Here is a 56,175-nt window from a genome sequence, read left to right as displayed (position 1 = left end):
GGCGGCGCGCCTGCTGCCGTCTGGGGAGATGACCGACGCCGAGGACCTCGAACTGCTCGAGGCGCGCGATCTGCTCTTCGCGCGCTTGCTGCAATATCGCGCGTTCAAACAGGTGGCCGAGCTGTTCGGCGAACTGGAGGCCGTTGCGCTGCGACGATACCCGCGCGCGGTCGGCCTGGAGGACTGCTTCGCCGACCTGCTGCCCGAGGTTACGCTGGGAGTAGACGCTCACGAATTGGCCGCGATCGCCGCGGCCGCCTTCCGGCCGCGCCCGGTGCCGAGGGTCGGGCTCGACCACCTGCACGCGCACAGCATCTCGGTTGCCGAGCAGGCCGCGCTCGTGCTCGAACGGTTGAAACTGGCAGGCAAGGGTGGCTGGACCACCTTCAGCCAACTGGTCGACGACTGCGCAGAGCCGATCGAGATCGTCGCCCGCTTCCTGGCCCTGCTCGAGCTCTACCGCGGCAAAACGATCGAGTTCGACCAGCCCGACCCGCTCGGCCAACTGTCGGTCAGCTGGATCGGCGACGACGTCCCGGACGCCGAGCAGGACCTTACTATCGAGGAGGACTACGGGTGAACGACTCCGTGGACGCCGAGGTCGCGGACACCACGAACCTCGAAGCCGACGCGACCGAAACCGTCCGCGAGAACACCGACGCGGTCGGCCACTCAGCCGCCCCGGCACCCGCGAGCGTCGCCTCGAGTGATGCCGCAGCACCGAAGAAGGAGTCCGTCGCTGATGGCACGACTTCAGTGGCAGACGATGCGACTTGGGTTGCCGAGGCCAAGACCTCCGCGACCCGCGCTGCTGACACCGCGACCTCGGCCGCTGACGACGTGATATCGGCGGCTGATGGTGCGACTTCGGCGGTCGGCGACACCACTCCGGCCGCTGATAACGCGACTTCAGCTGGTGACATCCCGGCTCCGGCGGCCGACGAAGCGACCCCGGCTGTCGGCACCCCGACTCCGGCGGCCGACGACGCGAACCCCGCTGCCTACGACGCGACACCAGTCGCAAAAGACACGGTCGCCAAAGACACAGTGGCGGAGTTCACCCCCGAGCATCTCGAGGACGCCGAATTCCGGTCGGCGTTGGAGGCGATGTTGCTTGTTGTCGATGCTCCGGCCCCGGTAGAGCAGCTGGCGGCGGCCTTGGACGACACCACCGAGCGGGTGGACGAGGTGTTGCGTGCGATGCGTGCGGAACTGTCCGCGCGGGGCAGTGGGATCGATCTGCGTTTCGTCGGGGACGGCTGGCGCTTCTATACTCGCAGCGAGTACGCGCCATATGTTGAAAGGGTGCTGCTCGATGGCGCCCGCACCAAACTGACGCGGGCGGCGTTGGAAACTCTGGCGGTGGTGGCATACCGTCAGCCGGTGACTCGGACCAGGGTCAGTGCGGTGCGCGGCGTGAACGTCGATGGGGTGATGCGCACGCTGCTGGCCAGGGGCCTGCTTGCCGAGGCAGGCGTCGACCCGGAAACCAACGGGACGATGTATTGCACGACCGAGCTGTTCCTGGAACGGATCGGACTCGCGTCGCTGACCGATTTGCCGCCGCTGGCGCCCCTGCTCCCGGGCGTCGACCTGATCGATGAGATCAACGAGAGCTTGGATACGGACCCCCGTTACACCAGGCTGAAAAAACCCGCCGAGGCCGACTTGGACCTTGGCAGCGAGGATTGACAGGACAAAATGAATACTTCCGCTCGCCGAGATGGCACACCGGATCGCAGGAAACGCAATGACGAGCAGCAGCGGCCCGTAAGAGGCGCAGGCGCTGCTCGAAGGGGGACCGACCGCGGCGAAGGCGGCTACCGCGGCGCGGCGCCGTCGAGCTCCTCCCGTGGAAACGCCCAGGGCGGCAACGCATATCGCGGCGACTCCGGGCAGGGCGGCGGCTATCGCGACCGCTCCGATGGCGGCAACACCTCCCGCGGCCGTAACGACCGCGGCTCCGCACCAGGCTCCTACCGCGACCGTTCCGAGGGCGGCAGCACGTATCGCGGCCGTAGCGAGGGCGCCTCGCAGGGCGGCTACCGCGGCACGCGAGATGGCAACGCGCAGGGCGGCTATCGCGGCAACTCCGCGCAGGGCGGCGGTTCTTACCGTGACCGTTCCGAGGGTGGCAGCGGATACCGGGGCCGTTCCGAGGGCGGCTCTTCGCAGGGCGGCAACGCGTATCGCGGCCGTTCCGAGGGCGCGCAGGGCGGCGGTTATCGCGGCACCCGCAATGACAACGCCCAAGGCAGCAGCTCCTATCGCGGCACCCGTGACGGCAACGCCCAAGGCAGCTCCTATCGCGGTGCGCAGGGCGGCAACACCTCTCGCGACCGCAGCGAGGCGGGCTCCGGTGGCAACGCCTACCGTGGCCGCACCGACAGCGGCTCCGCGCAGGGCGGCAACGCCTACCGCGACCGCAGCGAGGCGGGCTCCGGCGGCAACGCCTACCGCGGCCGCTTCGACGGCAACTCGGGCCAGAACGGCAACGCCCAGACCGGCAACTCCTACCGTGGTGCCGCACAAGGCTCCACCGGACACGGCACCGGCGCCTTCCCGCAGCGCGGTGCCACCCAGTCCGCACCGACCGGCAAGAAGAAGAACCCCAAGCCGCAGAAGCAGACCCAGTCCGCACCCCTGCTCAACAACGCCAAGCCCGCCAAGCGCCAGCACGTCGAACCGGTCGCCGCAGAGGGCCACGCCAAAATGCCGTGGGGCGAAGGCGAACGCTTGCAGAAGGTCCTCGCCAAGGCGGGGGTGGCCTCGCGCCGCGCCGCCGAGGAGATGATCGCCCAGGGTCGCGTCGAGGTCGACGGTGCCATCGTGGTCGAACAGGGCCTGCGCATCGACCCTGAAGTCGCCGTGGTCCGGGTCGACGGCACCCGGGTGATGGTGCGTTCCGAGCTGGTGCACATCGTGCTGAACAAGCCGAAGGGCTGGCAGTCCACCATGTCCGACGATCTTGGCCGCCCCTGCGTCGGTGACATCGTCGCCGAGCGCATCGCGGCCGGCCAGCGGTTGTTCCACGTCGGCCGCCTCGACGCCGACACCGAGGGTCTGCTGCTGCTCACCAACGACGGCGACCTCGCGCACCGGCTGATGCACCCGTCCTACGAGGTCTCCAAGACCTACCTGGCGACGGTGAACGGCGAGGTGCACAAGGGGATCGGCAAGAAGCTCAAGGACGGCATCGAGCTCGAGGACGGCCCGGCCAAGGTCGACAGCTTCCAGGTGCTCGAAATCAACGAGGGACGTTCCCTCGTGAAATTGGTATTGCACGAAGGGCGCAAGCACATCGTGCGCAGGCTGCTCGACGCGGTCGGCCATCCGGTGAGCCGGCTGGTGCGCACCAATATCGGTCCGGTCGCGCTCGGCGACCAACGGCCCGGCACGCTGCGTGTGCTCGGTCGCGGTGAAATCGGCAAACTCTACGAGGCGGTGTCGTTGTGATGGGTGTGGAGATTCCGGTCGAGGCGCCCCGGCAGATGTCGGGGACCAGTCCGCTCGTCGTCGCGATGGACGGCCCGTCCGGCACCGGCAAGTCCAGCGTTTCGCGCCGCCTCGCCACCCGGCTCGGCGCCCGCTACCTGGACACCGGCGCGATGTACCGGGTCGCGACGCTGCGCGTGCTGCGGGCAGGCGTCGAGCTCACCGACGCCGCCGCCATCGGTGCGGCCGTCAAGGAGCTGCCGCTGTCCATCGGTACCGATCCGAGTCGTGAGGTGATCCAGCTCGACGGTGAGGATGTGTCGTCGGAGATCCGCGGCGACGCGGTCACCAAGGCGGTCTCCGCGGTTTCGGCGGTGTCCGAGGTCCGTGATCTGCTCGTCGCGCTGCAACGCGAAATCGCCACGGCCGCACAGCGAATCGTGGTCGAGGGCCGTGACATCGGCACCGTGGTGCTGACCGACGCGGACGCCAAGATCTATCTGACCGCCTCGGCCGAGGCCCGCGCCCACCGGCGCAACCAGCAGAACATCGCCGAAGGCCGCGGCGACGACTTCGAGGCCGTGCTCGCCGATGTGCAGCGGCGCGACAATCTCGATTCCACCCGCAAGGTGTCCCCACTGCGTCCGGCCGACGACGCCGTGCTGGTCGACACCAGCGACCTGAACATGGATGAGGTCATCGACGAGCTGTATCGCGTTGTCGCGCAGCAGATTTCGGCGACCAGGACGGGAGGTCCGCAGTGACTGAAGACGTAATGGCCGGCGACGGCATCTGGAGTGACGAAACCGACTGGGAGCTCACCGATCTCGATGGCGAGTTCGCGGGCGAAGAAGTTCTGGCGATGCCGACGGTGGCCGTTGTCGGCCGCCCGAATGTCGGCAAGTCGACCCTGGTGAACCGCATCATCGGCCGCCGCGAGGCCGTCGTCGAGGACATCCCCGGCGTCACCCGTGACCGAATCTCCTACGAGGCCAACTGGTCCGGGCGCCGCTTCCTGGTGCAGGACACCGGCGGCTGGGAGCCCGACGCCAAGGGCCTGCAGCAGTCGGTGGCCCGCCAGGCCGAGGTGGCCATGCAGACCGCCGACGCGATCCTGCTCGTGGTCGACGCGGTGGTCGGCGCCACCGCCACCGACGAGGCCGCGGTGAAGAAGCTGCGCCGCTCCGAGATTCCGGTCATCCTGGTCGCCAACAAGGTCGACGATCAGAAGGTCGAATCCGAGGCCGCCGCACTGTGGTCGCTGGGTCTCGGTGAGCCGAGGATGGTCAGCGCCGCGCACGGTCGTGGCACCGGCGATCTGCTCGATGACGTGCTCGCCGTGCTGCCGGAAACCCCGCGCGAGGGCACCGGCGGCGCCGGTCCGCGTCGCGTCGCACTGGTCGGCAAGCCCAATGTCGGCAAGTCCAGCCTGTTGAACAAGCTGGCCGACGACGAGCGCTCGGTCGTGCACGATGTCGCGGGCACCACCGTCGACCCGGTCGACTCGCTGGTCGACCTCGGCGGCAAGATCTGGAAGTTCGTGGACACCGCGGGCCTGCGTCGCAAGGTTTCGCACGCCAACGGCACCGAGTTCTACGCCTCGCTGCGCACCAAGGCGGCTCTTGATGCCTCCGAGGTCGCGATTATGCTGGTCGACGCCTCCGAGCCGATCACCGAACAGGACCTGCGGGTGATCAGCATGGTCGCCGACTCCGGTCGCGCGCTCGTGCTCGCCTTCAACAAGTGGGACCTGGTCGACGAGGACCGCCGCCTGCAACTCGACCGCGAGGTCGACCGCGACCTGGTCCGCGTCCCGTGGGCACAGCGGGTCAATATCTCCGCGCACACCGGCCGCGCGGTGCAGAAGCTGGTGCCCGCCATGGAAACCGCGCTCGAGTCGTGGGACAAGCGCATCTCCACCGGCCGCCTGAACACCTGGCTCAAGGAAGTCGTCGCGGCCACCCCACCCCCGATGCGCGGCGGCCGCCTGCCCCGCATCCTGTTCGCCACCCAGGCATCGACCCGCCCGCCGACGTTCGTCCTGTTCACCACCGGCTTCCTCGAGGCAGGCTACCGCCGCTTCCTGGAACGCCGCCTGCGCGAAGAGTTCAACTTCGACGGCTCCCCGGTCCGCATCTCGGTCCGCGTCCGCGAAAAGCGCGAACGCACCTCCAAGAAGCGCTGACAATTTCCTAGTTGAAAGAGCCCCGAGCCGCCCGCGCCTCGGGGCTCGTTCATATCAAGGGAATTCACTGCGGCGCGCTCGGACGCGGACGGTGGCGGAATACTGCGAGTGCGCCTGCCTTCTCGGCCCTACCCGGGTGCGACTCCCGAGAAAAGGTACGGGTTTGGTGTGAGATGTGTGACGCGCTGACCGTGCCGACGCGCGAGGGGTGGGCGTGGGCTGGCATTATCCGTTCATGGTCATTCCCAGCGTGCTGCCGGAACGTCCGACCGCCGGAACCCCGTTCGAAACGGGGTGGCCGGTTCGTCTCGCCGATACCGATGGCGATCAACGCCTTCGACTCGATGCTATTGCCCGGTATCTGCAGGACATCGGGTTCGAGCATCTCGATGCCGTCGAGGACGGTGACACTCATCGTGGCTGGGTGGTGCGCCGGACGGTGATGGATGTGCTGAAGCCGATCCAGTTCGGCGAGCGGGTCATCCTGCGCCGCTGGTGCTCGGGCCTGTCCACCCGCTGGTGCAACATGCGGGTGCAGATCACCGGGAGCAGCGGCGGTCTGGTGGAGACCGAGGCCTTCCTGATTCATTTCGGTACCGAATCCGGCGTGCCCGCTCGGATGAGCGACCGCTTCATGGAGCCGATGCTGGCCAGCACCACCGAACACCGGCTGCGCTGGAAGGCCGCTCTCACCGACCCGGCGCCGATCGAGGCGCCGGACGTACAGCGGCGTCCGTTCCCGCTGCGCATCACCGATATCGACATGCTGGATCACGTCAACAACGCGGTCTACCTCAGCGGCGTCGAGGAAGTCCTGGCCGATCACGACGACCTGAAGTCGGGCCCGCATCGCGCGATCATCGAATACGTGAAGCCGCTGAAGTCCGGCGATCACGTCGACCTGGCCGCCCAGCGCGCAGGTTCGGCCCTCGACATCTGGTTCACCGTCGCCGGGGAAACGCACGCGGTCACCCGAGTCCTGCCCATCTGAATCGGTCACCGGATGTGTACGGCCAAAATGGCGATATCGTCGGGGCGCCATGCGGGGCGAAAGTGCGCAGGATGGTGTCGATCAGCTGCTCGGGCGCGTCGACACCGGGTGTCGGCGGCGAGGTCGGCGAGGGAGTTGATGGCGGCATCGAAGTCGGTGCCGGTGTGTTCGATGAGTCCGTCGGTATAGAGCAGCACGGTGGAGCCGGGCGCGAGCAAGCGGCGCCGGTCGGTGCGCGCGGCAGCGAACAGTTCGGGATAGCCCAATAGGTGGTCGTGCTCGGTCGCGATGGTGATGCCGCGATCCGGTTCCAGCACAATCGGCGGCGGATGCCCGGCGTTGGACCAGGTCATCGCCCACCGGCCGGTGCCGTCGTCGACGGGACTCAGGTAGGCCAGCACGGTCGTGCCGGTGGTGTGCTCGATCAGGTGTGCCGCCGCGCCATCCAGCGCGGTCAGCGCGTCGGCGGGGCTGTGTCCAGGAGGCTTGCCGCAGCATCGCCCGGAGTTGACCCATAATGGTCGCGGCGTGGATGTCGTGCCGACGACGTCACCGACCAGGATCGCGGTGGTGGCCGCGGCGCCGGTGCTCGACGGCAGGGTGAATACGTCGTACCAGTCACCGCCGACTTGTTCGGCTTCCTCGGCAGGCAGGTAGCGGGCGCCGAGTCGCAGGCCGGGGATCGCGGGCAGGTCGGTCAGCATGGCCTGCTGTAGCTGATGGACCACACCGATCCGGCTGCGCAGGAAGCGAATTCGGTGCAACGCGGTGGCGACAAAGCTGGCCATGGTGACGATGGTGGCCTGTTCGGTGATGTCAACCTGGTGCGGCTGGTCCCACGCGAATTCGAGCACGCCCGCGACGCCGTCGATATCCAGGATGGGGGCCGCGGTGACCGCGAGCAGTCCGGCGTCGAGATAATCGCGTGCGGCGGATGGGGCCAACGTGCCGCCGCGTAGATCGTCGTGGCTGATCAATCGGGCTTCCCGCACGACCTGCGCGGTCAGCAGTGGGCCGCCGGTGTCGAATTGGCCCCATTGCCCAGCGGGAACCGGTGCGGCGTCGATATCCGGCGGGGTCGGATCGAATTGATCTTCAGCGGTACTGCGCGGATCCTGCTCGTTGGTGATGATCAGTTGGACCCGGGAGGGTTTGAGGTCGCCGGCCACCAACTCGGCGATCCGGTCGCGCAACTCGACGACAGAGTCGAGATCGCTGAAAGACTGTGCGGCGGTGAGCATCAGCTGCGATCGGTGCAGCGCGGAACCCAACAAGCCTTGCAATGTATCGGTGCGCTGCCGTTCGAGGGCGGTCTCGTGTCCGGCGAGGCGCAGGCTCAGCTCGGTCGAGCATCGTTCGGCCAGCCACGACAGTTCGTCGAGTTCCTCGGTCCGCCAATCACGCGGTGTGTGACCGATGGCGCACAACGCGCCGAGCACATGTCCGGCCGAGTCGGTCAACGGCATACCGGCGTAGGCCACTACACCCAGGTCGGTGACGGCGGGGCTCTCGGCGAATCGAGGGTCGTCGCGCGCGTCACTGACCACCAGCGGGGCGGCGGTAGCGACCACGACTGGGCAGAAAGAATGGCTGAGTGGGGCGCTCCGCTGGTCAGACCAGGGTTGCGGCAATCCCGCCTGCCCGGGGAAACTTTGCTGCCGCGCTCCGACCAGGGCGACCAATCCGACCGGCACCGCGAACCGGAGACAGAGTAGTCCAGCCAGCCACTCCCGCGGCCGAGCGGTTTCGTCTCTCGCTGAGAATTCGGCTGTCTGCCCGTTTACCCATAGAGTGACGACTCGACGACGTTGACCACGGTCTTCGGCGCGGCAGTCAGGCTGCCGGGATCCAGTCACCTCCCGGAGGCGCGATGATCAGCGTCGAGTCGGTCCTCATAGCCCGCAATTCCGCGCTCTGCTACTGCCGGATAGCCCTAACCCGCCAACTCCGCGACCGTGGCACGAGCTCCCTTGGCGTACAACGAATCCAACGCCGCGACATAGGCGCTCACGAACCGTGGCTCGTCGATCAGATCGCCGAAAACCGAACGCTCACTGAGGAATGCGGTGCGATCGTCCCGCTGCCTGCGGGCCAGCGGGACCAGCCGTTCGCGCAGCCGATCCACGATGTCGATCGGCTCACCCTGTTCGTCGATGCCTTCCGCGTACCGCGCCCAGCTGGCGACAATCGCGGCCGCGCAGGCGATCTCGCCGTCCTCGGCCAGCCGCTGCCGAATCACCGGCAGCACCCATTTGGGAATCCGATCGGAGGATTCCGCGCACAGCCGCGCCACCGTGTCGCCGATCGCCGGATTGCAGAACCGCTCGATGAGCGTGTGCTTGTATTGCCCGAGATCGACCCCGGGCACCGGCCGCAATGTCGGTGTCGCCTCGATGTCCATGTACCGCAGCAGAAACCGGCGGAACGCCGGATCCTGCGCCGCGTCGTGCACCTGCCGATAGCCGCTGAGATACCCGAAGTAGGCGAGCGCCTGATGGCTGGCGTTGAGCAGCCGCAACTTCATCAGCTCATAGGGCGCGACGTCCTCGACCAGCTGGACGCCGACCGCGCCGTAATCCGGTCGCCCGAGGGTGAACGAATCCTCCAGCACCCACTGCGCGAACGGCTCCGTCACCACCGGCCACCGGTCCGTCACCCCGTACCGCCGCTCGACCTGGGCCGTCGCCTCGGGCGGTGTCACCGGCGTGATCCGGTCCACCATCGAATTCGGGAACCGAACCTCCCGCGCAACCCAGTCGCCGAGCTCGGGGTCGCAAAGCCCCGCGAACGCGCTGAACGTCGCCCGCGCGACATGCCCGTTGCCCTCGATGTTGTCGCACGACATCACCGTGAACGGCGCGACACCGCGCGCCCTTCGCCGCGCCAGCCCCTCGGTGATCAGCCCGAAGATGGTGCTCGGCACCGCATTCGGGGCGAGGTCGGCCCGGATCTCCGGATCGTCGGTGTCGAACGCGCCGGTATTCGCGGAGAAATGGTAACCGCCCTCGGTGACGGTGAGCGAGACGATGCGGGTGGCCGGATCGGCGAGTTTCGCCAGTACCGCCTCGGGATCGTCCGGCGCGTAAAGGTATTCGACGATCGAGCCGATCACGCGGGTGTTCCAGCTGCCGTCCGGTGCCAGCACCGACAGCGTGTACAGCCCGTCCTGCGCGGCGAGCACGTCACGCATCCGGCGGTCGGCGGGCAGCACGCCCACCCCGCAGATCCCCCACTCGCGCGCGCCGCCGCCATCGAGCAGCCGGTCGATATACATCGCCTGATGTGCGCGATGGAATCCGCCGACACCGAAATGCACTATGCCGGTGGTGATTCCAGTCCGGTCATAGGTCGGTATCGCGATGCCGGAGTCGAGGTCCCGCAGCGTCGCGGAACGCAACGGCACGCTGGTGTCCCAAGTCATAGTCACCCCGCCAGTGTTGTGTACGTCACACGTCGGATGGTACCTTCTGTGAGCAGTAGTTCACACGCTGAGCATATGCTCAGGCTCATTGAGGAGGCCGTGTGGCCACCGTCCCTTCCCGCCCGGGCACGCCCGACGACGTCCGGCTCGCATTGCGAGCCGCGCAGCTGTATCACCTCGAGGGCGCCACGCAGGCCGAAATCGCCGCCAAGCTCGGTGTTTCGCGACCGACGGCGGGCAGGCTCATCGCCAGGGCACGCGCGCAGGGCTTGGTCCGCATCGAGATCAGCGTCCCCGACGAACTGCGCGACTCGGTGCACACCGACATCGAGAGCGACCTCGAGCGCGCGTTCGGACTCACCGAGGCCGTCGTGCTCCGCGACGTCCCCGACGGTTCCCCCTCCGGCCTGCTGCCGCTGGCCCGCGCCGCGGTCAGCGTGCTGGCCCGTCGATTACAACCGCAGGCGACGCTCGGATTCACCTGGGGCCCAGAGACAATCGCCGTGGCCCGCGAACTGCGCACGAAGTCCGCCCGCTGCGCCACCGTTGTTCAGCTCGACGGGTCGATGACCTCGGTCGACTACCAAACCGGCGTCGACTACACCCTCGGCCGCTGCGCCACCGTGCTGCAGGCCACCCCGGTCCGGCTGAACGCCCCGCTCTACGCCGACGCCGCGACAGTGACCGCGCTGGAACAGGATTCGCTGCTCGGCCACCCCCTGGCGCTCGGCCGCAACGCCGACGTGATGATGTTCGGCGTCGGCACCGTGTCCACCGCGACCACCCTGTTCGAGGGCAGCTACCTCGACACCGCCATCCTCGACGAGCTGCGCGGGCTCGGCGCGGTCGGCGAGATCGGCGGCCGGTTCTTCCGGGCCGACGGCCGCGACGTCGCGGGATCGCTTGCCGCCCGCACGGTTTCGGTCACCCTCGATGCCGTGCGCGGGTGTGCGTCGTCGCTGCTGATCGCCGGGGGTCAGGTCAAACACGAGGCCACCCTCGGCGTACTGCGCGGCGGGCTGGCCAAGATCCTCGTCACCGACATCGAATGCGCGCGGTGGCTGCTGGAACAGAAGGAGGGCATGGCCGATGTCAAGGCATAGACCGATCAGCAGACGCACACTGGCACTGGCCATTTCGGTGCTGCTCGGTACGGCAGGCTGCGCTGGCGCCGGATCGTTCACCGCAGGCGGCGGCGATACCGTCACCATCGCCATGGTGTCGAACTCGCAGATGCAGGACGCGATCGCACTGTCCGGCGAGTTCGAGCGCGAAAACCCCGGCACCAAGCTGAAATTCGTGTCGCTGTCGGAGAACGAGGCGCGTGCCAAGATCACCGCCTCGGTCGCCACCCACGGCGGCGAGTTCGACGTCGTGATGATCAGCAACTACGAGACCCCGCAGTGGGCCGCCAACGGCTGGCTGACCGACCTGTCGACCCACGCTCGCAACACCCCCGGCTACGACGAGCAGGACTTCATTCCGTCGCTGCGGAAGTCGTTGTCGTATCAGGGCGACATGTACTCGGTGCCCTTCTATGGCGAGTCGTCGTTCCTGATGTACCGCAAGGACCTGCTCGACCAGGCCGGGATCACCATGCCCGTCGAACCGACCTGGGACCAGGTCGCCGACGCCGCGGCGAAACTCGACGACCCCGGCCACGGCCGCTCCGGCATCTGCCTGCGCGGCAAGCCCGGCTGGGGCGAGACGCTCGCCCCGCTCAACACCGTGATCAACACCTTCGGCGGCCGCTGGTTCGACGAGAACTGGCACGCCGAGCTGAACAGCCCCGAAGTCGTTCGCGCGGTGCAGTTCTACATCGACCTGGTGCGCAAGCACGGCGAGCCCGGCGCGGCGACCAGCGGCTTCGGTGAATGCGCCACTCAACTCTCGCAAGGCAATACCGCGATGTGGTACGACGCCACCTCGGCCGTCGGCGTGCTGGAAGATCCCGCGTCCAGCAAGGTGGTCGGCAAGATCGGCTACGCGCTCGCCCCGATCCAGCACAAGCCCAACTCCGGCTGGCTCTACACCTGGTCTCTCGGCATCCCGAAGACGAGCGAAAAGCCGGATGCAGCCTGGAAATTCGTCTCCTGGATGACCAGCAAGCCCTACATCAAGATGGTCGGCGAGAAGCTCGGCTGGTCGCACGTCCCACCGGGCAGCCGCCTGTCGACCTACCAGATTCCGGAGTACAAGGAAGCGTCGAAGGCGTACGGGCCGCTCACCCTGTCGGCGATGGCGGGCGTCGATCCGGAACACCCGGGCGTGCAACCGGTTCCGTACACCGGCATCCAATTCCTCACCATTCCGGAATTCCAGGACCTCGGCACCCGGGTGAGCCAGCAGATCAGCGCCGCGGTCGCCGGCCGGATCAGCGTCCGCGACGCCCTCGACCAAGCTCAGCAGTACGCCGAGGTGGTCGGCCGGTCGTATCGAGAGAGCCAGTAACCATGTCCGAAACCACCACCGCCCCAGCGGCTCCCAGCGCAGCACCGGCCGCCTCGCCGCCCCCGCTCGTCTCGCGGCGCGACCGAATCTCCCGCGCCGAAGGCTGGCGTCGCCGCGGCCCGCTGCTGCCCGCGCTGATCTTCATGCTCGTCGTCACCCAGGTGCCGTTCGTCTTCACGCTGTACTACTCGACTCAGTCGTGGAACCTGGTGCGCCCCGGCTCGCGGCATTTCAACGGCTTGCAGAACTACGCGGATGTGTTCCGGGACAGCCAGTTCCGTGAGGTCGCGGTCAACACCGTGATCATGATCGTCGGCACCGTCCTCATCTCGGTGATCCTCGGCCTGCTGTTCGCGCTCCTGCTGGACCGGGCGTTCTTCGGCCGCGGCGTGGTGCGCACCCTGCTGATCACTCCGTTCCTGGTGACTCCCGTTGCGGCCGCGCTCATTTGGAAGACCACCATGCTCGACCCGGTCTTCGGCCTGATCAATTTCGTGCTGAAGCCCTTCGGCGTCGGCCAGGTCGACTGGGTGAGTAAATATCCGCTGCCCGCCGTGATGGCCGACCTGGTGTGGCAGTGGACCCCGTTCATGATGCTGCTCATCCTGGCCGGGCTGCAGTCCATGCCCCGCGACATCGTCGAGGCCGCCCGGGTCGACGGCGCGAATTCCTTCGCCGTCTTCCGCGAGCTCACGCTGCCGCACCTGCGCCGGTTCATCGAACTCGGCGCGGTGCTCGGCGCCATCTACCTGGTCAACACCTTCGACGCGGTCTACATGATGACCTCGGGCGGGCCCGGCATCGCCAGCTCGAACCTGCCGTTCTACATCTATCAGCGCGCGTTCCTCGGCTTCGACATCGGCCAGGCGGCCGCGATGGGTGTGGTCACCGTCATCGCCACCACCGTGGTCGCCACCTTGGCGTTGCGGCTGCTGTTCAAGTCCTTCACCGGAAAAGAGGAAGCGGCATGACTACCCATGCCCTCGACGAAAAACCCGCCGTCAAGGCGCGCAAGCGCCGCAGTATGGCCGGGATGTGCTGGAGCGCGCTGGCCTGGGCGGTCGGCATCGGCTTCTTCTTCCCGGTGCTGTGGATGGTGCTGACCGCCTTCAAGCAGGAGGGCGACGCCTACACCGATCCGCCGAAACTGTTCTTCACCCCGACCCTCGACCAGTTCTCGGCGGTGCTGGACAGCGGCATCGGCACCACGCTGCTGAACTCCACCTTCGCCACCGCGATGTCGACCATCCTGGTGCTCGTCCTCGGCTTGCCCGCCGCGTTCGCGCTGTCGCTGCGGCCGGTGCGCCGAACCCAGGACGCGCTGTTCTTCTTCATCGGCACCAAAATGCTGCCGGTGGTCGCGGCGATCGTGCCGCTGTACGTGATCGTCGGCGACATCGGCCTGCTCGACAACATCTGGGCGCTGGTCATCCTCTACACCTCGATGAACCTGCCGATCGCGGTCTGGATGATGCGCTCGTTCTTCCTCGAGGTGCCGAGCGAGCTGCTCGAGGCCGCGAGCATGGACGGCGCGAGCACCTGGACCGGCGTGCGCGAGGTGATCCTGCCGTTGGTCTCGCCCGGTATCGCCGCGACCGCGCTGATCTGCATCATCTTCTCCTGGAACGAATTCTTCTTCGCGGTGAACCTGACCGCCGTTCAGGCACAGACGATTCCGGTGTTCCTGGTCGGCTTCATCACGGGGGAGGGCCTGTACTGGGCCCGGCTCTCCGCCGCGGCGGTGCTCACCGCGCTGCCCGTTGTCCTGGCCGGTTGGATCGCGCAGAACAAGCTGGTGCGCGGTCTCTCGTTCGGCGCCATCAAGTAAGGAAAACCCATGGCCACCATTCGTTACGAGTCGGCTTCCTGCGTCTATCCCGGCGCCGACACGCTCGCGGTCGATGCGCTCGACCTGGATATCGCCGACGGCGAATTCATCGTCCTGGTCGGTCCTTCCGGCTCGGGCAAGTCCACCGCCCTGCGCATGCTCGCCGGCCTGGAAGAGATCGATGCCGGGTCGATCCGCATCGACGGCACCGACATGGTCGGTGTCCCGTCCAAGGATCGCGACATCGCGATGGTCTTCCAGAACTATGCGCTCTATCCGAACAAGACCGTCGGGGAGAACATGGGTTTCGCGCTCAAGATGCTCAAAGTGCCGGTGGACGAACGCAAACGCCGGGTCGCCGAGGCCGCCGCACTGCTCGGCCTCACCCCGTACCTGGACCGTAAACCGGCGAAACTGTCCGGCGGCCAACGTCAACGGGTCGCGATGGGCCGCGCGATCGTGCGTGAGCCGCGGGTGTTCTGCATGGACGAGCCGCTGAGCAACCTCGACGCCAAGCTGCGCGTGCAGACGCGCACCCAGATCGCCGCCCTGCAGCGACGTCTCGGCACCACCACCGTCTACGTCACGCACGACCAGGTCGAGGCGATGACCATGGGTGACCGGGTCGCGGTGTTGCGCGACGGCAGGTTGCAGCAGTTCAGCACCCCCGCCGAGCTGTACGACCGGCCGGCCACCGCGTTCGTGGCGGGTTTCATCGGCTCGCCGTCGATGAACCTGTGCACCGTCCCGCTGGTCTCCGGCGGCGTCGAGATCGCGGGCAGCGCGGTGGAATTGCCGCGCGAACGGATGACTCGGCTTGCCGCGGCGAACTTGGCCACCGTCACCGTCGGCATCCGCCCCGAACAGCTCGAACTGCGCAGGGACGGAACCGGTTTCGCCGTCACGGTCGAACTCGTCGAGGAACTGGGCAGCGAATCCTACGTCTACGCCCGCCCTTCCGCGACGGTCACCGGCCTCGACGGCGAATCGTTCATGTTCGTGTCCCGCTCGGCGAGCAGATCTCCGGCGAAGCTGGCCGAATCCGTCAGCCTGACGGTGACCGACGCCGCCGCGGTGCACCTGTTCCATCCGGTGACCGGCGAACGGATCGCCGACTAGCCGTAACACCGGTGCGCGAGATCTGAAGGTGCTCTAACGAGAACAATGCGTTATCACTTCGTGTGCGGACAAATGCACGGTCGGCTACTAACGTTCCCTAGCGGAGCGGTCGCACCCCGCCGCTGCATGGACTATCCGCACCGGAGGCTTGCGTGACCGTCGACTCCCCAGCGATCGGTAAAACCGCCCTGTACAACGTTCGCGTCTTCAATGGCCACGGCCTGACCGAACCGACCACAGTGGTGATCGACGGGGCGGTGATCGGCACCGACACCGACGGCGCCGACAGCGTCGACGGTCATGGCGCGATCCTGCTGCCCGGCCTCATCGACGCACACGTGCACCTGGCCGGGATGGAATCGCTCGACCAGCTCGCCGCGCACGGCGTGACCACGGCACTGGACATGACCACCTTCCCGCCCGAAAAGCTCGCGGCCCTGCGGAACCAGCCGGGTACCACCGACATTCGCAGCGCGGGCACGCCGATCATCGGCGCGGACGGTGCGCACGCCCGCATTCCCGGCCTGGCCGAGCACGCGGTCATCCACGGCCCCGAGCAGGCCGAGGCGATGATCGCCGAGCGCGCCGCGGCCGGGTCGGACTACATCAAGCTCGTGCTGGAAGCGCCGGGGCAGGGCGGCCCCGACGAGGCGTCCGCCAAAGCTGTTGTCGCGGCGGCGCATGCCAAGAACCTTCGGGTCATCGCGCACGCGGCATCGCTCGGCGCCTACACCCTCGCGCTGGACGCGGGGGCCGACATCATCACCCACGTTCCGTCGGACGGTCAGCTACCGGCGCAGGACGTGCACCGGATGGCGGAGGAACGCCGGGTTGCCGCACCCACCCTCGTCATGATGCAGGGCATCGCAACGGCTTTGGGCCGTCTCGGTTTCGCCGACAGCCTCGCCAGCGTCGCGACGCTGTACGCCGCCGGCGTACCCATCCTCGCGGGCAGCGACGCCAACACCGAGCAGGGCGTGCCATATCAGCCGCCGCACGGCGACTCGTTGCACCGCGAACTGGAACTGCTCGTCACCGCGGGCCTGACGCCGGTGGCGGCCCTCAATGCCGCGACCGTGTTGCCCGCGCAGTACTTCGGCCTGGCCGACCGCGGCGCCATCGCCCCCGGCCTGCGCGCGGACCTCGTCCTCATCGACGGCGACCCGCTGGCCGACATCCACGCCACGCGCGCCATCTCCCGCGTCTGGTGCGGCGGCATTTCATACGCCTGACCGGCGAGCCGTCGGGGCGTCACCCCACTGCCTTGGCGACGTCCTGACGGCTCCCCACCTCCTACAGCGATATGACCCCTTGTGACTTGAGCAACCTGGTCAGATTCGCACTCACCAGGCCCGCCGCCCGCAGCACCGCCTCGGCGACCGCGGGCAGCCGGTTCAGCTCGGTAACGGTGCCCGCCAGCGCGGCCACCACCTCACCCGCCGGCCCGCGCACCGGCGCCGCGACACAGGCCAGCCCGAAACGGCTCATGTCGGTGTCGTAGGCCAGTCCGCGCCCCCGCGTCAGCGTGATCTGCCTGCTCCACTCGCGGGGCGAGAACCCCTCGGGCGGTGCGTGATTCGGACGTCCGATGGCCAGCGCCTGCTCCGCGGCGGTGCCCGAGGGCAGCAGCACCCCCGCCCGGAGCGGGAAGACCTCGTCGATCTCGCGCCCGATGCCACCGATCAGCATGGTGTGCCCCCGATCGGTCACCGAGAGGCTGAAGCCACCCCGATCCGTCGCCGCCGTCAGCTGCCCGAGCGGCCGGGCCGAGGCGGCCCGCAGCAACCGCGCGGGCTGCCAGGTCTGCCCGAGCCGGAACACCCGGGGTCCGATCTGATACCGCCCGCCGCGGCGTTGTACCGCTCCTTCCACCACCAGTTGATTGAGCAGCCGATAGGCCGTGGCCTTCGGTAATCCCGCTGTCGACGCGAGCTGGGTCAAGCCGAGCTCGTCTCCGTGCGCGAGGGCCTCCAACAGGGCAAATGCCCCCTCGAGCACGCCGCGGCCCCCCGTGGCCGCCTTTTCCATCGTCGTTTCGTTCACTCTCTGTCCTCCCGTGCAGATACTGCGACGAACCGAGCACGTGGTCCTTATCGTCCACGGTCCAGCAAATGGAACGCCCGGTTCGCTCATCAGACCGACAACTTCCGCGGGCGGCCGACCAGCTACAGCATTGGTCCGTCGCGCCGAACGGGCGCCGGGCGGTTCTTCTACAGGGAAGAGTCTCCGGTCCTGGCCCTTCACCCACGTTTCATCGACGTCTCACCGCGTCGGGCCGGTGAAATCGACGGCGCGGCAACCGCTCGGGGGAAGTTTCGCCGCAGCCGAAATCGAGGGAGATCACCATGGTCGACAGTCTTTTCGCGGACGTGTCATATTTTCAATCGCCGGTGGACGATTCCTATCCGCACGGCATTCTGAGCTTCCGCTCCAACGACGGCACGTTCCGTGATTCGAACTTCGCGACGAACTATGAATGGGCTTGCCGAGCAGTCGATTCCGGCCGCCTGGCATGTTTCATCGTCTATTTCTACTGGCGACCGAACTGGCTCGAGACCGTCGAGACCCACCGCGAGATGGTAGCCGAGGTGGGCGGTCCGCACCCGCGGATGATCACGATGATCGACGTCGAATCGGGCGGCAATCCCGGCGGCGATCAGTCCGCGGGCATCAACGCCGCGTACTGGAATCTGGCCGACTGGCTCGGCGACCGGCGGCGGGTTATCGGCTACGCCAACCGGAGCGATTTCGACGGCATGTGGTCCGATCGCCCCGACGGGTTGCGCATGGTCGGCGCCGGTTACGGCCGCAACCCGAACCTGCCGGGCCAGCTCGCCCACCAATACACCGACGGCCAGGGTTTCGGCGGCGGCTTGCCCGAGGGTTGCCCGCCCTTCGGTGACTGCGACATGAATGCCGCCTACGACACCTCGCCCCAGGATTTCGCCGCGGCCTGCGGCGTCGGAATAGAGGAGGAATTCATGTCCGCATTGAATGAGCTCGAGCAGCGCGAGCTGCTCGACAAGACCCGGGCGATCTGGGTCCAGCTGCTCGGCCCCGAAGGGTCCGGTTGGCCCCAGCTCGGCAAGAACGAGAAGGGCCAGAACCGCACGCCCGTCGACGCACTCGCGGCCGTCGAGGACGCGCTTGACAGCCCGCGAAAGTAGCCGTCGAGGTCGTCAAGCCTGGTGCGGCAGGATGGCAAGCACGAGGGCCAGCCCGGCGACGATGCTGACGCAGGCGGCGACGGTCGCGACGACGGATTCGGTCATGGCCGCCACTCCGATGGTCAATGCCAGACAGGTGGCGATGGCCAGCACCGCGGTCCCCGGTTCGGCACCGGCGATTCTGGTCGGTCGATGATTGATCACTGTCCTACCTCTGTTCGAACCGGGCGGTGTGCGGCCGTACTCGCGGCCGCACACCGCACGCGCGGGCTACTTGCCCAGCGCGTTCTTCGCCTTGTCCACCGCGTCGCCGATGGCGTCCTTGACGTTGTCCACCGCGCCCTTGACCGCGGATTCGACCTGATCGGCCTTGCCTTCGGCGCGCAGGTCGTCGTCGCCGGTCGCGTTGCCCGCGGCTTCCTTGGCCTTGCCGCCGAACTCGTCGACCTTGTTGCCGATCTTGTCGCTCAGAGACATCGAAACCTCCGCTGTGTCACGGCACATCCGGGTTGGATGCACACGTCGTACTGACACGGCCGTCGCACAAAAGCGCACGCAGCAACCAATGAGACAACGATCACGTCATACTGGCCGTGACGGTTTCCAATCCCCGGTGTCTGCCTGATGAGCGGTGGAGGAGGTGCTGTGACCACGACAGAAACGGTTGCCGAGACCGCGCCCGATGATGCGACCCTGGTGAGCAGGGCGCGCGACGGCGATATGCGGGCCTATGAGCAGCTAGTACTGCGCTATCAGGATCGAATGTTTCGTCTCGCGGTCAAGATGCTCGCCGACCGCGCCGACGCCGAAGATGTCGTCCAGGAGGTCTTTCTCGGTGCCTGGCGCCGACTACCGCAGCTCAACGAAAACGCGGCCTTCGTCGGCTGGCTCTATCGCATGACAACCAATCGATGCCTGAACGTGATCCGGGCCCGCAAGCCAACGGTCGAGGTCGACCCGGAGACCACCGAATCGCCACGCTCGGACACCCAGCCCGAGCACGCGGTGCAGGTGAGCACGCAATTGGCCGCGCTGAACGAGGCGCTGCAGCTGCTCACGCCCGAACAGCGCGCCTGCTGGCTGCTGCGCGAGGTGCACGGGCTTACCTACGAGGAGATCGGCGACATCGTCGAAGTGAATACGACGGCGGTACGTGGCCGGATTGCCCGCGCGCGAGCCCACTTGTCCGAGGTGATGAAACCATGGCGGTGAACGGAACGACAGAACAGGATTACCGGCTGCCCTGCGGCCGCGAGATCGAACAGGTCTGGAATCGGCTCGACGCGGTCGAGGCCGGTCTCGGCGACGAACACGAGACCACCTGCCCGCACTGCCGGGCGGCCAGAGACAGCCTGCTCGCCCTGCGCGCGGCGACCAAGGAACTGATCGACGAACCGGATCCGGCACCCTCCGATCTGACCGGACGCATCATGTCCGCGGTGCGCGCCGAGGCACGGCGCGGGCGGACCCTGGTCTTGCCGACCCCCGCGCCGGGCACGGTCGAGGTGAGCGAGCAAGCCGTCGCCACCGTGCTGCGCTATGCCGCCGACTCGGTGCCCGGCGTGCGCGCCAGGCAGTGCCGGGTGCGCCGGGTCGGCATGGGCGTAGCCGGGGAAACCGTGGTGGCGGTCGAGCTTTCGGTCGCCATCCGATTCGGGCACAGCACCGTGGGCGAGGCGCTGCCGCTGGTGCGCGAACGGGTCAGCGCCGCGCTCGCCGCCCAGGTCGGTCTCGTGCTGGAGACGCTGGATCTGGTGGTCGCGGACATCTACGAGGACGACGAAACGGGGGGCCCGCGGCGATGACGACCGATGCTTTTTCCGAGGTACGCGTCGAGGCGCCGGTCGTCGCCGCGGTGGCCGCGCAGGCGGCGTGCGCGACGCCCGGCGTGATCCGGCTGGAACCCGGTGTGCGCGGGCTGGTCTCGTCGCTGGTTCGGGTGGGCAAGCAGCGCCTGACCAGTGCCGACCCCGCGCCGTCGGAGGGCGTCCGGGTGCGCCGGTCCGCCTCGGGCGCGCTGAGTGTGCAAGTGGACGTGGTGATTTCGGCCGACCGCCCGGCATCGGTGGTCGGTCACGCGGTGCAACAGGAGGTTTCGCGAGTCGTGTTCGAACAGACCGGGCAGATGGTCGATGAAGTGTCGGTGACCATTCTCGATATCGAGCCGGAGCAGCAATGAAGTATCAGCGAGCGAACCGCGGTCGCGGCGTGCCGGGGCATCCGATGGAGCTGGGCGCCTGCGAGGCGCGGTCGTGACTGCTGCCAGCGACATCATCGCCGTGATCCTTGGCGCGCTGGACTCGATCGATGGTATTCGTCCCGCGGCACCGTTGGGCGCGGAGAGCCCCGCATGGTGGCCCTGGGACGCACGGGGTTTCGCGGTCGATGTCGGGCCGGGCCGGGTCGAGATGCGCGTCGCCGCGGCCGAGCTGCCATTGGCTCCGCTGCTGGAAAAGGCAACTGCCGCACTGCGCGACGCACTGGCCGAGACCGAATGGTCAGACGCCAGGCTGTGTTTGGTAGTGACCGAGCTCGATGCCGGAGCCTTCGGCAGTGAGGGGGTTACCTAGCTCACACTGCCGAGCCCGTGACGATCGGGCGGGATCGTGTGTCGATCTCAATGAAGCCGATGTCCGCTGTATCGCGAGGGAAATCAGGAGGAGCAATGAGCACCACCACGACAACCACTGAGAAGAACACGGACACGAAGGCGCCCACGGACAACAAGGCCCCGGCGAGCCGGGTTTCCGCCGCCGCGGCATCCGACAAGAACAGCAAGCTGGCCAGCGACCAGGGCACCACCTCCATCGCCGACATCGTCGTGCAGAAGGTAGCCGGGCTCGCGGCCCGCGAGGTGCGTGGCGTGCACGACCTGGGCGGCGGCGCGGCCCGCGCGTTCGGTGCCATTCGCGATCGCATCCCCGGCGCGTCCGCCAGTATCGGCCAAGGGGTTTCGGTCGAGGTGGGGGAGACCCAGGCCGCCGTCGATCTGGAGCTGGTCGTCGAATACGGCGTCGCCATCGCGGAATTGGCTCGGGCGGTGCGCCGCAACGTGATCAACGCGATCGAGCAGATGACCGGCCTCGATGTGGTCGAGGTGAACATCAACGTCAACGACGTCTACATCCCCGGCGACGACGACGAGCCGGCGCAGAGCAGCCGGGTGCAGTAGATGAGTGCCACAGCGATCTGCCTCGCGGTCGGTCTCGCGCTCGGCTTCGCCGGCGCGTTCGGCGGATTCGGCGCCTTCACCATCGTGCTGCTGTTCGCCGTGCTCGGCCTGGTGGTCGGCCGCTGGCTCGACGGCGAGCTGGATCTGGCCGGATTGCTGCAATCCGCACAGCGCAAGGGCAGGCGATGACCGCCGTCGTCGCGGACGAGTATCCGGGCGTCACCACGGTGGCGCCGCGCGCGGTCCAGCGGATCGTCGCGCAGGCCGCGCGCGAGGTGGCCGGTGTCGGGGCCGAGGTGCGGGTCGACGCCAGGGTCTTCGCGAACCGGACCGCACTCGATATCCGGTTGCCGATCGTGTATCCGTCGCCGATCGGCCGGGTCACCGAGGCATGCCGCGCGCACCTGGCCCGCCGCACGAGCGAGCTGACCGGGCTCGCGGTGAGCGCGATCGACATCGTCGTCACCGAACTGACCACCGAAACCGTTGCGGGAAGGAGGGTCCGGTGATTCGCAGGCCACGCCGGGCCGGCCCGGCGATCGTGCTCGCGGTGCTGCTGCTCGCCATCTGCGTCGCGGTGGCGGTGTCGCTGATCCAGCGGCTGGTCGGCGCGCACCAATTCCTGTCCTACGACAGCGTCGCGACCGATCTACACGGGATGACCTGGCACGACCTGCCGGTCCTTGCCGTTGGTATCGGCGCGATCGTGTTCGGCTTCGGGCTGCTCGCGCTGGCGCTGTGGCCGGGCAGGCCCGCCGTCTTGCCGCTCGGCACCGACGACGGGATGTCCGCGGGCGTCACCCGCGGCGGGTTGCGCGCCGCGCTGCGCAGCACCGCGGCCTCGGTGGATGGCGTCAGCTCGGCCCGAATCCGGTTGCGGCGCAAAGGGGTCAAGGTGTCGGCGCACACCGATCGAGTAGGCGCGGAAGGTCTGCCCGAGCAGATTTGCGAGACGCTCACCCGCCGCGTCCAGGAGATCGGTCCGGAGCCGGTGCGCCGCGTCCGGGCCAAGCTGCACGGACCGAAGACAGGAGAGGCGTGATGAGTAGCACCAACCGTCCGGCCGGGTTGAACCGGAGTGTGCTCGGGCTGATCGGACTGCTCCTGCTCGCCGCGGGGGTGCTTGCCGTCGCCGCGCATTATGGGCGGCTGCGCTGGGTGGAGTCCGACGACACCCTCGTTCCAGGCACCGCGGCCCCGCCGACCTGGGTGTTGTGGGCGGCGGTAGCCGTCGCTGTGCTGATCGGCCTGTTGTGCCTGCGCTGGCTGTTTGCCCAGGTATTCCGGATGCCCAAGTCGGTCACCTGGCGTACCGGCGGCACCGAATGGGCCGGGACCACCGTGCTGGAGTCATCGACCGCCGCGGCCCCGGTGGCCACCGACATCGAAAGTTACGAGGGCGTGCGCACCGCCTCGGCCTGGCTGTCCGGCGGCCGTGCCGCGCCCGAACTGCACCTGGTGGTCACCGCCGAACCGACCGCCGACATCGCGCAATTGCGGCGCAGGATTCTGAGCCACGCGGTCACTCGCCTGCGCGAAGCATTGGAGGTCGAGGTCATTCCGGTGACACTCGAGCTCGACTTCGCCGAAGACCGGCGCCCGGCGCGGGTGCGCTGAGAATTACCCGGACACGGCAGGCCGAGGCGGGCGCGGCGAGCCGAGTCGGCCTACGGTAGTTTGGCGAGTTGGATCATCTCCGCGCCGTGCTCGGACGGGCGGGGGGTCGACGCGTCGGAGGTAGCGAAGTGGCGGTGCCAGGCAACCGGTTTGGTGTAGCGGGCTCAGGTCGGTCGGGTCGAGGTCGAATGGTGCTCGGTGCAGCCGTCCGGGCCGGCGACCAGGTGGGTACTCGATGAGCACGGACGGGAAGGCCAAGAGCTTGGAGACGGATGTGCGATCGGTCGACGCCGCGCGAATCCTGTCGCTCACCGGAGAAATCGATATGGCTTCCGCGCCACAGTTTCAGGCCGCGGTGGACGAGGCGTTGCAGGACAAGCCTGCCACCCTGGTCGTCGACCTGTCCCAGGTGGAGTTCTTCGGCTCCGCCGGTTTGAGTGTGCTGCTGGTGGCCGCGGAAGCGCTGCCGTCCGGGCAGCTGCGCGTGGTGGCCTCGCCGCCGGTGCGCAGGCCGATCGAGGTAACCGGGTTGGACAAGCTGCTCAGCGTGCACAACACGGTGGACGAGGCGCTCGCCATCGAGGAACCGCGCCGCCCGGCCTAACGGGCCGGCGCAGCGTTCCGCTCGAGCTCAGCCCTGCCGGGGCAGCCGGACGACCTGGACGAAGAAGTCGTCGATGTGCTTGATGGCCGCGACGAATTGGTCCAGATCGACCGGCTTCGTCACATAGGCGTTGGCGTGCAGTTTGTAGCTGCGCAGAATGTCTTCCTCGGCAGCCGAGGTGGTGAGCACGACCACCGGGATATGCGCCAGCTCCGGATCCGCCTTGATCCGCTCGAGCACCTGACGTCCGTCGTATCTCGGCAGATTGAGGTCGAGCAGGATGAGGTCCGGCTGCGGGGCACCCTCGTGCTCACCCTGCTGATACAAGAAATCCAGGGCCTCCTGGCCGTCGTGTGCGACGTGCAGGGTGTTGCCTATCTTGTTGTCCTCGAACGCTTCCCTGGTCATCAATTCGTCGCCGGGGTCGTCCTCCACCAGGAGGATGTCGATGGGCTGGCCGGGAATGGGCAAGAGGAACTCCTGTATTCATCGGGGGTACAGACTATCGGGGATGGTGCGGACTCAGCTAGCGTGGCTCGGCAGGCTCGTTTCGCCGGACGTTGTGACTTCGACGGGCTTGCTGGTTTCGCCGAGTGCGCTGGTATCCGCAGGCAGCACAGGCGAGTTCAGGGTGAACCAGAAGCGCGTGCCGTCGGAGTATTCGGTATCGAGCCAGATCTTCCCGCCGTGGTGTTCGACGATCTTCTTGCACAGTGCGAGCCCGATGCCGGTGCCGGTGTATTCCTCACGGCTGTGCAACCGCTGGAAGATCACGAAGACCTTCTCCGCGAACTCCGGCGGGATACCGATCCCGTTGTCCGCCACCGAGAACAGCCAGCCGCCGGTGTCGCCGTCTGCGACACACTCGATGCGGACGGCCGGCGGTCGATCGGGTGCCCGGAATTTGATCGCGTTGCCGATCAGGTTCTGCCACAGCATGGTCAGCAGCGTCGGGTCGCCGGTGATCTTGGGTAGTTCGTCCGGGCGTTCCAGCCGCAGCTCGGTGTCCTCGGCGGCCACCGAGAGATTGGTCATCGCCTTGTCCAGGGGTTGGTCGAGGCCGATCGGCACGTTGCCGTCGATGACGCGCCCCACCCGGGAGAAGGTGAGCAGATCGTTGATCAGCACCTGCATTCGCTTGGCGCCGTCCACCGCGTAGTCGATGTATTGGATCGCGCGCTCGTCGAGTTGGGCGGCGTAGCGCTTTTCCAGCAGCTGACAGAACGCGGCGACCTTGCGCAGCGGTTCCTGCAGATCGTGCGAGGCCACGTAGGCGAACTGCTCGAGTTCGGCGTTGGAGCGGCGCAATTCCGCGGTCTGCGCGTCCAATTCGGCTGTCTGCGCCGCTAACATCGCCTCCTGGACCCGGGACGACTCCAGCTCGGCGACGACCCGGCGGCGCATGCCCTCCACCGCCTCCGCGACGGTAGCGAGGTCGGCGGGTCCGCGCGCGGTGATGTGATGCTCGAAATCGCCGTCGGCGACGCGCCGGGACGCGGCCTCCAGATAGTCCAGCGGGCGCGCGACCAGCTTGCGCACCAGGATGGTCAGCGCGACCGAGGCCAACAGGAAGGAGATGACCAGTCCGGCCAGCACCGCATTACGCACGGTGCGAGTACTTTTCAGCTCGGCCCGATCCCGGTCGACCTCGGCGGCGAGGTCGGTGTTCTGGGTGGCGAACAGGGTGCGGACGTTGTCGAAGGTGGCCTTGCCGCGTGCTGCCGCGAGCTTGTCGACCGCCGCAGGGCCGCGTGCCCGCACCGCGGTGATCAGTGGCTCGGCGTAACCGGTGCGCCACTCGGCAGCCGCGCGTTCCACCGCGTCGAGGTCGGTGAGCAGCTGCGGGCGGTCGGCGAGCAGCGCGCGGATCCTGGCCGCCGCCCGCGCCTCGTCCTGGACCCCCTCGGAATACGGCGTGAGGAACTGGTCGTCGCCGCCGATGGCGTAGCCGCCAATGCCGGTCTCCTGGTTGAGCAGTGCGCCTTGCAGCCGATAGGTCTCGGCGGTGGCGGGCTGGACCCCGTCGACTATCCGATCGGCGACCCGGTTCGTCTTGCTGAGCTGCTGCGCGCCGATCACCGTTCCGATGATCACCAAGATCACCATCAGGGCCAGCACGAGCATGAACCAGCCCTGGACGGTCAGTCGACCGGCCGCGGACTGCTTCCCGGAGGATGTTGTCATCGATTGTCCTGGTTCAGGTCTCGGTGATTCCACTGCAAGTACATGACCGCCACGTCGTCCTCGAGTCCGCCGTGTGCCTCGGCGAGTTCCTCGGCCCGCCGGATCAACTCGTCGACGAACACCGCGGGCTCGGCGGCGGTGACCGTGCGGGCCAGCTCCAGCAGACCTTCCTCGCCGAGGCGATCCTGGCTTGCGTCGGTGTGGCCCTCGAAGAGGCCGTCGGTGAACAGCATCAGGCCGGAGCCGACGGGCAACGTGATCTCGTGCACGGACCATTCGGCGCGACCAGGCAGGAAACCGAGTGCGGGACCGCCGGGAACTTCGACCCAGTCGATGTCGGAACCGGTGCGCACCAGCATGCCGGGGTGCCCCGCCCTGGTGACCGCGACGCGATGATCGCACGGGCGCAGGATCAGGCTGGTCAGGGTGGCGAAGGTTTGCTTGCCGGTGCGCTCGGCCAGCAGCACCTCCTCCAGCAGTCGCAACTGCCGGATGCCGAAGATGTCGCTGAGCACCAGGGTGCGCCAGGCCAGGCGTAGCGCCACACCGGTCGCGGCCTCGTCCGGGCCGTGCCCCGCGACGTCGCCGATCAGCGCGTGCACGGTGCCGTCGGCCTGCTGCACCACATCGTAGAAGTCGCCGCCCAGCAGGGCGTTGGCCCGGCCGGGGCGGTAGCGCGCCACGATGTCGACCGCGCGTTCGCCGCGCAGCAGTGGCGTCGGCAACAGGCCGCGTTCGAGTCGCGCGTTCTCCCGTGCCCGCATCTGGCTGGACCGCAGCGCCGCCGACGCCCGCTCGGCCTGTTTCCGCTGGATGGCGTAACGCAGTGCACGGCTGAATAATTCGGGTTCCACCCGGCCTTTGACGAGGTAGTCCTGGGCGCCGGCCGCCACCGCGGCCAGCCCGACCTGCTCCTGGTCCAGCCCGGTGAGCACGATGACCGCCACCTGATCGGTGTACTCGCGCACCGCGGCCAGCGTCTCCAGTCCTTGCGCGTCGGGTAAATGCAGGTCGAGCAGCACGCAATCGGGTAGCCGCTGTGCGAGCACCGTGCGCGCCTCGGCCGCGGACCGCACCCACCGCATCGGCAGGCCCGGCGCGCCATCGGCGATCAGTTCCTCGACAAGCAGCGCGTCGCCTTGATCGTCCTCGACCAGTAACACCGACAACTCCGGCCAACTCCAGACGGCGGCACGGTCTGGTCGGCGCTCAGGAATCGGTGCTTCTGCGCGGGCCTTGCCGTCACCGTCGCCGAGGAGGCCTGTCTGCCCACTCTGCCCGGAAAGCATCGACTCCGGTCTCCTTCCATCCGCGTTGACCTACTCGGTCGTCGTCAAATGCGACTAACGCGGAGTACCCACATTCGTCCGGCACACCCTCAGGCCTTGTACCTCGCGACGCGCCAACATTACCGTCCCGGCGGGCACCGACGAGCCTTGCCGCCCGTGGCGGGTGTCGGGTGGCTTACCTGGGTCGCCAGGTGGTGAAGTCGAATTCGAGGTATTGCTCAGCGGCGGAGGGGATATGGGTGAGCGTGAGGTCGGCCAGGTTGCCCTGGTCGGTTTGCACGCACAGGTGGCTGCCGGTGGGCAGGTGGTAGGTATTGGCCAAGGTTTCGGTCCAGGCGGCGGGCAGGATCGCGCTGCAGCGGTCCAGGCCGGAGCCCGTGTCGTCGCGCGGGATGGCGAAGCGGGGTTTGCCGTTGGTCATGGCGTTGAGGGAGTCGGCGGTCTTGGACGGACTCATATCCACGCCGAGCTGGTTCTGATCGTGGACCTGCCCGTTGTCCAGGTCGATTCCCTCGACATTGGCGATCTTCTGGTGGCCCTGGGCCAGCGGCGGTGGTTCGACGGTTGTCGGTCGTGCGGACGGGGCCTGAACAGGCGAGCTACTCGGCGCTGCCGACGGCGAATTCGAGCTGGCGCACTGGGCGATGGCGACGAACACCGCAAGCACCGTCCCGACGCCGCTCACCACTGCCCAGAACAGCATCGACCGCCAGAAAGGTGTGGCGTCGGTCGTGGTGCCACCATTCGGTGCGGGTGCGGGTGCGGGTGCGGGTGCGGGTGCGGGTGATGGGTCGCTGGGTGCCGGCCCGTTTTCGGACATCTGCTGATTCCCCCTGTCGCCGGATGTTGTTCGGAACGTGCGACAAGGGCATACCGCAGCCCGCGCCGCAGAAGCTTGTCCCGCATGCGGCGGGACACGAAAGACCTTACATAGCAAGTGGCTATCCGGGCGCGGGTTTGTCTGGAACCTCCTACCCGCGGTGATAATGGATTGACGGGCCTATGTATTGTTCGCGTTAGCAACTAGTTGCACGGTTCGGTAGATCTGCTGGTGAAAATGGGGAGGGGCCATGCCCGTTGGCGGCCCGCAGCGCACCGGTAAGCTCGCCGAACTGTCGCACCGCTGAGAGTTTTACCAGCAGTAGTTAGAGCAGATCGCTTATGGCACATGGCTTGGCCGCGCGCTGAGCCGACCCGATCGACGGCCCTGCATCGATATTCGCGGCGACCGGTGATCGGATGCGCGTGTTCGAGGAAAAACGCTGACAACGCAGCCGACCAGAATTAGGGCGCACATGACGAATTCCACCACCCAGGCAACGCCGCCGGGCCTGGAAGCGGGCGCGAGCACCGCACTGTCGCACCGGCAGATCTTGACCATCCTGTCCGGTCTGCTGCTCGGCATGTTCCTGGCCGCCCTCGACCAGAACATCGTCAGCGTGGCGATCGTCAAGATCTCCAACAGCCTGCACGGCTTCGACGAACAGGCCTGGGCGACAACGGCTTACCTGATCACCGCGACGATCACCACGCCGCTGTACGGCAAGCTGGCCGACATCTACGGGCGTAAGCCGTTCTACCTCACGGCGATCGGGCTGTTCATCATCGGCTCGGTGGCGTGTACCTTCGCCACCTCGATGTACGAACTCGCCGGGTTCCGCGCGTTCCAGGGCCTCGGGGCCGGCGGCCTGATGTCGTTGGCGTTCACCATCGTCGGCGATATCGTGCCCGCCCGCGAACGGGTGCGCTACCAAGGCTATTTCATGATGGTCTTCGGTTTCGCCACCGTGCTCGGCCCGGTGCTCGGCGGCTTCTTCTCCGATCTCGACACGTTCGGCGGCATCGCGGGCTGGCGCTGGGTGTTCCTGGTGAACGTGCCGGTCGGTGTGCTCGCGTGGCTCGTGGTCGCCAGGGTGCTGAATGTGCCGCACCAGCGCCAGAATCACCGCATCGACTGGCTCGGCGCGGTGACGCTGACCATCTGCACCGTGCCCTTGCTCGTCGTCGCCGAGCAGGGCAGGCACTGGGGGTGGGAATCGCATCGGTCGCTGCTGTGCTACGCGGTGGGCGCGGTCGGGCTGCTGCTGTTCTTGCTCGTCGAGTTCCTGATGAAGGACGCGGCGCTGATTCCGTTGCGGCTGTTCAAGAGTTCGACGTTCAGCGTGACCATCCTCGGCGGCTTCATCGTCGGCATCGCCATGTTCGGCGCCATCACCATGGTTCCGCAATATTTCCAAGTGGTGCGCGGGTTCACCCCGACCCACGCCGGTCTGCTGATGCTGCCGCTGGTACTCGGCATCACCGCCGGATCGCAGCTCGGCGGCCGGATCACCAAGTGGACCGGTCGCTACAAGATCCTGCCCGTGGCAGGCACTTTCATCACCGCGACCGGTTCGGCGCTGTTCGCGCAGGTGCACTATGACAGCGTGCTGTGGCAGCCGCTGACCTACTGCGCGGTGATCGGGCTCGGCCTCGGTTTCTGTATGCAGACGTTGGTCATCGCGGCGCAGAACGCCGGTCCGCGTTCGGATATGGGTGTGTCCACCGCGGCGGCGACGTTCTTCCGGCAGATGGGCGGCACCCTCGGCGTCGCGGTGTTCCTGACGATTCTGTTCAATCTGTTGCCGACCAAGATCATCGACGCGTTCGGCGGGGAGTTGCCACCCGGGTTCGATGCCGGACAGCTCAGCAGTATGCAGAGCAACACCAGCGGTATCGAGGCACTGCCCGGGGAACTGAAGACGCCGATCCTGATCGGCTTCACCGAGTCCATGCATGGTGTGTTCTATGTGGCCGCGGCGGTGGCGCTGCTGGCCTGCTTCGTGCTGATGTTCATGAAAGAGATTCCGCTGCAGGACGATCCGGCTCCCGTCGCGGCGCGGGTGCAACCGCCGGTGGTGCAGTCGAGCTGGGACGCGGATCAGGTCTGGGAAGGTGCCGCGCAGGTGCTCGCCGAACCCGAACCGGTACTGGCCGGTGCCGTCGCCGGGCACTCGTCCGCCGAGCACAACGGATCGCACCAGTTCGCCATGGCGGCAACTGGTTCCACGGTGACCGTGCTCGACTCGGTGGAGGGTTTCGAAGGATACGGCGACGGTGCCATCGGCGGGCGGATCCGCCGGGAGAACGGTCACCCGGTGCCCGACGCCGCGCTCACCCTGATCGACCAACGCGGACACCAGGTTTCGCGCGCCACCGGCGATGCCGACGGCGGCTACGTCATCGACGTGCCCGAAAGCGGCAGCTACGTGCTGATCATCTCCGCGACCGGCCATCAACCGGCGGCGGTGACCGTCACGGTCGGCCAGCGCGCCCAGCACCTCGACCTCACCCTGCTCGGTTCCGGCGAGCTGTCCGGCATCGTCCGCTCGGCCGCCCGCGGCACCCCGCTCTACGGCGCCACCATCACCCTCACCGACCTGCGCGGCGAAGTCGTCGGCGCGGCAACAACCACCGCCGACGGCCGCTACACCTGCCACGGGATTGTCTCCGGCACATACACCTTGGTAGCCGTGGCCGAACACATGCGCCCCAACGCCAGCACCCTCACCGTCCCCGACGCGGGCCTGCTCCGCCACGACATCGACATGTCTCCCATGGCAGTCCTCGTCGGCTCCGCCCGCGCCGAAGACGGCCGCCCCATCCCCGACGCCCAGATCAGCGTCCTCACCACCTCCGGCGACCTGACCGCCACCGCCCGCACCGACGACAACGGCCGCTACCTGGTAACCGACCTCCCCCAAGGCCAATACACCGTAGTAGCCCGCGGCTACCCCCCATCCACCAGCCAAATAACCGTCGCAAGCGGCGAAGTCAACCACGACGTAAAACTCGGCTACCAACTAGACGACTCCCCAACCCACCCTTGATACGGGGGACTCCGTTGCGAGCTCGCCCCGTCATCGGCCAAGGAATTTGCGCCCACTCTCGGGATCCGCACTGCCTCTAGGACCCTAGAGGCAGTGCGGATTCGGCCGTTGGGGGTCCGGCGGGCGTGCGTTGTTCGTTGCGGGCAATGGCCAGTTCCATGGGGGGGACGGGGGCTCGCGTTGTGACGTTCGATGCGCGACCATTGTCTTGCAGGGTGGAAGGAGTTGGGATGTCGCAGCTCGCAATCGAATTCCGTCGTTGGCATGCCCGGTTGGCTGCCGTTCTGGTGTGTGTGCTCGTCGGTGCGGTGCAGGTGGCCGCGGTTTCTGGGCCGATAGCGGGGGCGACGGGGCTCACGCCGCTGCAGTTGGCTGGGCAGCGGGTGATCTATTCGTATTCGGGTCTGGTTCCGCCTACGGCCTTGCTCGACGCCATCCGCGATGGCAGGGCTGCCGGGGTGATCTTCTTCGGGGAGAACATTTCCAGTACCGATCAGATCGCCGGGGTGGTCGGGCAGTTGCGGGAGGCGCAGGCGCAGAGTCCGATCCATGTTCCGCTGTTGTTGATGACCGACCAGGAGGGCGGGATCGTGCGGCGGCTGCCGGGCGAACCGGTGTTGTCGGCGAAACAGGTTGGCCAGTCCGCCAATCCGCTTGTCGCGGCCGTTGCCGCGGGGTTTGGTGCGGGGCGCACCTTGCGCGGTGTCGGAATGAACGTCAATCTCGCTCCGGTGCTTGATGTTTACGACACCCCCGGCAATTTCATCGACCGCTTCCAGCGCTCCTTCAGCGACGATCCCGCCGCGGTGGCCGCGCTCGGGCTGGCGTTCACCACCGCGCAACAGGCGACCGGAGTCGCCGCCACCGCCAAGCATTTCCCCGGCCTCGGCTCGGCGCCCAGGGATCAGAACACCGACCTCGGTCCGGTCACGCTCCCCGTCAGCGTGTCCAAGCTACGTTCGGTCGACGAGTTCCCTTACCCGCCAGCAATATTCGCCAGGGTGAAGCTGGTCATGCTGTCCTGGGCGATCTACCCGGCGCTCGACCCCGACCGGCCTGCCGGACTTTCGCCCGCGATCGTCAATCAGGAACTACGCGGCCGCAACGGCTTCGGCGGCGTCACCATCACCGACGCCATCGAGGCCGGTGCGCTGAACTCGTTCGGCACCACCGGCCAGCGCGCCACGTCCGCCGCGGCCGCAGGCATGGACCTGATCCTGTGCTCGGCCCGCGACATCGGCCAAGGCGAGAGTGCCACGTCCGCCCTGGCCGACGCCTACACCAGCGGCCAACTCGACCCGACCGCCTTCACCGCCGCCGTCGACCGCGTCAACGCGCTACGCGCCGGACTCCAGTGAACAGCCAAATCCATTCCCGCCGTATCTGATCGACGCCTGTCGAGGCCTCGGTGGGCAGAGCTGCTCATGTCGGTGGGATTTCGCCGCTGGCTGGGTAGCACCGAATTCACGAGGCCGGTTGCCGAGGTACGGGCTGGTCGATCTGTTCGCGGAGGATGTCGCCGTGACCGGCGTGCCGGGCGAACTCTTCGATCATGGCGAGCAGCGTCCAGCGCATACTGACGGTTCCTTCGCGAGGAAAGTCCTTGGTGTCATCGAGTTCGAAACGGGCGGCGATCTCCCGCGATCGCTGACTGGCGCGCTCGAACTCGGCGATCACATCGGCCAGCGACTCGTCCGCGGCGACAGCGAAGGTGCCCTCGTCCCGGCGCGAGTACCCGTCGCATTCGGCTTCGTCGAGCCCCGCCCAAAACCGCTGAAACCAAATCCGTTCCGCCGCGGCGGCATGCTTGATCACCGAGATCGGCGTCGTCAGCGAGGCAACGAGTCGTCGGCGGGCGTCGGCCTCGGAGAGGCCGCGTGCGGTCGCGATGAGCGCTTCGCGGTTGCGGTCGAGCGTGTTCTCGATGAGCGCGCGCTCGGTTCCGGCGGTAATTCTTTTGGTAGTCAAGGACTTTCACTCCATTCCAGGACAGGTTTCGGACCGGGCCGACGGCATCGGTCCGGGTAATCGATCGGGATTTCGAAGAGGGGCGTGCACTGCGTTCGCCGCGAAATGCGCACAGAGGTGGACATGCGGGCAGATTCACACCGCAGTCAAGGACGGTCAGCTCCGAAGGAGTCGATGCCGCCTAGCGGCAAGTATGGCACAGCATGACGCAGCAGCGGATCCGGCGATGTGGCACCCCGACGACCCTGCCTGCCCGGTGTTCAGTGCCTATACCGTTGCCGCCGTTCGCTACCCAACATGGCCACCACTCGCCCTCCGTCAAGGTGAATGCCGATTCAATGGCACACCACGGCGGGGGCTTTCCGAAAGACCCCCGCCATGGTGTGCCACTGAACAGCGATTGGTAGGTGACCGGATGTCGAGAATGTCGTGGTGGCTCCGTCCTGGGGGTGTAGCGGCTAGAACGGGCCGCGTGACCGAGGAGGATCATCGCTATGCGCAAGCTCATCGTCCAGCAGTGGGTTACTGTCGACAACATTGCCGCGGAGGAGGACGGCGGGCTCAGCTTCGTGTCCGTTGAGCCGTTTTCGGAGAAGTCCGACCGCGCGTTCAAGGCCAGCGTGATGGGGTTCATCGACTCGGTCGACACCATGATTCTCGGCGCGAAAACCTACGCCCAGTCCAAGGACTACTGGCCCTACGCCGAGGATCAAGGCGAATACGGCGAGAAGCTCAACAGCCTCACCAAGTTCGTCGCCTCGTCGACCCTCGATGACGCGCCATGGGGCGAATTTCCCGCTGCGACCGTGACGCGCGACCCGGCTGCCACCATCCGCGAGCTCAAAGCACAAAGCGGCAAGGACATTTGGCTGTGGGGCAGCCTGACACTCGTGCAGTCCCTGCTCGACGCCGGCCTCGTCGACGAAGTGCACATGCGGGTCTGCCCGGTCACCCGCGGCAAGGGCAGGCGCGTTTTCCAGGATCGGCAAGACCTGAAGGTGCTCGCGGCAACCGCATTCGACAACGGCCTGGTAGAGCTGCGCTACGCGATCCAGAAATAGCGCCGAGAATTTCACCGCGACAACGCAATACGTCCGCTGGTGAGATAGGTCGAGGATCATCTTTCCATGATCGAATCGACCGGTATCCCCGTGGGCTCGTCGGCGCAGCCGGAATCTCGGCCACCAGTGGCCGAGATTCCGTTCCCGATCAGGCGCCAATCGCCCCGCTGCTCAGAGCAAGCGAGCGATCGGACTATCCGCGAGCTGGTGCAATAGTTGCGCGACGTCGTCGCAGACGAATGCCGCACCCTCGTTTTCCAGTTCGGCGCGCGAAATGCCGCCGCTGAGCACGCCGACCGTCGGCACGCCGACGTCAACGCAGGCCCGGACGTCCCAGACCGTGTCGCCGACGAAGACCGCGCGCTGCGCGGGAACACCAGCCCGATCGAGCGCGATCTGCACGATGGTCGGATCGGGTTTGGCGGTCTCGACATCCTCGCCGCCGGTCACCGCGTACAGCACGGACTCGCTGTCGAGCAGTTTGCGCAGCAGGGACAGCTCGTCCTCGGGCGCGGACGTGGCGAGCACGACGCGCAGGCCGCGGGCGTGCAGCGCCGCAAGCACCTCCCTGGCGCCGGGCAGCAAGGTCAGCTCGTCGGCACTGTCCAGGTAGTAGCGAGAGTGCAGGTCGTCGGCACGATCGGCGGCGGCCTCGGCCAGGTCGCCCGCCAGTGTCTCGATCAGCGTGTCGCCGTCCATGCCGATCGAGCGGTGAATGCGCCAGGTCGGCACGGTGGCGCCCGCGTCGCGGAACGCCCGGTGCCAGGCCCTGGCATGCAGGTAATTGGAGTCGACGAGGGTCCCGTCGATATCGAAAAGTACCGCTGCGGGATCGGGCAACAGAGGACTCCTTCGCACTGGACGGATATTCTTCTCACGATCTACCCCGTTCGCCACGGCCGAATCGTTTCGCCTTTCGGTATGGGGATCGACGCTGCACAGCAGAGAATCGTTGGCGAAGACATTGGGGGCATCCGTGCACGCAACATCGGCGTCTCGGGCCGCGATTAGTCCACCATGATCACTCGCAAAATTATGGCCGGCGGATTGCTTTGCGCCGCCTCGCTTTTCATCGCAGCCCCAGCCGCCCAAGCCGGGACGGGTAGTTCGGGTTCCGGGTCGCTCATCAATGTGGGCTGCCTCTTGCAATCGTTGTCCGCCCAATCCCCGACCGCAGACTGCCATCCGCCGTCGATCCCGACCGCCGGAATCGAAGCCCCGGCCGCCGAGCCCGCAATCCACTGATTCCTGGCGCTCTGAGCATCGCGGTGGCCGATTGGTTCGCACCGGCTATCGGGTGCTCAGAGACGTCGGTGGCCTGCTGACCTCGGCATGGTGGCGATGGCAGCAGTTGCACCAAGCAAATGATTGGTTATACGTTGGGCAAGTAATCGCTGACAGCGTGGGGAAGGGGGCGGGGTGCGAACCCGGCTCACGCATTTCGCGGCCGAGCAGCGGGCGGTGGGCCATCCCGACGGCGTGGGGCGCACCATCAGATTCCCGCGGGGCTGACTACACCCAAGGTCGGTCCTGCGGAGTGAGCACGACGATCGGGTTGTCACGGTATCGGCGGCAAAGGTGCTCACGCTGAACCCGATCGACGACCCAGTCGATCCGAGATGCTCTGCTCGAGCTCGCTCATCGTCTTCGTGAACGCGCCCTCGAGGTCTACCTCGTACCGGTGCGCGAGGATCAGCACGGACCAAAGGCAGTCGGCGAGTTCGTGTTCCAGTGCCGCACGCCCGCCGGGCATCGATCGGGTCCCCTCGGCCGCCATGACCAGCTTCGCGAGATCGCCCACGTCCCCGACGAACCCGAGCATGAAGTCTGCCCTGGTCCACGTCCGCCCTCGTTCGGCGAGATTCAGCGCGTCGTAGAGATCGTGAATGGTGATGGCTCGGGCTTGCAGTTCGTCAATGTCCACGCCACGTGTCTACCTCGGTCAGGCGGCGAGGAGGGCGGCGAGGGTTTCCGGGGTCCAGGTGTGGTTGGCGCCGGGGCGGGTGGCCAGATAGGTCGCGGTGGTTTCGATTGTCCAGCAGTGGGATTCGATGAGACCGGCGGCCAGGTGGCGTAGGTAGGTGGGGGAGGGGGAGTTTCCGGGGAGGTCGGTGTGGCGCCAGGGGGCGGTGCAGGTGAGGATCGGGCGGCTCTCCAATGTTCCTGCGTAGGAGAGGGTTTCGTAGCGGCCGGGGCCGAGTAGGGCGCGACCGTTGGTGATCGCTTCGGTCAGGTCCAGATCTGTGCCGGGTAGGCGGTACATCTCTTGGGCGACGATGTCGGAGAACTGGGCCACCGTGAGCAGGTAGGCGCGGGCGGCGGTCTGACCCGGTCCGTCGGGGTCGTAGAAGGCCCGTCCGCCGGTCCATACCAACGATTCGGTGGCGAAATAGAGCAGGCCGGGAAGCATGAGGGGGACCGAGCGGACGGGCTCGGCGGGATCGCGGCAGCCGGGCACCGTCCGTGCCCCACCTTCCGGGGTACCTCCGGTGAGGTAGCACCGGAGGCGACTCAGGTGCATGTTGGATCCGTACGCCGCGTACCAGACCAGGTCGTCGGCGGAACCGCCCGCGCCGTTCTCGATCACCCCATCATCCTGCCGCGCGGAAGTTCAGCCGCGCTGGAACACCGCGCGCCATCGGGTGAATCCCGGCCGGCCTGCGGGGGATACCTGTTCGACGCGGATCGAGCGGAGATCGTCGACCGCGAACGCGTCGATCTCGGACCGGGTGAGCGGCCACGGCGGCCCGTCCACCTCCTCGCCTTCCTCGCGAATCCCCGCGATGACCACCAGTTCGCCACCGGGTGCCACCATCCGCGCGACGTTCGCGGTCGCCGCCGCACGCAACGAGACGGGCAGCGACTGCACGGTGATCGACTCGACGACCAGATCGAACGCACCCGCCCACGCGGCGGGTGGATCGAGCAGGTCGGCTACGACATAGTCCACCGGGGAATCGGGAAAACGTTCGCGCGCGGTGCGTATCGCGGTCTCGGCGATATCGAACCCGGTCGTCTCGAAGCCCAGCGCGGCGAGGTGCTCGGCATCGCGCCCCAGCCCGCAGCCGACCACTATTGCCCGCATCCCGCCGTCGGCCCGCTCATGCCGCTCGAGCCAGTCGACCAGCAGCTCGTTCGGTTCCATCGCGTCCCACGGCACCACCGCCGCACCATCGGCCGCCGCTGCGTACAGCCGCTCGAACCACCCTGTTGGATCATCTTGCCGCAGCGACTCGGTAGCCAGCCGGGTCGCATCCGCATCACGAGAATTGGTCACCCGCCGAGTCTGTCAGGCGCCTCCGGCGACCGCGCGGCGACCACCGGGCATGATCTGCTGGTGACCTCTTTACGGCAACCGATCGCGGTCTTCGACGCGGGCCTCGGCAGTTATTCGGCGGTGGAACTGTTGCATCGGCGCCTGCCCGACCGCGACATCGTGTACCTCGCCGACCGGGCCAGCTTCCCGTACGGCGCGAAGGATCGGACCGAGTTGCTGACGGTGGTCGACCGCGCGGTGCGGTTCCTCGCCGAGTTCGAGCCGTGCGCAATCCTGTTGGCGTCCAACGCCCCTTCGGTGACCATCCTCGACGATCTGCGCAGCCCGGTCCCGATATTCGGGGTGCGGCCACCGGTGACGGAAGCGCTGGCGGTGGCCGGCGAGGTGGCGGTCCTCGGTGTGCGCTCGCTGGTGGAAAGTGTTGAGCTGGTTGAATTTCTGCGCGCGGAAGCGGGTCCGGCGTGCGCCAGGGTGCACGCGGTGAACGCCTCGTCGCTGGTGGAACTGGTGGAGAGTGGCGACTTCCTGTTCCGTCGCGAGCACACCGCGACGGTGATCAGCGAATTCCTGAACACCCTGCTCGCGGCACACCCGGGCATCGACGCGGTGACGCTGTCCAGCACGCATTTGCCTTGGCTGCGTGACTATTTCGAGCGCGCGCGGCCCGAGCTGCGGCTGTTCGACCCGATCGAGGGAGTGGTCGATCGAATCCGTCCGCTGTCGGCGCCGGGCAGCGGCACCGTCCTCGGCCTGGTGACCGAGAACGAGCGCTATCCTGCGAGCGAGTTCCGGGAGATGCTCACCCGCCTCGAGATCGACCTGGAACTGGAGTCCGTCGTCATCCCTTGAGCGAGGGAACGCGCGTTGACCCACGACGAGCGCTACAGTTAATGAAGTGCAACTAGGCGGCCATAGATCGGGAGGTGTGCGCGCGGATGGCAGATGAGCCGATCGACTCGGGACAACCCGCCCAGCATCCCGTCACGGCCACCTTCGACCTGCTCGGCGACCGCCTGACGCTGACCATCCTGCGACACGCGTTCGTCAACCACACCCGCCGGTTCAACCAGTGGATCGAACGCACCGGCGCCCCGCCCGCCGTACTCACCGCCCGGCTCACCGCCTTGGTCGACGCGGGCGTCTTCGTTCGCACCCCGCAGGCGGCGGCCCCCGACCGCTTCGACTATCTACTCACCGATCTCGGCATGGCCACCTGGGAGATCCTCGTCTCCGTCTGGAGTTGGCAGCGCGAGTGGACCGCCGAGGGCGCGCTGCACCCCGACCTGGTGCACGACGCGTGCGGCCACCGCGGCCCGCCGGTGCTGATGTGCCGTGGCTGCGGCCGCACGGTGACTCCGCGCGATACGGACGTCGACCTCGGCGACGATGCATTGTGGCGCTTCACCTCCAGTGGCAGGCGCCGCGCCCGGGCGCCCGTCGCCGCCCGAACCGACATGCGGTTCGACGAGGTCATGGAGGCGATCGGCGACCGCTGGAGCGCCACCGTGACCGGCCTCGCCTTGGCAGGCGTGCGAAGGTTCAGCGCGTTCCGCACGGCGATGAACATGTCGCCGACCACTTTGACCGAGCGACTGTCCCGCCTCTGTGACGCCGAGATCCTGCGCCGATCCGGCGACGGCGCCGGACGCGAATACCGGCTTACCCCACGCGGCCGCGCACTGTTCGCGATCTACGCGTTCCTGCTCTCCTGGTCCGCACTCGCGCATCCCGGCGCACCGGAGCCGGGTCTGCGCATCCGGCATCGCGAATGCGGCGCCGACCTGGTGCCCGCGCTGCGCTGCCGCGGCTGCGACGCCAGACTCGAGCGTGCCGACGTCCGCTTCGAACCGGTCTCGCAACCAGTCCTCGAGCGCCTCGCTCGAGTCGCCGACCAGCACCTCTTGACACCCCCGCATTGAGACGCGTATCACTTCGGTAACTGTAGTGAAGGGTACGCAACTCATGACGCTCAAGGAAGAACTCATCGCGCCGGCCGCGCAAGCGCTGACCAACCCGTATCTGGCGGGTATGTACGCGCCGACCCCCGACGAGATCACCGCGACCGACCTCGCCGTCCTGCACGGCGAACTCCCCGCCGACCTCGACGGCGTCTACGTCCGCAACGGCCCCAACCCCCAGTTCGCGCCGATCGGCCGCTACCACTGGTTCGACGGCGACGGCATGTTGCACGCGGTGCACTTCGAGAACGGCAAGGCCACCTACCGCAACCGCTACATCCGCACTGCCGAGTTCGAGGCCGAGCGCGCCGCCGGAACCGCGTTGTGGCGCGGCGTGATCGAGCCGTGGGACGACAACCCGCCGGGCGATCGCCGCGAGCGCAACTCCGCCAACACCGACGTCGTCTTCCATCACGGCAACCTGCTGTCGCTGTGGTACCGCGCGGGCAAACCCTATGCGCTGGACCCGATCAGCCTGGAGACCCGCGGCGTCGACACCTTCGGCGGCACGCTGCCCGGCGAGATCTCCGCGCACGCCAAGGTCGACGAGCGCACCGAGGAGTTCATCTTCTTCGATTACGGCATCCACGCGCCCTACCTGCGCTACGGCATCGCCGACCCGTCGGGCACGGTCACCCACTACACCGGCCTCGAGCTGCCTGGCCCTCGGTTGCCGCACGACATGGCGATCACCGAGAACTACTCGATCCTGATGGATCTGCCGCTGTACAACGACCCGAGGGCCGCCGCGGCGGGCCGATTCAAGCTGTTCTTCGACCGCACGCTGCCCAGCCGTTTCGCGGTGCTGCCCCGGCGCGGCGACGGCACCCAGGTGCGCTGGTTCGAGGCCGCGCCCGGCTACATCTATCACACGGTCAACTCGTGGGAGGACGGCGACGAGATCGTCATGGTGGTCTGCCGCGTGTCCAAGCCGAGCCCGGTGTCGGATCGCGCGAACCCGCTTGCCCAGTTGCTTGCCTACCTGCGCCCCGAGGCGAAGCTGCACAAGTACCGCTTCAACTTGCGCACCGGCGCCACGATCGAAGAGACCATGGACGACGTCAACACCGAATTCCCGGCCATCGATCAGGGCAGCACCGGCCAGCGCGGCCGCTGGTCCTATCAAATGCGGCTATCGGTCGACAGCACAATGCTTTTCGACGCCGTGATCAAGTACGACCTGCGCACCGGCGCCAAGCAGACCCAGCCGTTCGGCGACGGTTTCTTCGGCAGCGAGCTCACCGTGGTCCCGCGACCGGACGCGCGCGACGAGGACGACGCCTGGCTCACCATGTTCGCGTTCAACAGCCACACCCAGCTGTCGGAGGTCTGGATCTACGACGCCGCCGACCTGGCCGTTGGGCCGGTGTGCCGCCTCGGCCTGCCGACCCGAGTGCCCCTCGGCTTCCACGCCACCTGGGTCAGCGGTGCGCGGATGCGCGCGGCGGCACAGTCGGCCGAGTGAGCGGCGACGACCGCCAACTCAGCGTGAGCCTGCCGTATTGGCAGGACCGCGCTCCGTTGGACGCCCTTGCCGTCGCCGAGGCGGCGGAGAAGCTGGGCTATCACCGCCTGTGGATCGGCGAGATGGCGACCTTCGACGCCTTCGCGCTGGCCACCGCGATCGGGCTGGCGCCCGGCCGAATTCCGCTGTGTCTCGGGCCGTTTGCGGTCGATGTCCGCAGTCCGGCCACCATCGCCATGGGTGTTGCGAGCGTCGCGGCACTCACCGGCCGATCGGTCGATGTCGCCATCGGCAGTTCGAGCACGGTCGTCGTCAGTGGCTGGCATGGCCGCGAAAGACAGCGCACCGCAGCGCATCTAGAAGACTCGGCCCGCATCCTCCGGGGGCTGCTCGCGGGCGACAAGGTCGATTACACGGGGGAGGTGGAGCGCACCACGGGCTACCGGCTCCGTCTCGCAGCACCGCACTCGTCGATCACGGTGGCCGCCTTCGGTACGCGTGCCCTGGCGGCGGCGGCTCGTACCGCCGATCGCGTGGTACTGAACCTGGTTACCCCAGAACAGGTTTCACGATGCGCCGCGTCGGTGCGCGAGGCCGCGGCAGCGGCGGGCATACCCAGCCCGGCGATCTCGGTATGGGTCACCGCCGCCGCAGATCCGACACCCGACATGCTCGCGACTGTCCGCCGCGGCGTGGTGGGCTATCTGCGTGCACCTGGTTATGACGCCATGTTCGAGGAGGCGGGCTTCGGCGAGGTCGTGCGTCTCGCACACAGCGGCGCACATCCGCGCGACATCCTGGCAGCCGTGCCCGACGAACTACCCGCGGCCGTAGGCATGTTCGGCGACGATGCCACCCTGATCCGCCGACTCGACGCCTACCGCAGCGCGGGGGCCGACGAAATCGTCGTCGTACCAGCCACTTCGGCCGAGGACCCGGCGGGACATCACACGCTCGAGACCCTGGCGAGGATCGACCATGACTGACGCGTTACCCGGCGCCTACATCTACGACGCGATCCGGCTACCCCGCGCACGTGTCCGCAAAGCGGGCGGCACGCTCGCCGAGCTACCACCCTACGAGCTGTTCGGTCAGTTATTGGTCGCACTCGAAAGCCGCTCGCTCAGCCCGGATTCCGTCGACGACATCCTGGTCGGCTGCAACACGACGGTGGGGGAGCAGGGCGGAAACCTCGCGCGTGCGGCGGCGCTGTGGGCGGGCTGGCCGGACCGGGTGCCCGGCGGCGTGGTGTCACGACTGTGCTGCTCGGGCCTCGACGCGGTCGAGAGTGCGGCGGCCAGGGTCGCCGCGGGCTTCGCCGATGTGATCGTCGCGGGCGGGGTCGAGTCGATGTCCCGGGTGCCGATGCTGTCGGATCGACCCGCCATCGCGACGGACGTCGACCTCGGTGAACGCACCGGATTCGTGACGATCGGAGTATCCGCCGATCTCACCGCCGCCGCCCACGGCGTCACCCAGGCCGAACTCGATGCCTACGCCGTGCAATCGCATCAGAGAGCAACCGCCGCACCGAGTTCCGAATCGGTGGTACCGGTCCGGAAGGGCGGCACCGTGCTGCTCGACGCCGACGAGGGCGCCCGCCCCGACGCGAACCTCGACGCCTTCGCCGCACTACCCGCCCTGTTCGGCGACGATCCCGCATGGCAGCGGGTAGCCCGCCGCCTGCCCGGCTCGCCGCACCCGGCGGACGGCCTGCACACGATCGCGACCGCGCCGCAGCTCGCCGACGGCGCCTCCGCCGTAGTCGTCGGAAACCCGCACGCCGCAACGGTACTCGGCCGCCCGCCGATCGCCGAGATCATCGGCACGGCGCAGACCGCAGTGCGCTCACCACTGCTGACCGCACCGGCCGCCGCGGCACGGCTCGCGCTCACCCGCGCCGGTATCACCGCCGCGGACCTGGACGTGGTGGAAGCCAACGAATCCTTCGCTGTCACACCGATTCTGCTCGCCAGGGACCTCGACCTCGACCCGGCGCTGGTCAATCCGACCGGCGGCGCCCTCGCGGTCGGACATCCGCTCGGTGCGACCGGCGGCAACCTCATCGTCCAAGCGCTCGACGCACTCACGCGCACGGGCGGCGAATACGCGCTGGTCACCATTCCCGCGGCCCTCGGGCTGGGCGCCGCGGTAGTGCTGCGGCGTCTGAATTGAAGGAACACCATGGCCGAGTCGCCGATCACCGACCCCACTGATTCCGCCGTCTCGATACCCACCTGTCACCCCGAGGACCGGGTGCGCCAGTATCTCGATCGCGGCTGGTGGCAGCCGGATACGCTGCCGGAACTCTTTCAGCGCCGGATCGACACGGCACCGGACGCGCCCGCCGTCACCGACCCCGCCAACCTCGCCGCGTTGACCGGAGCACAGCCGCGAACCCTGTCCTGGCGCGAACTCGATGAGCACTGTATCGATCTCGCGGCGACGCTGTACCGCAACGGCATTCGGCAGGGCGATGCCGTCGCGGTCCTGCTGCCGAACTCGATCGCGTTGACCGCCACCTACTTCGCGCTGTGGCGGCTCGGCGCGGTCGCGACACCCATGCCCGCCTCGTACCGCCGCCATGAGCTGTCCGGCATCGTCGCCGTGGCCGACGCTACGGCGATCATCACCACGGGCGAGCTGTCGGGACGCGAACTCGCCTGCGAGGCATTGGAAGTGGCCGCAGGCTCGCGCATCGTCTTCGCATTCGGCCCCGCCGTGCCGGATAACGCGATCGCACTGGACGAGCCGGTCGATGCCGCCGATCGGGAGCGCCTGCGCCGCTATGTTCGCGGACTGACGGTTTCGGTGAACGACCGGGTCACCATCTGCTGGACCAGCGGCACCGAGGCCGCGCCCAAGGGCATCCCACGCTGCCACGGCGACTGGCTCGCCATGGCCTGGGGCGTGCAGGACGGACTACACCTCACCCCGGAGTCGGTGCTGCTCAACCCCTTTCCCATGGTCAACATGGCGGGCTTCGCGGCGTCGTTCCTGCCGTGGCTGATCACCGGCGGGCAGCTGGTGCAGCACCAGCCGCTCGACCTGCCGGTGTTCCTCGGACAGATCGCGCGCCACCGGGTGACGCACACCAGCATGCCGCCCGCGCTGCTGACGATGCTGCTGCACAACGAGGCATTGCGCGCCTCGGCCGACCTGTCCTCGCTGCGACGCGTCGGTTCCGGCGGTGCGCCGTTGCCGCCCAGCGTGGTTCGTGGCTGGCAGTACGACCTCGGCATCGAGGTACTCAACTTCTTCGGCTCCAACGAGGGCGTGTCGCTGCTCGGCGCACCCGTCGACTTTCCTGATCCGGTCAGCCGAGCGCAATACCTGCCGCGCTACGGCGCACCGGGCGTTCGCTGGGCCACCCGGCTCGCCGAGAGCACCCGGGTCAAGCTCGTCGACGTGCGCACCGGCGCGCCGGTCACCGAAGTCGGTGGCATCGGCGAACTCCGGCTCGCGGGCCCGGCCGTGTTCGGCGGCTATCTGCCGGGCACCGCGACGACCGAACCGTTCGACGAGGACGGGTTTTTGTGCAGTGGAGACGTATTCGAGCTGTGCGGCGTGGACGGCCGGTATCTGCGGTTCGTCGACCGGATCAAGGAGATCATCATCCGCGGCGGCATGAACATTGCCCCCGCCGAGATCGAGGGGTTGCTCGCGGACGGTCCCGGCGTCGCCGAGGTGGCGGTGGTCGGCTATCCCGATCCGGTGCTCGGCGAGAAGTGTTGCGCCTTCGTCGTTCCCGAGCCCGGGGCGACGGTGACGTTGGACGGCCTGGTCGAGCACTTGCGCGCTCGAGAGGTGGCGTCGTTCAAATTGCCGGAACGGCTGGAGATCGTCGACATGTTGCCCCGCAACCCGGTCGGCAAGCTGCTGCGTCGCGAGCTGCGGGCGACGCTTATCGAGGGCCCGGCTTGACCGGATTCCGCAACGCCGCATTGCTGTCTATCACCGACATACGGGAGTTTTGATGTCCACCAGCACTATCCACCTACTGGGCGGCAGCCAAACCGATTTCGCCGTCAACTGGCACCGCGACGGCAAAGGATTCGACGCGCTCGTCGGCGCCGTGGTCGAGGCGACCCTCGCCGAGACCGACATCGAGGCTGCCGAAATCGGCGTGATCCATGTCGGTAACGCGTTCGGCCAGTTGTTCACCGGGCAGGGTCAACTCGGCGGCATGCCCGCCACGGTCATCCCCGAGCTGTGGGGCGTCCCGGCGAGTAGGCACGAAGCCGCCTGCGCCTCCGGCAGTATGGCGCTGCTCGCCGCGATGGCCGACCTGGAATCGGGTCGCTACGACTGCGCGCTGGTGATCGGCGCGGAACTGGAGAAGACCGTGCCCGGCGACGAGGCAGCGGGATATCTCGGTGCCGCCGCCTGGGTCGGGCACGAGGCGCGGGACACGAAGTTCGTGTGGCCCACCATGTTCGCTGAACTCGCCGACGAATACGACCGGCGCTACGGGCTCGACGACACCCACCTGCGCGCGATCAGCGAGCTCAACATCGCCAACGCACGCGCCAACCCGCTTGCGCAGACCAGGAATTGGACATTCACCCCGGACAGTTTCGGCACCGACGACGCGGCGAACCCGCCGGTGGCCGGTCGCCTGCGCCGTCAGGATTGCAGTCAGATGACCGACGGCGCCGCCGCCGTGATCGTGGTGTCGGATCGATTCTTGGCGCGGCGCACCGATTTACGGCCCGGCGAGCGCGCCATGATCAGTGGCTGGGGTCATCGCACCGCGGGCCTGCCGTTGGCGCACAAGCTTCGCGTCGCCGCCGACGATCCGTATGTGTTTCCGCACGTGCGCCAGACGGTGCTCGACGCGCTGGGCCGGGCCGGGTTGCCCGATATCGACGCGGTGGACGGCATCGAGGTACACGACTGTTTCTCCATGTCCGAGTACATGGCGATAGATCATCTCGGCATCACCGGTCCCGGCGAAAGCTGGAAAGCCGTGGCGGGCGGCGATATAGCGCGTGACGGCCGATTGCCGGTCAACCCCGGCGGCGGATTGATCGGTGGTGGTCATCCTGTTGGTGCGACTGGTGTACGAATGGTACTCGATGCCTACAAACAGGTCACCGGGAAAGCAGGAGCGTACCAAGTGCCGGACGCGCACCGGTTCGCCACCCTCAACATCGGCGGGAGCGCCACGACCGCAGCGAGTTTCATCGTGCAGAGTCCGGCGAAACGGGCATAGTGAAGTCGTGCCGTTCCTGACCTCGCCGTATTCGCCGACGGTGCAAGGACACTCGGCGTCGAGTGACCGGCGCCGCACAGCGTCCGTCCAGCGTCCTCGGCTATCGATGGTGGGCAACTCCGCGGTTGCGGATCGTCGTGCCTGTTCTATGATCATCCAGGAAACGCGGTCGCGGCACGCCGCATTCTCCCGGCAAATCGACGGTTTTCGCTGGCAACGGTGCGTCGACGGCGAATGCGATGTAGCCTTCCCACGCGTGATCACTTGTCTGCCATCGAATCTCCTCTTGGAGCCGAAATGACCATCCAGCATCCCATTGAGGACGAGGTCACACAGCTGGCGCGGCGGGTCGAGAAGGCCCGTGGCCGGCTGGCATACCAATTCGATCCCGCGTTGACCGAAGCGCTCTCCGAGGATGAGCTGCTGGCCGAACGTGAGCTCGCCGAGAAGATTCGCGGGCAAGACCGTGGTCAACGCTGGAAAGAGGCTCAAGCCGCCGCGGGAGCGGCCGACCGCGCCAGGCAGACCACCGAAGCGATCGAGAAGGCCGACATGCGAGATCTCCTGGTGGCCCGCAAGGCAATTGCCGCACAGCGCCGCGAGTCGAGCCCGCATGCCAAACTGGCCTCCCTATATCGGCACCGCGCCTGGTCACTGCGCGCGCTGGCCGGTGTCGTCGCGGCGGGCATGCTGTGGTCCGCGGTCAACGTCCAGCACAACATCGCGCCCGGCGGGCCTGGTGACCCGCTGTATTGGTTCAGCTACCTGCTGGAAGGGATGATCAGCGTCTGCCTGATCATCATCATGATCGGCACCAACAAGGTGGCCGAGTGGGGTGTCGTAGACAACCGCAAGCAGGTGGTCGCCGCGGAGGTCGCCCTGCTCGGACTGACCGTCACCCTGAACACGTATCCGTACCTGCGCGCCGAGCACTGGTACGACGCCGCCGTGCACGCCGTCGCGCCGGTGATGATCGGCGTCTCGCTGCTCATCCACGACGCCGCCAGCGCGCGCTACGGCCTCGCTATCCACCGTGCCACCGACCAGGTCCGGGATCTGCCCGACCCGGCCGAGCAGATCCGCCGCACGCTGCCCACGCTCGCCAGCTACCGGATGCGACGTCCGGCCGCCGCGGAGATGATGGCGTCCAACTCGTTCGCCGAACTGACCGTCGAGGCCGAACCGGACCCGCTCGCGGAATTGAACGCGGCACCGGTCGTTGATCCGGAGATCGAAGACGCGCCGGCCGTGCTGCTCGCCGACGAGGACGACACGGCACCCGAGACCCCCGCGCCGACCCGGTCCGCCTTCCGCTCGGCGGCCCCGGCACCGTCGGCGAAAGTCGTGGCCGCGGCGACCCTCGGCAGCGATCTCACCGACAGCGCGGCCGAGACCAGGTCCGTGCCGAAGTCCGAAAATGGCACCGCCTTCGGTACTTCCAAGCCGGTCCAGGCCGACGAGCCGGTCGTGCAGAGCAAGTCGACCGCTCCGGTGAACGGCGAAAAGCGCAACGGGGTCGACAGTAAGCCGATCACCCCGGCGAACGGCGCCAGCGAGCCGACCAAGTCCGCCACCCCGGCGGCCACCAAGCCGGTCACCTCGGCGCCCTCGAAGTCGGCCACGCCGACCAAGATCGCCGCGCAGCAGGCGGACCCGGCCACGCCGACCAAGATCGCCGCGCGGGTGGCCGCCCCGGCCACGCCGACCAAGCCCACCGCGACAGCGACGGACCGCCCGTCCGCGACCGCCGCGGCGAGCGCCACCACCGCCGCCATCAAGCGGCAGCCCGCCCCGGCCGACGAAAAGGCAGGCACCGCAGCCGATGCCAAGTCCGGCAAGGAAACTCCGGCCACCCCGGAGATCCACGACACCGGCCAGTTCCGCATCGCCGAGATCCTCGAACAGGAACTCGCCGAACTGCAGGCCGCTCGCCGCCGCGCTCGGACCAGCCGGAAGACGTCAACTCCTGCCGCAGGCCGCGACCGCTAACCAGCCGGTACAAACTCCATAAAGTCTTCAGCCGCTTCGTGTTTGCCCGGATCATCGGGCCGGGAGCGGCTTCAGACTGTCTGCCGCAGCGCCTCGAGCAGCCAATAGTGGACGGCCCCCACGGTGGTCTCCGTGCCGGTGATATCGGCGGTGAGCCGCCAGAAGCGTTGCAGCCGCGGATCGGTATCTGTCGTACCGGTGCTGAGTAGCGCCCGCCGGAATCCGGGCGTATCGCGTTCCCGCCTGGCCGCCGCGTGCGCATGCACGTACTGGTCGAGTTCGGGGCCTGGGTGCGGGATTTCGTGGGCGGCGACGAGCGGGGCCGCGATCTCGAACGCGTCGGCGACCGACGTCACGAACTGCAGGCGATCGCGGATTCGGTCCCCATCCGATCGCCAAATCTGCTGTGTCATCGCCTTTTTGACGCGCGGATCGGTGGTGAGGGTGGTGAGCTCGGCGTAGGCGACGACCTGAGCGGGGGCCGGCTCGCTCGGCAGTGGCGGCACGTTCATGTCGATGAACGAATCGAACTCCTCCCGCGGCAGCGGAACCAGGATGGGCCGCCAGAACGCGACGACGCTGTCGATCACCGCGCCCCGGTCGTGCACGGCGGCAAGCAGTTTCAGGCGTCCGGCCCGCTCGTCGGGCGGTGCGCTCTCGATGGCGTACAGCGCCGCGCGCCGCCAGCGCAGCGCCTCGAGCTCGGCGTCGAGCGCGACGCGTTCGGCCGCGGCCGCCTCGCTGATCGTCTCGCTACCATCCAGCACCCGCACGATCGCGGAAAGCGGCACACCCATGGCCCGCAATCGGCGCACCAGCAGCAGCCGATCGGTCGCGGCGGCGTCGAACACCCGATGGCCGCCACCGGTTCGGTGGTACTGCAGAATCCCGCTGTCGCAGTAGAACCGAATGGTCCGAACGGGCACGCCGGTGCGCCGGGCCAACTCGCCGATGCTCACCACATCGTGAAGTGTGTCCTCGGTCACAGTAGCTTGCACCTCCACTCGGGTGGAGTTCTTACGGTAATGGAACTTCGAGAGAGAGGGTCGAGCTATGAAAGACATCGAATCCATGACGACCGAGCAGACTTGGCGCGCGGTCGCCGCCGAGCGACAGCGCATGGCCGACCTGCTCGCCGACCGCACCGAGTCCGACTGGGATCACGAATCCCTGTGCGCGGACTGGCGAGTCCGTGATGTGGTCGCGCATGTGGTGCTGTGCACGCGCGCGAATCTCGGCTGGATACTGGTCAACCTGCTCCGCGCCCGCGGCAGCGTGCACGGGGCGTTGCGGGACACCGCCATTCGGCACGCCGACAGCGTCAGCACGCGGCAGCTGCACTCGGAGCTGCGCGCCAGCGTGCCCTCGCGATTCTTCCCGATCGGCACGGTCCCTACGGACCGGCTGCTCGACATGCTCGTGCACGTTCAAGACATCGCTCTGCCGCTCGGCATCACCCGCGAGATGCCGTCCGTACCAGCACGATCGGCGCTGGATCGGGTGTGGGCGACCGGCGACCGGTTCGGCATCGACGAGCGGTTGTCGGGCTATCGCCTGGTGGCCACCGACATCGAGTGGTCGGCCGGTGACGGTCTGCTCGTCGAGGGAACCGCTGGCGCGTTGCTCTTGCTCGCGACCGGCCGCACGGCGGCGGCGTCGCAGCTGACCGGCCCCGGCGCCATCACGCTCGCCGCCACCCTGATCGCGAACCAGGCGTGACAATGGGGCCGCCATAGACGGCGGCCCCATCGGAGTGGGCGATCAGGAGGGCTTGACGGCGCTCAAATACTTGATGCTGTTGAACATCTCGGCGAACGGCTCGAGGACGGCGGAGAGCGGCCGGTCGTAACGCTCGGCCAGTTCCTCGGGCGCCACGGTGGTGGTGGCCCAGCCTTGATTCGTCAGCCACTCGGCCGGATCCGAGCGATCGTCGGTGTAGAACAGGCTGGTGATGTCGATCTTCCCGAACGGGGTGTCGCGCAGTTGCTCGGCCTGGAACTCGGCGAGCCGCGTGAGGTCGACGTCGGGGTCGAAGGCGTCGCTGGCCAGCCTGCTGCCGGGCGCGGAGAGCTGAGCGATCCGGGCGAACAGCGCGTCTTGCGCCGCGCCTGGCAGATACGGGAGCAGACCCTCGGCAGACCACACCGTGGGCACGGTGGGATCGAAGCCCTCCTCGATGAGCGCGGCGGGCCAGTTCTCCCGCAGGTCGACGGCCACCTCTCGGCGTTCGGCTCTGGGTGTGGCGCCCGCGTCGGCGAGTACCTGCCGCTTGAATTCCAGCACCTTGGGCTGGTCGATCTCGTAGACGACCATGCCCTGCGGCCAGTTAAGGCGGTAGGCGCGGGCATCGAGCCCGGCGGCCAGAATCACCGCTTGCCGCACGCCGTCCTCGGCCGCGGTAAGAAAGAGATTGTCGAAGAACTTGCTGCGCAATCCCATGAATTCGGTGCCGAGCGGGCTCTGCTCCCGTAGCTCTGGATCGCCTGCGGCCGCGACGAACAACTCGGCGAATTGGTCGTGGACCAGGGCGTCGGGTCGTTTCGACTCGACCGCTCGCGCGGCCGCGACGAACAGCGCGGTCATCCCGACGCTGCTGACGATGTCCCAGGTATCACCTTCGGTACGCATGCTGCTCTCCTCGAAGTCTTCGAATGGCCTGTGCGCCAAGCGGTCCCGGAAGAGAAGCACGCGAACCGCTTGCCTCATGGCAATAACGCTGCTGTCGATAAGGTGGTAGAGCGGTAACCAGAATTGATCCTACGACTGCGCGGTCTGCTTTGCAGAACGCGTGGTCACGGGCGCGGTTCGGCGGCGAGAGCCTGCTCGGCCGTGGTGCGCAGCTCCGCAAGCCTGGCTCGTTGCTCAGGGGTGTAGTCGCGCGCCTGGTCGTCGAGTACGCAGACGGTGCCGTAGACGCTGCCGTCCGGATTGTGCACCGCCAACCCGAGGTAGTTGACCAGTCCGAACTCCACCTCGTCCGCGTTGCCCGCGAAGGCCGGGTCGGCGCGCGAATCACGCACGAACAGTTCGGTGTCGTTGTCGACGACCCGCTCGCAGTAAAGCTCCTGCGCCTCCGCGAAGGCCGCACCCTTCTTGCCCTCCGCGCCCACCGGGTAGTGCGCCTCGGCCGCACCGGCTGTCGCCTCGACCGCCATGTGAGTCGGGGTTGATCGCATGACCAAGACCGACCGCACGCCGAGCTCGGCCGCGGTCTGTTCGAGCAACGATTCGATCGGCTGGAACCGCGCACTGCTGTCGGACATGACGACCTCTCCTGGCACGACACGGGGCAAGTCGTCCCACTCTCCTCGGCGGACCGTTCAGTGGCCAGGATTGCGCTCACACTGCGGCAAACGGCGGAGTCAGGCGACGATGTGGGCGTACGCGCCGCGGATGTGCGACTCGGCGTCGGTGAGGTAGTCGGCCAGCATTTGCTCCGCCGCCGCGGCTTGCCCGCCGATCATCGCCTCGTAGATCTCGTGATTACGGGCGAGGTAGGGCTCGTGGAACGTCAGCGGATCGGCCATCACGTGGAAGACCAGCCGCAACTCGTTCCACACGCTCGCCATCATCTGATCCAGCCGCCTGCTGCGGTTGAGCGCGGCGATCGCCTTGTGGAAGTCGATGTCGGCCGTCCCGACGCCGGTCCAATCCTGTTCCGCCGCACAGGCATCCGCGCGCGCCAGGGCGGCGGCGAGCTCGGTCGGCTCCTGATCGCTGTCGAACCCGTGCACCGCGGCGCCCTCGACGACCCGTCGGCACTGATAGAGCTCCGCGACATCGTCGGAGGTGGGGATGCGCACGAACGCGCCACGGTTGAGCTCGTGGGTGACCAGGCGTTCCTCGATCAATGAGCGGAACGCTTCCCGCAGTGTGTTACGCGAAACCCCCAGCGCCGCACAGATATCCGGCTCGGACAAGCGCTGGCCCGGCCGCAGTGCCCCGTCCAGGATGCTCGCGCGCACGATGTCGGCGATCTGCGAACTCCGGCTGGACCTGGCAAGCAGTCCTTTGTGTTCGGAAAGCGCCGCGTAAACGGGATCGGGCCGATCTGCCGGTGTCGTCAACCAAACCTCCGTGGACCAGTGGCTTTGCCGTTCGAGCATAACTCAGGAATCGAACGGCCAGCCGACGATCCAACTTTAGGATTGCAGAATCGTTCAACGATCCGTACGCTACTGTGACGTACGTCGCTCTCCTGAGCTCGAGCATTGCGAGGCATCCATGAGCCTTTCCACAGACCTCCCGGTGGATCCCGCCGAGAAGTCGCAACCCTTCGACTGGTTCCGCACCCTCAGCGCCAAAGGCAAGAAGGCCTTCCTCGGCGCGTTCGGCGGATATGGCTTGGATGCCTACGATTTCCAGGTTCTACCGCTGGCGCTCGGCGCCATTTCGTCCTACTTCGTGATCAGCTCGGGCAAGGCCGGCCTGCTCACCACGGTGACGCTGCTGGTGTCCGCGCTCGGCGGCGCGCTGGCGGGCGTGCTCGCCGACAAGATCGGGCGGGTACGCACCCTCCAGCTCACCGTCGCCACCTACACCCTGTTCACGGTGCTGTGCGGCTTCGCGCCCAACTTCGAGACGCTGCTGATCTTCCGGGCCTTCCAGGGCCTCGGCTTCGGCGGTGAATGGGCGGCGGGCGCGATCCTGGTCGCCGAATACGCGCAGACCAAATATCGCGGCCGGACGGTGGCCTATGTGCAGAGCGCGTGGGCGGTCGGCTGGGGCTTGGCGGTCTTGGTCTACACGTTGGTTTTCCAGTTCGTCAGTGAAGACCTGGCCTGGCGGGTGCTGTTCTGGACCGGTGCGCTGCCCGCGTTGCTGATCATCTGGGTGCGCCGCAACCTGACCGACTCCGAAACCGTCACCCAGCGCCGTGAATCGGCGGGCAAGCGAGCGGGATCGTTCGCGTCGATCTTCCGACGGGACCTGGTTCGGACGACGCTGTTCGCCTCGGTACTCGCGACGGGCGTGCAGGGCGGCTACTACACCCTCGCCACGTGGCTGCCGACCTATCTGAAGAAGAGCCGCCACCTGAATGTCGTTGGTACCGGCGGTTATCTGTTCATGCTGATCGGCGGCGCGTTCCTCGGATACGTCACCGGCGGCATCCTCGCCGACCGGATCGGACGCAAACGCACCATCCAGCTCTTCGCCGTGCTGTCGGTCGCCTTCATGGTCGCCTACATCCAGGTTCCGGAGGGCGCGAACACCATGGTGCTGATCCTCGGCTTCCCGCTCGGCTTCTGTACCGCGGCCATCTTTTCCAGCTTCGGCTCGTTCCTTTCCGAGCTGTACCCGACCGCGTCCCGCGGCACCGGGCAGGGCTTCACCTATAACTTCGGTCGCGGCGTCGGCGCGATATTCCCCACCGTGGTCGGGTTTTTGGCCTCGACCACGCTGGGTCTGGCCGGTGCCATGATGTTCGGCGCCTTCGGCTATGTCCTCGCCGTGCTCGCGCTGTTCGGCCTGCCGGAGACCCGCGGCCGCGAATTAGCCTGAAGGAGTGTCGATGTCCGCGATCACCGTGCCGAAGGCACCGCTTCGGATACTGCCCGCGGGGGACCGGTCGGTGCTCGTCGCACCCGACGAGCACGCCGACCTGGTCGCGTTCATCGACCTGCTGCGGCGCGAATTGCCGGTAGGCGTGCACGATGTGCTGCCCGCCGCGCAGACGGTCTTGGTCACCATGACCGACAGCGCGGACGCTCGTGCCGTCGAAGAGCAACTGCGGCAACTGTTTCGGCGTACACAGGGCGCCGCACCAGCCGAGCCGGAACCGGACGCGGTGCGCACCATCCCGGTCCGCTACGACGGACCGGACCTGGAAAGTGTTGCCGCACAATTGGGTATCTCGGTGCGTGACCTGATCGCCGCGCACACCCGGGCGGTGTGGCGGTGCTCGTTCATAGGATTCGCGCCGGGCTTCGGCTATCTGGAGTCCACCGGCTCCGGGTTGGCCGTGCCGCGCCGAACGCAGTCGCGGACCTCGGTGCCCGCGGGCTCGGTGGCCTTGGCCGACGGGTACAGCGCCGTCTATCCTCGGCGTTCGCCCGGCGGTTGGCAGCTCATCGGCACCACCGACGTCCGGATGTGGGATCTCGACCGAGCCGAGCCGTCCCTGCTGCGCCCGGGCACCATGGTCCGGTTCACCGAGGAGGCGAGGCAGTGAGTTCGACCAGTCGTGCTGTGTTGCGGGTCCTCGACGCGGGTCCGTTGAGCACCATCCAGGACCTCGGCAGGCCCGGCTGGTTCTCGGTCGGCGTCGGCGTTTCCGGTGCGGCCGATCGGGGTTCGCTGAAGCTGGCGAATCGACTGGTCGGCAATCCCGAGGACGCCGCAGGCATCGAAACCTTGCTCGGCGGACTGGAACTCGTGGCCGAGGCGCCGGTGCTGCTCGCGGTGACCGGTGCCGACGCACCCCTCACCGTGGACGGTGTCGCCGAAGCCAACGCGTCGGTGCTCGCCTTGCGCACCGGGCAGCGGCTGCGGCTCGGCATGGCCGCCGCCGGGCTGCGCGCGTATGTCGGCGTGCGCGGCGGCATCGCCGTCGACGAGGTCCTCGGCTCCCGCAGCCGGGACACCCTCGCCGGACTCGGCCCCGAGCCGCTGACCGAGGGGATGACGCTCAACGCGGGTGCCGCGGACGGCTATCCGTGGCCGAATGTCGCTGTGGCGCCGGTGCCTTCGGCGAATTCGGGTGTCGTCACCGTCCGGGTGTTGCTCGGACCTCGGGAAGACTGGTTCACCGATCCGCGATCGCTGTTCACCGGCACCTGGGAGATGACCGATCGGGCCGATCGGGTCGGTGTGCGGCTGGCCCGCATCGGCGACGAGGCGCCGCTGAGCCGGATCAACGACAAGGAGCTGCCGACCGAAGGGATGCCGCTCGGCGCGATCCAGGTGCAACCGAGCGGCGAACCGGTGGTGTTCCTTGCCGATCACCCCATTACCGGTGGTTACCCGGTGATCGGGACCGTGGTCACCGCCGACGTCGACCTGCTCGCGCAGCTGCGGCCAGGCCAGCACCTGCGGTTTCGCCCGGCATCGAGCTGAAAGCACCGGCGGTGATCGGTTCCGGCACCGACCCGAGGTTCGCCTGCCCGCCGACATTTATGCAGTTTGCACAGTGGTAGCGGGTAAACCCTGGCCGGTTGCGTAGTGACACACCTGCGAACCGTCGTGTGGACTGAGACGTCTTTCGGTCCGTCGGGCGCTCGATGGTGTCCCGGCTGGCGGTCGCCGGTCGCGGCGACCTCTGGCTTCGATGTCGTCTTCGCCTGAGAGGTGCCCGGTAGTGATCCGTGTTTGTCGTGCCACATTCGCAGTAGGTTTCACGCTCGCTGTTTCCCTCGCGGTCGCCGCACCGGCCACCGCCGGATCGGACGTGCCAGACACCGGCCAGGGCGGAACTCGGCCTACCTGGCCGGTGCGGCCCGATGAGAATCAGCTCCCGCCACTGCCCAGCGAAACCGATATCTACTCGGTCATTCCGGTGCCGATGCCCAAGGACGACCGATGGTACGACGACCCGGCCGACCTGGACCGCTACGCCAACGGCGACGTGATCCGCAAGCGCGTGGTGACCAGCTATCTGCTTGGGGTGCCGTGGCCGCCGGTGCACACCGAACAAATCCTGTACCGCAGCACCGACAGTCACGACCGACCGATCGTCACCGCGACGACCGTGCTGATCCCCGGTATTCCCTGGCTCGGTCCGACTCCGCGCCCGGTCATCTCCTATCAGGAGGCGATCGACGGCCTGGATCCGGCGTGCAACCCCTCGCACACCCTGCGGGCGGGGACGATGAAGGAAACCCAGCTGTTGTTGCAGTTCCTCGGCGAGGGCATGGCGGTGTCGGTGCCCGACTTCAACGGCAAGACCGTCACGACGCTCGCGCCGAGCGAGG

At 67.6% G+C, this 56,175-nt stretch carries 56 protein-coding genes and 1 pseudogene (2 of these 57 running past the window's edge); 39 read left to right on the top strand and 18 right to left on the bottom strand.

What is annotated here, in order from left to right; all coding sequences use genetic code 11:
• From ACIA8C_RS34645 to ACIA8C_RS34620, 6 genes and pseudogenes are all read left to right on the top strand, one after another.
• Positions 1-580: the 3' portion of a segregation and condensation protein A gene (locus tag ACIA8C_RS34645; protein WP_397142160.1), read on the top strand. Its footprint begins 362 nt before the window's first position; the window shows 580 of its 942 coding nt (coding positions 363-942); its start codon lies off the left edge, out of view; it ends in the stop codon at positions 578-580.
• Positions 581-1,047: 467 nt separating this feature from the next.
• A complete protein-coding gene (gene scpB, locus ACIA8C_RS34640) occupies positions 1,048-1,692 on the top strand; it encodes an SMC-Scp complex subunit ScpB (protein WP_397142159.1) in 645 nt (214 codons plus the stop codon).
• Positions 1,693-2,595: 903 nt separating this feature from the next.
• A pseudogene (locus ACIA8C_RS34635) lies at positions 2,596-3,456 on the top strand (pseudouridine synthase); the annotation flags it as partial.
• A complete protein-coding gene (gene cmk / locus ACIA8C_RS34630) occupies positions 3,456-4,199 on the top strand; it encodes a (d)CMP kinase (protein ID WP_397142109.1) in 744 nt (247 codons plus the stop codon). The pseudogene ACIA8C_RS34635 and the gene cmk, both read left to right, overlap by 1 nt.
• Before the next feature lie 11 nt (positions 4,200-4,210).
• Complete coding sequence (gene der / locus ACIA8C_RS34625; protein WP_397142157.1) at positions 4,211-5,620, top strand: ribosome biogenesis GTPase Der; 1,410 nt, start codon at positions 4,211-4,213, stop codon at positions 5,618-5,620.
• Between the two features lie 235 nt (positions 5,621-5,855).
• Positions 5,856-6,611: an acyl-[acyl-carrier-protein] thioesterase gene (locus tag ACIA8C_RS34620; RefSeq protein ID WP_397142107.1), complete on the top strand. Its 756-nt coding sequence runs from the start codon at positions 5,856-5,858 to the stop codon at positions 6,609-6,611.
• A gap of 5 nt (positions 6,612-6,616) precedes the next feature.
• On the opposite strand, the gene ACIA8C_RS34615 is transcribed toward ACIA8C_RS34620, so the two are convergent.
• On the bottom strand, positions 6,617-8,305 hold the full coding sequence (locus ACIA8C_RS34615; protein ID WP_397142105.1) for a SpoIIE family protein phosphatase: 1,689 nt from the start codon (positions 8,303-8,305) through the stop codon (positions 6,617-6,619).
• 239 nt (positions 8,306-8,544) lie between these two features.
• Complete coding sequence (locus ACIA8C_RS34610) at positions 8,545-10,032, bottom strand: mannitol dehydrogenase family protein (protein ID WP_397142155.1); 1,488 nt, start codon at positions 10,030-10,032, stop codon at positions 8,545-8,547.
• A 101-nt stretch (positions 10,033-10,133) separates the two neighbouring features.
• On the opposite strand from ACIA8C_RS34610, the gene ACIA8C_RS34605 reads away from it, so the two are divergent.
• From ACIA8C_RS34605 to ACIA8C_RS34580, 6 genes are all read left to right on the top strand, one after another.
• On the top strand, positions 10,134-11,135 hold the full coding sequence (locus ACIA8C_RS34605) for a sugar-binding transcriptional regulator (protein WP_397142103.1): 1,002 nt from the start codon (positions 10,134-10,136) through the stop codon (positions 11,133-11,135).
• A complete protein-coding gene (locus tag ACIA8C_RS34600; protein WP_397142101.1) occupies positions 11,122-12,483 on the top strand; it encodes an ABC transporter substrate-binding protein in 1,362 nt (453 codons plus the stop codon). The genes ACIA8C_RS34605 and ACIA8C_RS34600 overlap by 14 nt, the downstream gene beginning before the upstream one ends.
• A 2-nt stretch (positions 12,484-12,485) precedes the next feature.
• Positions 12,486-13,454, top strand: a complete 969-nt coding sequence (locus tag ACIA8C_RS34595) for a carbohydrate ABC transporter permease (protein ID WP_397142099.1) — start codon at positions 12,486-12,488, stop codon at positions 13,452-13,454.
• Positions 13,455-13,507: 53 nt separating this feature from the next.
• The gene (locus ACIA8C_RS34590) at positions 13,508-14,311 is read left to right on the top strand and encodes a carbohydrate ABC transporter permease (protein ID WP_397142153.1); all 804 of its coding nucleotides are present in this window, start codon (positions 13,508-13,510) and stop codon (positions 14,309-14,311) included.
• 9 nt (positions 14,312-14,320) lie between these two features.
• A complete protein-coding gene (locus ACIA8C_RS34585; protein ID WP_397142097.1) occupies positions 14,321-15,430 on the top strand; it encodes an ABC transporter ATP-binding protein in 1,110 nt (369 codons plus the stop codon).
• A 152-nt stretch (positions 15,431-15,582) separates the two neighbouring features.
• Complete coding sequence (locus tag ACIA8C_RS34580) at positions 15,583-16,662, top strand: amidohydrolase family protein (protein WP_397142095.1); 1,080 nt, start codon at positions 15,583-15,585, stop codon at positions 16,660-16,662.
• Between the two features lie 61 nt (positions 16,663-16,723).
• Here the strand turns inward: ACIA8C_RS34580 and ACIA8C_RS34575 are convergent, their stop codons facing one another.
• Positions 16,724-17,473 (bottom strand): IclR family transcriptional regulator, encoded by a 750-nt coding sequence (locus ACIA8C_RS34575; protein ID WP_397142093.1) that lies wholly within the window; start codon positions 17,471-17,473, stop codon positions 16,724-16,726.
• A 302-nt stretch (positions 17,474-17,775) separates the two neighbouring features.
• Between ACIA8C_RS34575 and ACIA8C_RS34570 the strand changes: the two genes are divergently transcribed.
• Positions 17,776-18,597, top strand: coding sequence for a hypothetical protein (locus tag ACIA8C_RS34570; protein WP_397142091.1), 822 nt, complete (start codon positions 17,776-17,778; stop codon positions 18,595-18,597).
• A gap of 12 nt (positions 18,598-18,609) precedes the next feature.
• Here the strand turns inward: ACIA8C_RS34570 and ACIA8C_RS34565 are convergent, their stop codons facing one another.
• Both ACIA8C_RS34565 and ACIA8C_RS34560 read right to left on the bottom strand, forming a co-directional pair.
• Entirely contained in the window at positions 18,610-18,801 is a 192-nt protein-coding gene (locus tag ACIA8C_RS34565; RefSeq protein ID WP_397142089.1) for a hypothetical protein, read from the bottom strand.
• Between the two features lie 66 nt (positions 18,802-18,867).
• Complete coding sequence (locus ACIA8C_RS34560; protein ID WP_396996032.1) at positions 18,868-19,074, bottom strand: CsbD family protein; 207 nt, start codon at positions 19,072-19,074, stop codon at positions 18,868-18,870.
• Positions 19,075-19,242: 168 nt separating this feature from the next.
• Here ACIA8C_RS34560 and ACIA8C_RS34555 point away from each other — a divergent pair, with 168 nt between their 5' ends.
• From ACIA8C_RS34555 to ACIA8C_RS34510, 10 genes are all read left to right on the top strand, one after another.
• On the top strand, positions 19,243-19,809 hold the full coding sequence (locus ACIA8C_RS34555; RefSeq protein ID WP_397142087.1) for an RNA polymerase sigma factor: 567 nt from the start codon (positions 19,243-19,245) through the stop codon (positions 19,807-19,809).
• Positions 19,800-20,402, top strand: a complete 603-nt coding sequence (locus ACIA8C_RS34550) for an Asp23/Gls24 family envelope stress response protein (protein ID WP_397142085.1) — start codon at positions 19,800-19,802, stop codon at positions 20,400-20,402. Before ACIA8C_RS34555 ends, ACIA8C_RS34550 begins: the two co-directional genes overlap by 10 nt.
• Entirely contained in the window at positions 20,399-20,776 is a 378-nt protein-coding gene (locus ACIA8C_RS34545; protein WP_397142083.1) for an Asp23/Gls24 family envelope stress response protein, read from the top strand. The genes ACIA8C_RS34550 and ACIA8C_RS34545 overlap by 4 nt, the downstream gene beginning before the upstream one ends.
• A 73-nt stretch (positions 20,777-20,849) precedes the next feature.
• Positions 20,850-21,167, top strand: coding sequence for a hypothetical protein (locus tag ACIA8C_RS34540; RefSeq protein WP_397142081.1), 318 nt, complete (start codon positions 20,850-20,852; stop codon positions 21,165-21,167).
• A gap of 95 nt (positions 21,168-21,262) precedes the next feature.
• Complete coding sequence (locus ACIA8C_RS34535) at positions 21,263-21,769, top strand: Asp23/Gls24 family envelope stress response protein (protein ID WP_397142079.1); 507 nt, start codon at positions 21,263-21,265, stop codon at positions 21,767-21,769.
• A complete protein-coding gene (locus ACIA8C_RS34530; RefSeq protein WP_364739899.1) occupies positions 21,770-21,958 on the top strand; it encodes a hypothetical protein in 189 nt (62 codons plus the stop codon). It begins immediately after the preceding gene.
• On the top strand, positions 21,955-22,278 hold the full coding sequence (locus tag ACIA8C_RS34525; RefSeq protein WP_397142077.1) for an Asp23/Gls24 family envelope stress response protein: 324 nt from the start codon (positions 21,955-21,957) through the stop codon (positions 22,276-22,278). Before ACIA8C_RS34530 ends, ACIA8C_RS34525 begins: the two co-directional genes overlap by 4 nt.
• Entirely contained in the window at positions 22,275-22,811 is a 537-nt protein-coding gene (locus ACIA8C_RS34520; RefSeq protein ID WP_397142075.1) for a DUF6286 domain-containing protein, read from the top strand. Before ACIA8C_RS34525 ends, ACIA8C_RS34520 begins: the two co-directional genes overlap by 4 nt.
• Positions 22,811-23,386 carry an alkaline shock response membrane anchor protein AmaP gene (locus tag ACIA8C_RS34515; protein ID WP_397142073.1) on the top strand — a complete coding sequence of 192 codons (576 nt, stop codon included), beginning with the start codon at positions 22,811-22,813 and terminating at the stop codon, positions 23,384-23,386. The genes ACIA8C_RS34520 and ACIA8C_RS34515 overlap by 1 nt, the downstream gene beginning before the upstream one ends.
• A gap of 235 nt (positions 23,387-23,621) precedes the next feature.
• Complete coding sequence (locus ACIA8C_RS34510; RefSeq protein WP_397142071.1) at positions 23,622-23,990, top strand: STAS domain-containing protein; 369 nt, start codon at positions 23,622-23,624, stop codon at positions 23,988-23,990.
• 27 nt (positions 23,991-24,017) lie between these two features.
• On the opposite strand, the gene ACIA8C_RS34505 is transcribed toward ACIA8C_RS34510, so the two are convergent.
• The 4 genes from ACIA8C_RS34505 to ACIA8C_RS34490 form a co-directional block, all read right to left on the bottom strand.
• On the bottom strand, positions 24,018-24,461 hold the full coding sequence (locus ACIA8C_RS34505; protein WP_397142069.1) for a response regulator: 444 nt from the start codon (positions 24,459-24,461) through the stop codon (positions 24,018-24,020).
• 51 nt (positions 24,462-24,512) lie between these two features.
• The gene (locus ACIA8C_RS34500) at positions 24,513-26,174 is read right to left on the bottom strand and encodes a CHASE3 domain-containing protein (protein WP_397142066.1); all 1,662 of its coding nucleotides are present in this window, start codon (positions 26,172-26,174) and stop codon (positions 24,513-24,515) included.
• Positions 26,171-27,463 carry a PP2C family protein-serine/threonine phosphatase gene (locus ACIA8C_RS34495; RefSeq protein ID WP_397142064.1) on the bottom strand — a complete coding sequence of 431 codons (1,293 nt, stop codon included), beginning with the start codon at positions 27,461-27,463 and terminating at the stop codon, positions 26,171-26,173. The genes ACIA8C_RS34500 and ACIA8C_RS34495 overlap by 4 nt, the downstream gene beginning before the upstream one ends.
• A 175-nt stretch (positions 27,464-27,638) precedes the next feature.
• Positions 27,639-28,283 carry a hypothetical protein gene (locus tag ACIA8C_RS34490; RefSeq protein ID WP_397142062.1) on the bottom strand — a complete coding sequence of 215 codons (645 nt, stop codon included), beginning with the start codon at positions 28,281-28,283 and terminating at the stop codon, positions 27,639-27,641.
• 475 nt (positions 28,284-28,758) lie between these two features.
• Here ACIA8C_RS34490 and ACIA8C_RS34485 point away from each other — a divergent pair, with 475 nt between their 5' ends.
• Positions 28,759-31,332, top strand: a complete 2,574-nt coding sequence (locus tag ACIA8C_RS34485; RefSeq protein ID WP_397142060.1) for an MFS transporter — start codon at positions 28,759-28,761, stop codon at positions 31,330-31,332.
• A 230-nt stretch (positions 31,333-31,562) separates the two neighbouring features.
• Positions 31,563-32,690 carry a glycoside hydrolase family 3 N-terminal domain-containing protein gene (locus ACIA8C_RS34480; RefSeq protein ID WP_397142058.1) on the top strand — a complete coding sequence of 376 codons (1,128 nt, stop codon included), beginning with the start codon at positions 31,563-31,565 and terminating at the stop codon, positions 32,688-32,690.
• 106 nt (positions 32,691-32,796) lie between these two features.
• Here the strand turns inward: ACIA8C_RS34480 and ACIA8C_RS34475 are convergent, their stop codons facing one another.
• Entirely contained in the window at positions 32,797-33,300 is a 504-nt protein-coding gene (locus ACIA8C_RS34475; RefSeq protein WP_397142056.1) for a DinB family protein, read from the bottom strand.
• 494 nt (positions 33,301-33,794) lie between these two features.
• Between ACIA8C_RS34475 and ACIA8C_RS34470 the strand changes: the two genes are divergently transcribed.
• Positions 33,795-34,361 (top strand): dihydrofolate reductase family protein, encoded by a 567-nt coding sequence (locus ACIA8C_RS34470; protein ID WP_397142054.1) that lies wholly within the window; start codon positions 33,795-33,797, stop codon positions 34,359-34,361.
• 171 nt (positions 34,362-34,532) lie between these two features.
• Here ACIA8C_RS34470 and ACIA8C_RS34465 read toward each other — a convergent pair whose 3' ends face one another.
• The 4 genes from ACIA8C_RS34465 to ACIA8C_RS34450 form a co-directional block, all read right to left on the bottom strand.
• The gene (locus tag ACIA8C_RS34465; protein ID WP_397142052.1) at positions 34,533-35,201 is read right to left on the bottom strand and encodes an HAD family hydrolase; all 669 of its coding nucleotides are present in this window, start codon (positions 35,199-35,201) and stop codon (positions 34,533-34,535) included.
• Between the two features lie 742 nt (positions 35,202-35,943).
• Complete coding sequence (locus ACIA8C_RS34460; RefSeq protein WP_397142050.1) at positions 35,944-36,285, bottom strand: nucleotide pyrophosphohydrolase; 342 nt, start codon at positions 36,283-36,285, stop codon at positions 35,944-35,946.
• Positions 36,286-36,303: 18 nt separating this feature from the next.
• On the bottom strand, positions 36,304-36,948 hold the full coding sequence (locus tag ACIA8C_RS34455) for a histone deacetylase (protein WP_397142048.1): 645 nt from the start codon (positions 36,946-36,948) through the stop codon (positions 36,304-36,306).
• 24 nt (positions 36,949-36,972) lie between these two features.
• Positions 36,973-37,638, bottom strand: a complete 666-nt coding sequence (locus ACIA8C_RS34450; protein WP_397142046.1) for a class I SAM-dependent methyltransferase — start codon at positions 37,636-37,638, stop codon at positions 36,973-36,975.
• A gap of 60 nt (positions 37,639-37,698) precedes the next feature.
• On the opposite strand from ACIA8C_RS34450, the gene ACIA8C_RS34445 reads away from it, so the two are divergent.
• The 8 genes from ACIA8C_RS34445 (at position 37,699) to ACIA8C_RS34410 (ending at position 48,265) form a co-directional block, all read left to right on the top strand.
• Entirely contained in the window at positions 37,699-38,487 is a 789-nt protein-coding gene (locus ACIA8C_RS34445; protein ID WP_397142044.1) for a glutamate racemase, read from the top strand.
• Between the two features lie 86 nt (positions 38,488-38,573).
• Positions 38,574-39,557 (top strand): winged helix-turn-helix transcriptional regulator, encoded by a 984-nt coding sequence (locus tag ACIA8C_RS34440; RefSeq protein WP_397142042.1) that lies wholly within the window; start codon positions 38,574-38,576, stop codon positions 39,555-39,557.
• Between the two features lie 43 nt (positions 39,558-39,600).
• On the top strand, positions 39,601-41,061 hold the full coding sequence (locus ACIA8C_RS34435) for a carotenoid oxygenase family protein (RefSeq protein ID WP_397142040.1): 1,461 nt from the start codon (positions 39,601-39,603) through the stop codon (positions 41,059-41,061).
• Positions 41,058-42,047: an LLM class F420-dependent oxidoreductase gene (locus ACIA8C_RS34430; RefSeq protein ID WP_397142038.1), complete on the top strand. Its 990-nt coding sequence runs from the start codon at positions 41,058-41,060 to the stop codon at positions 42,045-42,047. Before ACIA8C_RS34435 ends, ACIA8C_RS34430 begins: the two co-directional genes overlap by 4 nt.
• Positions 42,040-43,236, top strand: a complete 1,197-nt coding sequence (locus tag ACIA8C_RS34425) for a thiolase family protein (RefSeq protein WP_397142036.1) — start codon at positions 42,040-42,042, stop codon at positions 43,234-43,236. The genes ACIA8C_RS34430 and ACIA8C_RS34425 overlap by 8 nt, the downstream gene beginning before the upstream one ends.
• A 9-nt stretch (positions 43,237-43,245) precedes the next feature.
• Positions 43,246-44,985, top strand: a complete 1,740-nt coding sequence (locus tag ACIA8C_RS34420; protein ID WP_397142034.1) for a class I adenylate-forming enzyme family protein — start codon at positions 43,246-43,248, stop codon at positions 44,983-44,985.
• A gap of 52 nt (positions 44,986-45,037) precedes the next feature.
• A complete protein-coding gene (locus tag ACIA8C_RS34415; protein WP_397142032.1) occupies positions 45,038-46,276 on the top strand; it encodes an acetyl-CoA acetyltransferase in 1,239 nt (412 codons plus the stop codon).
• A gap of 297 nt (positions 46,277-46,573) precedes the next feature.
• Positions 46,574-48,265, top strand: a complete 1,692-nt coding sequence (locus ACIA8C_RS34410; RefSeq protein WP_397142030.1) for a hypothetical protein — start codon at positions 46,574-46,576, stop codon at positions 48,263-48,265.
• A 71-nt stretch (positions 48,266-48,336) separates the two neighbouring features.
• Here ACIA8C_RS34410 and ACIA8C_RS34405 read toward each other — a convergent pair whose 3' ends face one another.
• Positions 48,337-49,251, bottom strand: a complete 915-nt coding sequence (locus ACIA8C_RS34405) for a MerR family transcriptional regulator (protein WP_397142028.1) — start codon at positions 49,249-49,251, stop codon at positions 48,337-48,339.
• Positions 49,252-49,318: 67 nt separating this feature from the next.
• On the opposite strand from ACIA8C_RS34405, the gene ACIA8C_RS34400 reads away from it, so the two are divergent.
• Positions 49,319-49,984: a maleylpyruvate isomerase family mycothiol-dependent enzyme gene (locus tag ACIA8C_RS34400; protein WP_397142026.1), complete on the top strand. Its 666-nt coding sequence runs from the start codon at positions 49,319-49,321 to the stop codon at positions 49,982-49,984.
• Between the two features lie 42 nt (positions 49,985-50,026).
• On the opposite strand, the gene ACIA8C_RS34395 is transcribed toward ACIA8C_RS34400, so the two are convergent.
• From ACIA8C_RS34395 to ACIA8C_RS34385, 3 genes are all read right to left on the bottom strand, one after another.
• Positions 50,027-50,893 (bottom strand): class I SAM-dependent methyltransferase, encoded by an 867-nt coding sequence (locus tag ACIA8C_RS34395; RefSeq protein WP_397142024.1) that lies wholly within the window; start codon positions 50,891-50,893, stop codon positions 50,027-50,029.
• A gap of 164 nt (positions 50,894-51,057) precedes the next feature.
• On the bottom strand, positions 51,058-51,528 hold the full coding sequence (locus ACIA8C_RS34390) for a GAF domain-containing protein (RefSeq protein ID WP_397142022.1): 471 nt from the start codon (positions 51,526-51,528) through the stop codon (positions 51,058-51,060).
• A 99-nt stretch (positions 51,529-51,627) separates the two neighbouring features.
• The gene (locus ACIA8C_RS34385; protein WP_397142020.1) at positions 51,628-52,332 is read right to left on the bottom strand and encodes a GntR family transcriptional regulator; all 705 of its coding nucleotides are present in this window, start codon (positions 52,330-52,332) and stop codon (positions 51,628-51,630) included.
• 157 nt (positions 52,333-52,489) lie between these two features.
• Between ACIA8C_RS34385 and ACIA8C_RS34380 the strand changes: the two genes are divergently transcribed.
• The 4 genes from ACIA8C_RS34380 to ACIA8C_RS34365 all read left to right on the top strand — a co-directional run.
• A complete protein-coding gene (locus ACIA8C_RS34380; protein WP_397142018.1) occupies positions 52,490-53,767 on the top strand; it encodes an MFS transporter in 1,278 nt (425 codons plus the stop codon).
• 10 nt (positions 53,768-53,777) lie between these two features.
• Entirely contained in the window at positions 53,778-54,437 is a 660-nt protein-coding gene (locus ACIA8C_RS34375) for an allophanate hydrolase subunit 1 (RefSeq protein ID WP_397142016.1), read from the top strand.
• The gene (locus ACIA8C_RS34370; protein WP_397142014.1) at positions 54,434-55,321 is read left to right on the top strand and encodes a biotin-dependent carboxyltransferase family protein; all 888 of its coding nucleotides are present in this window, start codon (positions 54,434-54,436) and stop codon (positions 55,319-55,321) included. Before ACIA8C_RS34375 ends, ACIA8C_RS34370 begins: the two co-directional genes overlap by 4 nt.
• A gap of 331 nt (positions 55,322-55,652) precedes the next feature.
• Positions 55,653-56,175 carry the 5' portion of a lipase family protein gene (locus ACIA8C_RS34365; protein ID WP_397142012.1) on the top strand. 713 nt of this gene lie beyond the right edge of the window, so the window shows 523 of its 1,236 coding nt (coding positions 1-523); the start codon lies at positions 55,653-55,655; its stop codon lies beyond the right edge, outside the window.

This window comes from Nocardia sp. NPDC051321, assembly GCF_044455225.1.
In the GTDB taxonomy this organism is placed as follows: domain Bacteria; phylum Actinomycetota; class Actinomycetes; order Mycobacteriales; family Mycobacteriaceae; genus Nocardia.
Note: the sequence above shows the minus strand (reverse complement) of the source record. Positions and strands in the feature narration are given on the sequence as shown.

What these genes read in the sequence shown, in the direction of transcription:
- cmk (WP_397142109.1), top strand. Translation starts at nt 3,456, where the DNA reads ATGGGTGTGGAGATTCCGGTCGAGGCGCCCCGGCAGATGTCGGGGACC.
- der (WP_397142157.1), top strand. Translation starts at nt 4,211, where the DNA reads ATGGCCGGCGACGGCATCTGGAGTGACGAAACCGACTGGGAGCTCACC.
- ACIA8C_RS34620 (WP_397142107.1), top strand. Translation starts at nt 5,856, where the DNA reads ATGGTCATTCCCAGCGTGCTGCCGGAACGTCCGACCGCCGGAACCCCG.
- ACIA8C_RS34610 (WP_397142155.1), bottom strand. Translation starts at nt 10,032, where the DNA reads ATGACTTGGGACACCAGCGTGCCGTTGCGTTCCGCGACGCTGCGGGAC.
- ACIA8C_RS34600 (WP_397142101.1), top strand. Translation starts at nt 11,122, where the DNA reads ATGTCAAGGCATAGACCGATCAGCAGACGCACACTGGCACTGGCCATT.
- ACIA8C_RS34595 (WP_397142099.1), top strand. Translation starts at nt 12,486, where the DNA reads ATGTCCGAAACCACCACCGCCCCAGCGGCTCCCAGCGCAGCACCGGCC.
- ACIA8C_RS34590 (WP_397142153.1), top strand. Translation starts at nt 13,508, where the DNA reads ATGGCCGGGATGTGCTGGAGCGCGCTGGCCTGGGCGGTCGGCATCGGC.
- ACIA8C_RS34585 (WP_397142097.1), top strand. Translation starts at nt 14,321, where the DNA reads ATGGCCACCATTCGTTACGAGTCGGCTTCCTGCGTCTATCCCGGCGCC.
- ACIA8C_RS34570 (WP_397142091.1), top strand. Translation starts at nt 17,776, where the DNA reads ATGGTCGACAGTCTTTTCGCGGACGTGTCATATTTTCAATCGCCGGTG.
- ACIA8C_RS34560 (WP_396996032.1), bottom strand. Translation starts at nt 19,074, where the DNA reads ATGTCTCTGAGCGACAAGATCGGCAACAAGGTCGACGAGTTCGGCGGC.
- ACIA8C_RS34550 (WP_397142085.1), top strand. Translation starts at nt 19,800, where the DNA reads ATGGCGGTGAACGGAACGACAGAACAGGATTACCGGCTGCCCTGCGGC.
- ACIA8C_RS34545 (WP_397142083.1), top strand. Translation starts at nt 20,399, where the DNA reads ATGACGACCGATGCTTTTTCCGAGGTACGCGTCGAGGCGCCGGTCGTC.
- ACIA8C_RS34535 (WP_397142079.1), top strand. Translation starts at nt 21,263, where the DNA reads ATGAGCACCACCACGACAACCACTGAGAAGAACACGGACACGAAGGCG.
- ACIA8C_RS34530 (WP_364739899.1), top strand. Translation starts at nt 21,770, where the DNA reads ATGAGTGCCACAGCGATCTGCCTCGCGGTCGGTCTCGCGCTCGGCTTC.
- ACIA8C_RS34525 (WP_397142077.1), top strand. Translation starts at nt 21,955, where the DNA reads ATGACCGCCGTCGTCGCGGACGAGTATCCGGGCGTCACCACGGTGGCG.
- ACIA8C_RS34515 (WP_397142073.1), top strand. Translation starts at nt 22,811, where the DNA reads ATGAGTAGCACCAACCGTCCGGCCGGGTTGAACCGGAGTGTGCTCGGG.
- ACIA8C_RS34510 (WP_397142071.1), top strand. Translation starts at nt 23,622, where the DNA reads ATGAGCACGGACGGGAAGGCCAAGAGCTTGGAGACGGATGTGCGATCG.
- ACIA8C_RS34500 (WP_397142066.1), bottom strand. Translation starts at nt 26,174, where the DNA reads ATGACAACATCCTCCGGGAAGCAGTCCGCGGCCGGTCGACTGACCGTC.
- ACIA8C_RS34495 (WP_397142064.1), bottom strand. Translation starts at nt 27,463, where the DNA reads ATGCTTTCCGGGCAGAGTGGGCAGACAGGCCTCCTCGGCGACGGTGAC.
- ACIA8C_RS34490 (WP_397142062.1), bottom strand. Translation starts at nt 28,283, where the DNA reads ATGTCCGAAAACGGGCCGGCACCCAGCGACCCATCACCCGCACCCGCA.
- ACIA8C_RS34485 (WP_397142060.1), top strand. Translation starts at nt 28,759, where the DNA reads ATGACGAATTCCACCACCCAGGCAACGCCGCCGGGCCTGGAAGCGGGC.
- ACIA8C_RS34480 (WP_397142058.1), top strand. Translation starts at nt 31,563, where the DNA reads ATGTCGCAGCTCGCAATCGAATTCCGTCGTTGGCATGCCCGGTTGGCT.
- ACIA8C_RS34470 (WP_397142054.1), top strand. Translation starts at nt 33,795, where the DNA reads ATGCGCAAGCTCATCGTCCAGCAGTGGGTTACTGTCGACAACATTGCC.
- ACIA8C_RS34440 (WP_397142042.1), top strand. Translation starts at nt 38,574, where the DNA reads ATGGCAGATGAGCCGATCGACTCGGGACAACCCGCCCAGCATCCCGTC.
- ACIA8C_RS34435 (WP_397142040.1), top strand. Translation starts at nt 39,601, where the DNA reads ATGACGCTCAAGGAAGAACTCATCGCGCCGGCCGCGCAAGCGCTGACC.
- ACIA8C_RS34425 (WP_397142036.1), top strand. Translation starts at nt 42,040, where the DNA reads ATGACTGACGCGTTACCCGGCGCCTACATCTACGACGCGATCCGGCTA.
- ACIA8C_RS34420 (WP_397142034.1), top strand. Translation starts at nt 43,246, where the DNA reads ATGGCCGAGTCGCCGATCACCGACCCCACTGATTCCGCCGTCTCGATA.
- ACIA8C_RS34415 (WP_397142032.1), top strand. Translation starts at nt 45,038, where the DNA reads ATGTCCACCAGCACTATCCACCTACTGGGCGGCAGCCAAACCGATTTC.
- ACIA8C_RS34410 (WP_397142030.1), top strand. Translation starts at nt 46,574, where the DNA reads ATGACCATCCAGCATCCCATTGAGGACGAGGTCACACAGCTGGCGCGG.
- ACIA8C_RS34400 (WP_397142026.1), top strand. Translation starts at nt 49,319, where the DNA reads ATGAAAGACATCGAATCCATGACGACCGAGCAGACTTGGCGCGCGGTC.
- ACIA8C_RS34395 (WP_397142024.1), bottom strand. Translation starts at nt 50,893, where the DNA reads ATGCGTACCGAAGGTGATACCTGGGACATCGTCAGCAGCGTCGGGATG.
- ACIA8C_RS34390 (WP_397142022.1), bottom strand. Translation starts at nt 51,528, where the DNA reads ATGTCCGACAGCAGTGCGCGGTTCCAGCCGATCGAATCGTTGCTCGAA.
- ACIA8C_RS34380 (WP_397142018.1), top strand. Translation starts at nt 52,490, where the DNA reads ATGAGCCTTTCCACAGACCTCCCGGTGGATCCCGCCGAGAAGTCGCAA.
- ACIA8C_RS34375 (WP_397142016.1), top strand. Translation starts at nt 53,778, where the DNA reads ATGTCCGCGATCACCGTGCCGAAGGCACCGCTTCGGATACTGCCCGCG.